Consider the following 57,671-nt stretch of genomic DNA (forward strand, 5'->3'; position numbering starts at 1 on the left):
CCTCATTCGTTGGCAGAAGTGGTTCAACTCGCTCCCACTGTGCATTCGTGAACTGCGTAAATCTAGACCGTTGTGACACACCTCAATCATGCTCGAGCACAGGCCCACAATTAGGAGACACGCCCTAGCGCTGATGAGCACGCACTAGTACATCATGACCTCAGCCCCGTTCCCTCCGGTACAACGGATGGTCTTGTTGGGGTTGTTCACGCATTGCATGCTGTAGGTTTGCCCCGTTGCCGGGCTGTACACGTTCACTGTGCGCGGGAGGGTGTCGCGGACGTTTTCCTCCGTGGCGTTGAGCCCGGCGGTAAGCACTTCCATGGTGGCTACCGCGAACTCAGGCGAGGTGTTGGGGCCATTTCCCACCAGGTGCAGGCCGAACCCATCACCGTAGACCTGGACGGTGACCTCGGTTCCATCGAGGTTCACCCGGCTACCTTTCCGAGTGTCCGGCGGGATCACTGGACGGGTGTTTCGCCCAGGTTGGTTGGCCGGTGCGCTCGGGGTTGGTTGGTTTGCTTGGGTTTGATTGGCTTGGGTTTGTGGCGCTGGCTCCAGGCTCACAAGGCCGCTCGGAGGTGTAGTGGTTGCTTGGGATTGGGTTTGCGTCTGTGTTTGGGTGACAGTGGTTGCAGCCACGGTGGTGGTGGTGGCTTGCGTGCTTTGTTCCTCTGCTGGTTGGGAGTTGCCGCAGGAAACCAAGGCCGTGCTCACGCCCAGCACAGCCGCAATTGAGGCGAGACGAAACGCGCGTGACCTCTTCAAGGGGCGATTTGCGTTCATAGTGCCGATCCTAACGGCCAAGTTGCCTCCCCGCCGCCGCATGAGGAAAAACTTATCGAATCCTTTTGGAACCCTTATGTATTGGTCCCAAAGGGTTCGGAAGTATCGGGAGAATCGGAAGTATCGGGGAATTTCAACACTTGTAGTTCTTTGCCGCCTAGGGTGGCGTCGGCAGCGCTGTGAGTGACTTCCACGATTGTCACGCCGGGCAGAAGTCTTGGCAGCCGTTCCCGCACTGCCTGGGCAAGCGCCGGGTCGAGGTGAGCGGTGGGCTCGTCGAGGAGCAGAATCTCCGGTTCCTGCAGCACTGCCCGCGCGATGCCGAGGCGTGCGAGTTGGCCACCGGACCAAGTGCCCATCGGGGCGCTGAGATCTGCGGCAACTTCACTGAGTTCCAGGGCATCGAGGACTTCCCGGATGCGCGCCTGCTCCACCGGCGCCCCGAGGGTGAGATTGAATCCCACGGTATCCGGGAAGGTGACCGCCTTTTGTGGGGCATAGGCGATGTGCTTGCGGAGCTCATGTGGAGCAATCTCATGCACCGGGATGCCGTCAATGCTCACTTGACCTGCGGAGTCGAGCTGCATGATGGTGCGCAGAAGCCTGGTTTTGCCCACGCCGGAGGGTCCGCGCACCAATAGGTGTCCCGCGGGAGGGACGGAAACGCTCGCCGTACCAGCTCCTTGCAGCCGCAGCTCCCCCGCATCTGTTGGCCAGGGTTGGCCTTCCTGTGCGGGCGGTTTGGTGCTGAGCTGCTGGACGCGCCGTGCCGACGCCCACGCCGCCGCAAGGGAAGGGGTGAGCTGTTCCATTGCGGCTCCATGCAGACCACTCACGAGGACAATCGCCGTGGCTAGCGCTGCCTGTTGCCCAGAGAGCCCGATGAACCACAACAAGGTAGGGCCACCGAGCAGGCCCAGGGTGAGCAGGGCGTTTCGGGCAGCCGTGATTGTTGCCAGGGTTCGCTGCTTGGCGTGAATGTGGCCGTCTACCGTGCTGATGCGGGCGCGGATTTTGGGCTGCATGCGGTAGTTGATGATCTCGCTGTGGCCAAAGACGGCGTCTGTGACCCGGTGGGAGATCTCCCCGCGAAGTTGCGCCACTTCGTGGTTTGTGGCAAAAATGCGGCGGACTCCGAGGAGCGCGCTGGCCCACACCACCGCGATACTGCCAAACCCAATCACGGCTGCCAGGACGTCCCCTGTTGCCGCGAGCACGAGGCCCGCGGCGAGGAAGGGGGTGAGCAGTGCCGTGGTGGCTGGCACCAGGGTGTGCGCGTAGAACACTTCCAGCCGGTCGATGTCTTTGGTGAGCCGTTCCACAAGGTCCCCGCTCAAGGAGCGCGATGGGGAATGAGGGTGTTCGTGGTGGTGCCGGTTGGCGTCGAATTGGGCGAGCAGCCCAGCGAAGGCTTTGGCGCGAAGTTGTTCTAGCACCTTGAATGCCACCCAGTGGCCGGCGAATTGCTCGCCGTAGCGCAACAGGGCTTTGGCCAAGCCCAGCACCACGGCAACCACCACCCATACCAAGTTGTGCTGGAACACGGCAAGCAGACCTGCGCAGTACATGCCGATTGCCGCGATGAGCCCAAGCAGCCGCGCCAGCGCACTGAGTGCGAGCGCTGGCCGAAAGCCCTGAGTTTCCGCGGCGAGCCAGGAAGCGGTTGAAGGTGTTGGCGTTGGCAGTGCGTTGGTATGTGTGCTCATTGCTGCTCCTGGCCGATCTCGATGTGGGTGGCGTTGGGCAGGGTTGCCCCCGGAACGTGGCTGACCAGTACCACCGCGTGGGTGGCGGAGAGCTCAGCGAGCACGTCCATGATGGCGTGGTGGGTGGCTTGGTCCACGTGGGCCGTGGGCTCGTCGCACAGCAGAACCTGCTTCCCCGCCAGCAACGCGCGGGCAATGCTGATCCTTTGCGCTTGGCCGGCGCTCACGTTGGCGCCGTCCTCCCCCACTGGCGTGTCCAGCCCACGCTCCTGTGCAAAATCTTCGAGTTGCACCGTGGCGAGCACCGAAAGCAGGGCCTCATCTGTTGTTACAGCCGAGCCGCCTTCATCCGCGGGCATGGCAAGTTCCAGATTTTCGCGCAAGCTACCGGTGAACAGCCAGGTGCGTTGCGCAATCAACGCGCTGCCTGCCTCCGGCAAGACCAGCTCGCTTGTCGCATTCCTGGAGTGGCCGCCATTACCATTGGGCGCAGCCAGAGGCAGGGTGCCGTGCAGGGCCGCGATCACACTGGATTTGCCTGCGCCGGAAGGCCCAGTGAGCACCACCGGGCGCCCAGGTGCGGCGTGCAGATCAAGGCCCTGCACAAGGGTTCGGCCTTGGCGCGCAATGGTGGCGTTGCTCAGGCGAACCTCGTTGTCTGGGCCCACGATTATGGTGACGTTTTCAGGTGTTTGTTCACCACTGCGCTGTGCAAAACGAGCTCGGAACCTGCCCATTGCGCCACCGGCGGCGCGGCCGGCCATCCCGATGTAGAAGAAGCTGCCCACCAGTTGCAGTGGCGTGGTCAGGACCAAGCTCACCAGCACCAACGCCACGGCTTGGCCTTCGGTGAGCGCACCTGCTTGCATACGCGCCACCGCTATCAGCACGGCTACCGCGGTGGTGGCCAGGGCAAACGCCGCCTCGGAAACAAAAAGCACCAACTGGTTGCGGGCGAGCAGCGCCATCGTGGCCTTCCGGTTGCGTTCACCTGCATGCGCCAACATCGAGTGGACCCGCTGGCCTGCCCTGCCAAGCACGATTGTTTCCATACCGCGGATGATTGCGGTGAACTGCGCGGCAAGGGTGACTCGCATCCGCCTGGATGCACCAGCCTGGGCGCGGAACTTTCGCTGGAACCAGCCGATCACCACCGGGGCAAGGGGAAGCACGAGCAGCAACACCAGTGCACTCAGCCAATCCACGGCCACCGCAACAAGCGCGAGCACCGCTATTGGGCCAAGCACTGCGCCAGCCACTTGGCCTTGGAATCCATCGTGGTTGTTGGTGTATTTCTCCACGTCTTGGGTGAGCAGCGCAACGTCCGCGCCCTCGTCAGAGGCCCCTCCCCTACCTCCGCCCGAGGCAGGATTCGGCGGGCGGTATTCAGGCACGGACCATAACGCACTCAGCAGGCCCGCACGGACGCGGGCCTCGGCGGCCCGAGGGCGTTCGAGCTGCAGAAAACTCGCCGAGGATGCCGCAAGCAGCATGGTCAGCAGCCCACACAGCACAACACCAACCGCAAAGGGCAAGCTGTGTGCGGATGGGGCGGAGGTGGTGACGTCGAAAAGCATCCCCACACCCACCGCCCACAGTGCCCAGCCGAAGTATCGTGCGGCGTTGGCGAGCGCGATTTGCCGCGTGGCCGTATGGCGGAGTGCAGGTAGCAGGCCAAACCCACCCCCGCCTCGCCCATGCGGAGGTTGCGCGGCATGAGGGTGTGAGGGTTTGTGCTGCGTTGGATGGCTCATGAGTGGCAGTGTAATGTGCGGGCGGGACACGCCCCGTGTACCCCTTTTGACCTGCGGTGATGGATTAGCTCGTCTGCTTGAGGTTGGTGAGGATCGCGCGGTATCCCTCGGGGGTCTTCAGGCCGGAAATGCCGGAAGCCTCGCTTTGGGAAATCACATACACGCGGTTGTGTTGAATTGCAGGAACGCTCGCCACTGCGGGGTTGTTCAGCAGGGACTCAAAAGGTGCGATGCCCTTGCCCTGGAAATCCTCTACGAACAGGACTTCGGGGTTGGCTTTGAGGAGCTGTTCGGCGTCGATCGGGCGGGTGTTTTGCAAGCCGATGGCCTGGGCCTGGTAGGTCGCACCGGCGCGCGTGATCAGCCCCGGCAGCATGAGGCCCTGGTCCATCGCCATCACCTGCGGGCCGCGGACCATCAGCGCCAACGCGGTGGGGCCGTCAGTGAGTGCCTGGGCATCGAGGGCGGCGATCTCCTCCTCAAATTGCTTCACTTGCCGCTCTGCCTCATCTTTGAGCCCAATCGCCTGGCCAATCGTGCGGGTTGCTGCCGCCACGCCCTCTGGGGTGCCAAATTGCTCCGGGTCTACCACCAAAGACTGGACGCCGGTTGCCTCAAGCTGCTGCGCCAGCGTCTCCTCACCGCCGTGACGAGTGGTGGTAATCACCAGGTCAGGGCTCAACGCGAGCACCTGTTCCACCTCGGGATCGGTGCCAGGGGGCAGCGTTGCTTCCACACCGGCGGGTGCCTCCACGCTCGCCGGCACCGCAACCACACGTTCGCCGCCGGTGAGAGCAAGAACGATGCCCGCGACGTCACTGGTCACCGCCACAATCCGCTGCGGCTGTGCGGTTTCCTTCGCAGAAGCCTGCTCGGTAGGTGCAGCGGAGGCCGCCGCGTTGGTGGCTTGAGTAGTTTCTTGGGATGGTTGCTCCTGCGCCGGGCTGCAGGCGCCGAGCACAGCCAGCGCAACACCAGCACACACAAGCCGGGCCGAGAAACTGGACTTCAACGCGAACGGGTGGGCAATCTTTTTCAAAGCAAAACTCCTTTACGTCATATGGATGTAATGTTCGACATTTCCGCGGCTCAGAGCGCCAGCACGCCTGCAAGATCAGCGCGCCTGCACCTGGAGCGCCCCTGTACGAGGGTGCGCGCTCACCTCCACTTGCACCCCGAAGGCCTCACTGAGGATGGCGGTGGTGAGCACCTCCGGTGGGGAGCCAGAGCGCGCAATGCCTCCGTGTGCGAGCAGCACGAGTTGGTCACTGAATCTGGCTGCCAGTGAAAGGTCATGCACAACAGCCACCACCAGGCGTTGTGGATCTTCGGCGACCCACTGCCGCAGCAGACGCATCACCTTTGCCTCATGGGAAATGTCCAGGGCGCTGGTGGGTTCGTCCAGCAGCAGTGCTTGGGGCTCTTGGGCGAGTGCCCGCGCCAAGCTGGTGAGCTGCTGCTGGCCACCCGACGTGTGCCGCACCGGTTTGTGCGCCCAGCCCAAAGCACCAGCGTGTGTGAGTGCTTGCTCTACTACTTCGGTATCTTGCGCCGTGAGGGTGTCAAAGCGGCGTAGTCGCGCGTAGCGAGCCAGTTCCACGAACTGCCTGCCGGAGAACTCGATGCCTGGCGGGAGTTGCTGGGGAACATACGCCACCTTCCGCGCGCGTTGCCGCGGGTGGAGCGTGCGGGCCTCGGCGGCGTCGATACGCATGCTCCCGCGGTAGGGATGCAGGCAGAGCATCGCCTTGAGCAGCGTGGATTTGCCCGCGCCGTTGGGGCCGACGATCGCGTGTACCTGCCCTGGCGCAAACGTGTGCGTGAGTTCCTTCAGCACCCCGGCGCGGCCGTAGCTCACGGAAACCCCTCGCAGTTCCAGCATCATCCTTGGCCCCCTTGCTGCAGTTTTGCCGCCCGAATCACCAGGAAGAGCAGGAAGGGTGCGCCAAAAAGCGCGGTGACGACGCCCGTCTGCAGGGCAACAGGCTGCCAGACCAGCCGGGCGGTGACGTCGGCGCAGACGAGCAGCACACCGCCAAGAAGGGCGCTCGCGGGAAGGAGCAGGCGGTGATCGCTGCCCCACAAGAGGCGGACAAGGTGCGGGACGACCAAGCCCACGAAGGCGATAATGCCGGTAATCGCCACGCCACTGGCGGTGGTCAGCGCGGCTGCGAACAGAACGATTTGTTTGGTGCGCCCTACTTGCATGCCGGAGGTGTGGGCGATGGCCTCGCCGGCTGCGAGGAGGTTGAGTTCGCGTGCGTGCAGCCCGACCACAATCATGCCGAGCAGCAGAGGCAGTATCACGAGCTTGATGTCAGCCATGGTGGTGCCCGTGAGGTCTCCGTTGAGCCAGAACATTGCGGAACGGGCGTCCTCGGCATCAACTGCGTTGGCAATCACCGCCGCGATCACCGCCCCGAGGAAGGCGTTGAGTGCCACACCTACCAGCAGGATTGTGTGGGAGGAACCGCGTGCCGCAATGGCTTGCACCACCACAACCGCGAGCAGCGCGCCGGCAAAGGCGCCGAGCGGCAACATCAGCGGATGCACGGAGCTCAACCCGGTGGTGATGGCCAGCACCGCGACCACCGCTGCGCCACTGGATACGCCGGTGATTCCTGGCTCAGCCAAAGGGTTGCGAAACACTGACTGCATGGCAGCTCCAGCCACCGCCAGGCTCGCGCCCACCAGCGCGGCAGTGAGTGTGCGCGGGAGACGCACGGCGGTAACCAGGGCGTGGGCGGGGTCTTGAGCGGCGGAGTTGGCAGTACTTGTGAGCGTGTGTGCGAGGGCGCTCAGCGTTTGCCCAGGCTGGAAGCCCAAGGGGCCGAGGCTTGCACCAAGAAACACCACGGCGATCAACAGCATTCCCAGCATCCCAAGCCGGACTGCGTTTCGGGCGGATGTGAGGTTGCGGGCTGTTTCCTGCCGCTGACGTAACATGCCGCTCCTCCTTCTCCCTGACTTCAACGTTTCTCGACCGGTACTTCATTGCCGAACCCGCGTTCTTGGGTTTTCAATTGATTTTCATTAATGGAAATGCTTTCCATTAAACACAAGGGCACAGCGTAGCCGAAACCAATCGGACGGACAAGCAATTTGACGCAAGCGAGACAAAGAAGTCCCTCAACACTCCCCCAGCAGAGACCGGGACTAGCGGGGCGGCGGCCATCCCTGCCCGCAGCCAAGAAGCACAAGGGAGGGTTCCAACACCCCCAAGATCGCACCTACCAATGCCGTTTGCGGCCCAGCCCTGCATCGAGAAAGCAGCTCAACACGCCAAGAAAGCAACAAATTCAAGAATTTTTAAGGTTGCGTTTTCCAAGGTCAGGGCTACTCATGGAAACTTTTTCGCGTTTGGGAGTTGCATAGTTCACACCACAATGCGCTAAAGTGAACAACAGGTAAACAGCAAGTGGCCGGAAGTTGCCTTTTATCTTATGGATGAACAAACTTCCAGCCCTGAGACTTTTGAGAAAGTGGGTGGGTACACATCATGCTCCACAACATCAACGCAAAGCGCTTTGAAACGCTCCGCGCGGACCTGCACGCCGCATTTGGGCATGCTCACTCCGCTGAGGCAATTGACGCAAAGCTGGACCAACTCATCGCCGAGCACACCGCTAAGGCCACCCTTGAGGAGTTCATCCCCGTGTTCGTGGAACGCGAGGCCAATGAATACTTCGGCGAGCACCGCATTCACGTGCGCTTCGCCGCCGGCACCAATGCAGCCCTGGCAAACGCTGCCGTGGCACTGACCAAGAAGTACGCCGGCGAGGCCCTTTATGTGGACGCCGCAGCAAGCCATCCAGAAAACGCCGCCATCGGGCACATGCAAAAGGTGTTCAACGAGCGCGGCCTGGCCGCTGCCCCACGGCACACCAACGACGTGCGCACCGTAGCCATGCCGGACTTCATCGTGTTCTTGGGTACCGACGCTCCCCGCGACGAGGCTGGCAAGGAAGTCAAGGTCTGGCCCGTGGCCAAGGCTGAGACGTTGGAGCAAAGCCGTGAACTCGCAGACGACCTCGAGGCCCGCGTGCTCTACATGCTCAACAAACTCGGCATTTCCCCAGTTGAAGAGTCTGTCTACGCCTAAGCGGACAGCACAAACCCCTAAAGCGGGGCCCACTACTTGTTCAAGCAGTGGGCCCCGCTTTTTGCTCCCCTACTCCACCCTGGGATGCCAGTGGGCTACCTGGCTGGAGAGGGTTGGGCGGCGGAAACTGCCCTATTCCCAGGTGGGCTGCTCCAGGTCCACCCCCTGCTCCTGCGCTACGTGAGCAATGGCGTCCGCCAACCACTGTGCGAGGCCCGGCTGCTGCTGCTCGTAGTAGCTGCGGAACCGAGGGTCGGCGATGTAGCCGCGGGAGATCAGGTAGTGCTTGGCCGGGGTGACCGGGAAGAACTCGCTAAGGACCTCGCGGTGGGCGGCTACCAGAGCGGCGGCCTCGGGGGAATCGGTGGGGATGGCGTCGCGAGCAGCTTGGGCAAGGCGGGCGTCGATGGCGGAGAAACGTTGCTTGTTCGCCTCCCAATCCTGGGCGGTCCACTTTGCGGTACGCTGCTGGCTGATCTGCCAATCCTGCGAGTCGCCGTAGCGCTGCTCGGCCTCCTGCTGGTGCTCGGCAAAGTTGGCGTCGCCAAGGATTTCACCGATCTGCTGTAAGTTCAACTCTTCTTTATTCATGTGCTTCTCCAAAAGCGTTTCCACAGCCTGCAGCATTGCCTCCACCCCGGCGCGCTGTTGCTCAAGGCGGGCGCGCTGACGGCGCAGGTGCTCCAGGCTTTCCTGCTCGCCCTCCAAAAGGGCCTTAATTTCCGCAAGCTTCATCCCCGTTGCCCGGTAGATCATCACCTGCTGCAGGCGCTCAATTTCGAGCGCAGAATACAGGTAAACCGGCCTGGGTTGGTGAGAGGGCATGATGTAACACAGGAGGAACATCATGGCTATCAGCCCCTACGACCAGGAGACCCGCCAGCGGGCGGTGCGGCTGTACTTCGAGGAGCTTGCTGACGGCGCTTCATCCAAGGCAGCCGCACTACGCGCTGTCGAAGCGGTCATCGACATCAAAGCATCTACTATCCGTAACTGGGTACGCGCAGAAGAGAAAAAGGTGGACGTTGCTGTCGAGCAATCCGACGCCGAGAAAGACGCGGAACTTGCGATACTGCGCAAAGAAAACGCCCGGCTCAAAGAAGCCAACGAGATCCTGAAACTGGCCTCAGCTTTTTTCGCCCAGGCGGAGCTCGACCGCAAGTGGAAGTGATCGTGGACTTCCTCCGCACTCACCGGCACCTGTATTCCATCGAGCGGATGTGCCGCGTGCTCAACGAGCATGAATACGCTATTTCACCGGCAACGTTCTACCGCTTCCAGGCCCGTGGTTTCGGGCCCACCCCTGCCGAGCTGGACGAGGCTTACGCCGCGCACCGCCTGTTTGAGCTGTGGCGGGCCAATCGGCAAGTCTACGGGCGACGAAAACTATGGAAAGCCGCCCACCGGGCAGGCTGGAACATCGGCCGTGACCAGGTGCAACGCCTGATGAAGATCCTTGGAATTGCGGGTGTACTCCGATGCAAGACCACACGCACCACCGTTGCTGATCCCACCGCGCAGCGTTTCCCGGATCGTATTCAACGGGCCTGGTCGCAGGCTCAGTGCCCCGATCAGTGGTGGGTCGCGGATTTCACGTATGTGCACACCAGCTGCGGTTTGAAGCTACGTGGCTTTTGTCACCGACGTGTTCACCCGTGAGATCCTGGCGTATGTCGTGGACACCCGAGCCACGAAATCTTTGGTCATCCGTGCGCTGCGACAGGCACTGGCGCTACGCCAGCGCCAGGACCCGTACTTTGAGTCAGCCGGGGTGATCCACCACTCGGACGCTGGCGTACAGTACACCTCCACAGATCTCCGCCGGCTGCTGACCGTCCACCAGATGGACGGGTCTATCGGCACCGTCGGCGACGCCTACGACAACGGCCTGATGGAGTCAACGATCGGACTGTACAAGTCTGAGCTCATTGATTTCGAGGCCAGGACGTGGACGGACTGGGGTGAGGTGGAACGCGCCACAGCCAGATGGGTCCACTGGTACAATCACGAGCGGTTGCATTCCTCGCTCGGGCATATCCCGCCGATCGAGCACTACACCAACTACCAACGAGAAAACCACGCAGGCCTTCACGCCGCGTAACACGCCACTCTCAAAAATTCAGGCCGATTCACAGGCGATAGTTCGCCCAACTATTTTAGGTCAATACACAAATGGAACAGCCTGGGAGACGTTAAGACTGGATAACATGTCGCTTATGATCGGGCATCCTCCGCAGATCGAAACCTAGTCTGTCAGCGGGAGGTGATCGAGCCGGCTGACCACGAGTTCGAAGTCGAACTTTTTGCCAGAATCCGGGCAACGAGCACTGGATTCGAAGCAAGCATTTTCTACCTGCGAGGCGGTATCGTGCCAATAGTGGCCTCCATCAACATGCTAACCGCGCATTGGTGGATCTTCGCCAGGTAATCAACCAGATCTCCAGAAAAGTCGCATGCGCAGAACTTCTTAGTGAGGGATGGGCTTTCACACCAGGCAAACCGGATCTACAGCCTATTCTCCCCTACTTAAAAGATGCTTTCATCTAAATACAGGGCTGTTTCTAAACAAACGCGTCCAGGGATTTTCTACATTGAGCCTGTAGCATCGAGCAGCCGAGGACTTCCTTGGATTTATACCACAGAACATTGTATAGTAACCTATGCATAGGCAACGGTTACCATAAAATTGAGCTGAAGGCGCGATACATGAATCTAGTGAGCATCTCGGAGACAGCAAAACTGCTGGACGTATCCATTGACACCGTGCGGCGGTGGGAAAAAAAGGGTCTGATCAAGGCGCACCGTGATACGAAGAACAACAGGTTGTTTAACTTTGACGAGGTTAAGCGCCTACAGCGAAAGCTCGACGGCGATGACACTGAGAATCGCTACCGCATCTTGAAGGATGACAACCAAAATGGTCTGACCTCGATTGACTTATTCGCCGGCGGCGGAGGCACTGCACTTGGTTTGTCGCACGCCGGTTTCAGTCATCTACTAGTCAACGAGTTTGACAAACATGCTACTGCAACACTACGTCTAAATCGACCAGATTGGAACGTCATTGAAGGTGACGTCCATGAGGTTAGCTTTACTAATTTGCGCGGCAAAGTCGATCTGGTTGAAGGCGGTTTTCCTTGTCAAGCTTTTAGCTACGCCGGCAACAAACTTGGCTTCGCTGACACTCGCGGTACGCTGTTCCATGAGTTCGTGAGGTGCGTTGAAGAAGTTCGACCCAAAGTTGCTATGGGTGAGAATGTGCGTGGCTTACTCACCCATGATGGGGGTAGAACCTTCAAAACCATGGTGAGTACCCTGCAAAACGCCGATTACCGCGTAGCCTACCGCTTAATGCGTGCACAATATCACGATGTCCCACAGAAACGTGAACGCTTAATCATTATTGCTGTGCGGAATGACTTAGATTACGAAATTTTCTTCCCCCGTGAACACGACTACACAGTGTCGTTGCGGGATGCGTTGTCCGATTGTCCCGCTAGTGACGGTATGAAATACGCGGACTGGAAGTTCGATGTCATGTGCCAGGTGCCTGAGGGTGGAAACTGGCGTGATCTACCGGATGACGTGCAACGATCCTACATGAAAGCAAGCTATCATCTCGGTGGTGGCAAAACAGGCATGGCACGGCGCTTGGCGTGGGATGAACCGTCATTGACTTTGACCTGCAATCCAGCTCAGAAGCAGACAGAGCGGTGCCACCCTAGCGAAACTCGTCCGCTAAGCGTGAGAGAATACGCGCGAATTCAAACTTTCCCGGACGATTGGGAATTCTCGGGTGGCGTTACCGCTGCATACAAGCAGATTGGCAATGCCGTACCATGCAACCTGGCCTATCACCTTGGCAAAGGTATTGAGGCTATGATCAAAGGAACGTTACCGGAAGGCTACGACTCGGTTGAACCGATTTCTCCGATCGCAGAAGCCGAACTTCTTGCGGAGTAGATTGTCTGAGTTCCAGTGCTGAACTATGCCCCAATATTTTGGGATCGTACCCAAACGGGAGAGCCGGAAGTGCTGAAGCACACAACCCCTCAACGAAGCGGGCAATGTCTTCAGCACTCCTGACATAGTCGCTTTCACGTGGAAAAGCTTCAATAAGCAAAGACGGTAACGTCAGGAACAGGTCGTGTAAGGCGGTAGGATGACCAGTTACGTAGTAATAGCCGGTCACACCATCGACATGGCGCACATATTCGACAGGTTCCGTCCTTGAGACTTTCCACGGACGATCATAAGCCACCTTCCTCTGAGGTATGATCTCAATGAGCAATGCAAGTGTGCCAGCCTTTCCGCGGCTTCGGACCTGCTTCTCTAGGTCTTGCCAAATGTTTTTCTTTTCACTTCCTTTGATGGTGTTATAACGCATTTTCACCTCAGCGATAACATGCTTGTCACCTGCGAGCGTTACAGGTTTCAAACTCTCGATGTCATAAACACCATCTGTGCGACCCATAGATCTCCACCCTGGCACATTGCCTAGAACATCTTGATGAAAGTCACCGATTGCGTTTTGAAGAGTTTTGGTTATCGCTACGACCTGCTCAGCATTCTCGATTTCAGCTTCGGTGAGATTGAGGGCGAAGCTGCGAAGAATATTGAGAGTGGGGTCTGTGGAAAGGTTAGTTCGATCTACCTGAACCTTCTGCATTGCCTTACCGAAATGCGATCTGATCAGGTCAAGCAAGACATCATGCTCAATCCAAGGAAGCGTATATTCCGTAGAAATCATATCGGGTTGAAACCTTAACTAGAAATCAATGAAACTTGATATAGCCTACCCTGCTCGGCACCCCTTGGACTCCCCGTCCAACAAGAAGCTAGACTCCCTGTCCAAAAAGTCTATGGACTCCGTGTCCAAAAACCCCATGGACATAACATTTGACTACTAGAATCGGCCACAAGCTAGGCAACTGGCTACTCGGGATAGACCACCGCCCCGGCACTCACACCTAGAGCGTCGGGGCGGTGGTTTCGGTCTTTAGGTATGGCGTTTGTTTACTGGATACACCGTGTGCTCCGGGTCGTACCAAAGCACACGGAATAAGTCACCCGACCTAAAGCCCCACAACCGGCATTTACCTTTCAACCGGAAGCGAAAAATCCGCTCTTCATTTTCATCAAGTTGTCGTAATCTATCCTGTGCCACGGGGGTTAGGTCTGTAATGGCGTGGTCATGGTGACGCTTATGACCGTTTGCCGTTTCATTCTCGCACTCGCCCCATGTTTTGCCGGTGAGCTCATCTAGGAATTTCAGCAATTCCATAGTTTCACTAGCGTTCAAGTCCCACCGGCGACCGTCTCCAGCGCCGGTTACATCGTCAATTTCTCTTGCCGTCCATTGAACACGGGCATTCTTGTAGGAGTCGCTTTTAGTGGCTGAGCCGGGCACCTTTTTGTCACCACTAGCCGCATTGACTGGAGGGACGTACTTGCCACCGGCGTTGTTTTGCTGACGCGCGAGCTTTTTCTGCTCGCGTTTCTTCCTACCCACCGCTAGACAGTAGAAGCCGACTGCATGGCGCTGTAGAAATCTTGCATGACTTCTTGACTCACTTCGTTAGTAGAAGAGGCCCCATCTGCCACACCCTCACGTGCCTCACGCCAAGGGCGCTCGCTATGGGACAAGTCGCTCAACTGTTGACCGCTTAGGTGACCATACGCACCAAGAACCGTGTCAATAGTTTCTTTTTCGTCGGCAGTGAGCTTACTTGAATCACCGTCAAACATCTCTTCGTTTGCGGTGAAGTGGCCCCGGTGTTGCCTATAGAGCTCTCGGGTTACCGGCCCATTAGCCCACGCTTCAATCCGGGCGTTGAAAAGTGGCTTTTCATCCCAAACCAAGTTCCACGCTTGCGAGTAGTACACGAGCTTCTGAAGCTTCATGGTGCTCACGTGACCGCCTTGACGCTCCAAAATGTACCTTGCTACATCGTTCACACGTGCCATGACTTGCTCCTTTCACTCATGTAAGGGGTGCGCTCGATTACTTCTAACCACCCCAATTATCCATGTATTCCGAGGAAGTTGTTAGCCCGACAGGTCCACTTCCCCCGGTAAACAACATGAACAAGCCGAACTAGCAGCAAGAATGAAATTTCTCACACCGGATTAAAGCACCCCCGCTATCGGTACACCAAACGGGGGTATAGATTTCATGAACCAGTGGAGAGACTTTTCGCAGTAACCTAAGAAACTCATTCCTATATCGCCTGTACTCAAGCATAAAAATAGGTTCATGGCGGGCAATTCGATTACGAAAGAGTTTGACCCGATGAAGAGTTGCTGATATTTCGTAGGGCCGCTCACATTCTGGAAAAACTTGAGATACTACGTCTTTCCAAAGCCGTTCTCGTCGGCTCGCCGTCGTGGCATCAGGAAAAGGTTTTTGTGATCCGTCATCCAAAACCCGTGGGGATGCAGGAATAAAATTTAACCATTCGCCGAGGGTGATTTGTGACAATACGTCTCCGTTGGTCAAAGGGACGTTTTGCCGCCGATGCGGCGCGTTGAACAACCCAGTACCGCCGTCACGGACCTTCTTAGCCACATGGGCCCGGCGACAAAAATGCTCTGCTCTTCCCCTAAACACGTCTTTTAAGTCTTGGGGTGCTTTGTCGATTTTTAATAACCATTCACGGTCGCCGCCGTTTTCATGACTCCAATGCCCAAGGTGAAGGTCAAATTTATTACGGAGACTCACTTCGGTCAATGAAATGAGCGGCCAGAATGATGCAGATAGTTCAGCATTCCATTCATAGAGCTCCAGAGCTCGAACAGGATGCCCCTCAACCTCCGCAAGGTAGGGGTTCATGCGGTCGGCACCAAGAACCTCGAGGATACTCGAGGCACGTTGTGCCGTTCTGCTTGATTCTTGCACCATATTTCTATACCCTATTCACCGAGAGGGCAGATGCTCAACAAGCATACTGATCCCCGCATAGAAGGCGCTCTCGTCCGAACACCAGGTTCATCCTGAAGTATCGTGACGGGGGCGTTTTCGCCTTTATCCCCCACCGCCAAATGTACGGTCCCTGGGCGTAGTTGCGTTGCTCGATAGGACGCGTTGGTCGATAGGAAAAAGTCGATAGGGCGCGGTTTTCCCCAAACTGCCCCGTCCTATCGACCAACGCAACGTCCTATCGACTTTTGCCTATCGACCAACGTCCAAAAGGCCACCAAACAGCCCCACCCCATCACCCCTTCGCTCCGAAAAAAACAAAAATGTCCCGCAGCAAACCGTGAAGAATGCTGCGAGACATTTACTAGTAGCGGGGGCAGGATTCGAACCTACGACCTCTGGGTTATGAGCCCAGCGAGCTACCGAGCTGCTCCACCCCGCGACGCGGTGCAAGAAGTAATCAAATCGATTGCTTCGGTGCAACGGGTTTTAAATCTACACCCGCTGCCCCACAAACACCAAATCCCCAGCACACACCGGTATCGATATCGGCGGCTGGGGATTCAGGTTTCGGGATTCAGGTTTCAGGTTGCAGATTTCGGGATTCGGGATTGGGGAGCCCAAAGCAGGCTCGCCAACCCACTGCCCTAGTTGTTCACCAACCCTTGGTAGGCGCGCACGGCGCGGTCAAGTTCATCGAGCGCACGGCCATACTCCTCGTTGGTGCCGCCACGGGCATTTTCGAGGTTACGGAGGGCGTCGTTGATTGCCTGCACGGCCTCCGCCTCAGTACCCACAGAATCCGGTGCCGATGCCGGTGCCTGCGCGGAGGTCGTCGGAGCAGCGCTGGTTGAGGTAGATTCCGCATCGCTGGAGCCCTCGTTCACGCGTGGCGCGCTGGCGGTCTGCGTGTTGTCCAGGTCGGCTTCAGCGAGGTCCTGTGCGGCGCGTGGGTCGATGCCCACCTGGGCGAGTGCCTCAGAGATGGTTGGGGCGTAGCCCACCTGGCCTTTGTAGCTCACGAGCACACGCAGGAGCTTCGGGAACGCCGAGTCCTGGCCCTTGCGCTGCGAGTACAGGGGCTCCACGTAGAGGATCTCACCATCGCCCACGGGCAACGTGAGCAGGTTGCCGTTGAACAGCTCGTTGGTTTCGCCCCACAGGGTGCGGTCGGAGGCGATCTGGTCCGAGGACATCATGGTGTCCTGCGCCTGCTTCGGCCCCTGGGTGAGCGTGTTCGTTGGCAGCACGCGCACAGTGATGCGGCCAAAGGTCTCTGGGTCGGAGCTCACGGACATGTGGGCCGCCAGGAACTCACGCTGCAAGCCACGGAATGGGGTGATGAGCTGGAAACTTGGGTCACCCGTCTCTGGGTCTGCGGCCACCACGTAGTATGCGGGCTGGGCGATGTTCTGCTGTGCCTCGTCCGCGGATGGGTCGCCGGGGACGGACCAGAAGCGGTCGTTGGTGAAGAACTCGCGGGCGTCATCAACGTGGTAGCGAGCCAGCATTTCACGCTGCACCTTGAACATATCCTCTGGGTAGCGCAGGTGGTTCATGAGGTCTTCAGAGATCTCACTCTTTGGCTTCACGGTTCCGGGGAACACGCCTTCCCAGGCTTTCAGCACGGGGTCGTTTTCATCGAACTCGTAGAGTTCCACGGTGCCGTCGTATGCATCCACCACTGCCTTCACGGAGTTACGGATGTAGCCCACCTGGTCAAACACGGCGAGCTGGTCCACGGCGCCCACGCCTGCCGACGTATCCTGCGTAGCCTCCTGCAAATTGGTACGCGAGACGTATGGCAGTGCGCTCAGGGTGGTGTAGCCGTCCACAATCCACTTGATCCGGCCATCAACCACGGCTGGGTAGGTGGTGGAGTCCGTGGTCAGCCATGGCGCAACGTTGTGTACGCGCTCGCGAGGGTCACGCTGGTAGATGATCTTGGAGTTCTCATTCACGCGCTCAGAGAGGATGAGGTTGAGCTCCTGGTATTGCAGCGCAAAGGCTGCTCGGTTGAACACGTTGCCAATGCCCACGCCGCCTTGGCCGGTGTAGGTGTACGTGGACGTATCCGTGTCATATTCCACGGCGGTGCCGTCGGCAGTGCCCACAACCGCATAGTCTGCGCCGTCGGCTGCGGATGCAATGAGCGGGCCAAAGTAGATGCGCGGCTCGGTGACGTCCAGGCCGATCGCGCGGGCGTCAGTGTCCGTGTTGTAGAGGTCAGAGACGGTGTAAACGGGGTAGCCGCCGCGGGCAGAGCCGACGTCACGCGCAACCTCATCCACCTGGTTTGCCTGGGCTGCCACAATGCCATTGCCGTGCGTGTACACGGTGTGCCGGTTGATCCAGTCCCGCTGGTTTTCCCGCAAGGAGTTTGGATTCAGTTCGCGCGCGGCAACAACGAAGTCTCGCATTTCGCCGTCGATCTCATAGCGGTCCACGGTCAGGGACTCGGGGAAGCCGTAGAAGTTGCGCAGTTGCTGCTGCTGGGTGAAGGTTGGGGAAACGATCTCCGGGTCGAGCAGGCGGATGTTGCTCACCGTGGCCGTATCATTTGCCACGGCCTCGTTGCTCGCACCGCTTGCGCCCCAGTCCTCAATGTAGGTCACCTGCTCGTCGGTGATGCCGTAGGCGTAACGGGTTGCCTCGATGTTGCGGGAGATGTACTCCGTTTCCTTCTCCGCGCGGTTTGGCTGCACGGAGAAACGCTCGATCATCAGCGGCCAAGCGGTGCCAATCACCAATGCGGAAAGCATCATCAGAACCGTCGAGAGCGCAGGGATGCGCAGGTCTTTGAGCACCACGGCGGCGAAGAAGCTCAAGGCCACCACGGCGGCGATCACCATCAAGATGATCTTGGCGGGCAGCACGGCGTTGATGTCCGTGTAGGAACCGCCAGTGAAGGTGGGGTGAGAGTTGAACAGCAGCTCGTAGCGGTCCAGGAAGTAGCTGGCCACGCGCAGCAGCATCCACAGGCCCGCGGTGACTGCGAGTTGGATGCGCGCCGGCTGAGACACCACGCCCTTGATGCCCGCGGCTTGGTTGCCAATGCGGATACCACCCAAGAGGTAGTGCCCAAGCAGCGCCACCAGGAATGCCACCACCAACAGCACGGAGAAGGTGGACACGAGGATGCGCAGCATGGGCAGAACAAAGGCGTAGAAGCCGTAGTCCAAGCCAAACTGTTGGTCCTGCACGCCAAAGTCTTGGCGGTTGAGGAACATCTGCACCACCCGCCAGTTGGCCTGGCCGAACATGCCGGCGATCGCGCCGATGAACAGCGGCAACACCACCAGCAGGCGGCGCACGCTGGCCTCAATCACGCGGCGGTACTCCAGCATGGGGCCGCTGAGATCGAATTGCTCCAGCTCACTGGGACGCCCGCGGTAGGCGACCCAGCCCGCGAGCCACACCACGAGCGCCGCGATAGCCGCAAAAATCACAAAGAGTGCGATGCGGGTGAAGATGACTTTTTGGAACACCCCCCTGAATCCAACTTCGCCGAACCAAAGCCAGTCGGTGTAGAAGCCGATGGCGGTTGGCACCACGGCAATGAGGATGCCCACCACCACAAAAATGGTGGTCCACATCCGCGATGGCCGCTTTGCTGCAGGAGACGGTGGCTTGAGGCCTTGCGTCAACTGTCTCTCCCTTAGTTGAGTGTGAACATTGCTAGTTACGCTGTGTGTTCCCCCGCCCTGCGCGCCCAGGCCCAGCACAGGCTGAGTTAGACTGCTTCACAGGCAGAAGACATGCAACGCTCAAGTTTACGGGAGTTTTGCATTTTGAGATTGTGAGGGTTTTCCAACCGTGGCTTCCAGCAAAGATTTTGACGCCCCATCAGACCGGACGCTCAGCCCGCAAGCGCTGAATCGCGCGATGATGGAGGCGGTCGAGTTCATCCACTCAGAAGGCTGGGACGCCCCACCAACGCTCTTTGGGCTGGTTCCAGCCGAGCTCATCGAGCAGCACATCCCCGAGGAAGACACCTCTCCACTCGCACTCGTAGTCCAAGACGGCCTGCCTACCCACATCAGCGGCGGCTCCGAGGAACTCGGCGACTACCTCTCGCGCATCACCTGGCCGCAGGAGATTGTGGGTGCGGTGCTCGCGCAGGAGATCATGTTCAAGGACGCGGCTTCCGACGCCCCCACGGCGCGCGAAGCTCGACTGTTTTCAGGGGTGCTGCGGGAAGGTGCCGAGCTCACGCTGTTACAACTCAAACCCACCGAGGAGGAGCTCGACGCGGCAGGAGCCTTTGCCGATGACAACATTGAGCTGCGCGGCGGTCCCGGCATTGCCCCTGGGGTGATTGCTGCGTTGCGTGCAACGCTCGACTAGAATGTGAGTGTTTGCTCGTTGCGCCCGCAGGCGCCGCGCCCGTTTTCCGTGCCCGTCTCCAAGGAGTTGCCCCGTGCGTCTAGTTGCTCGTGTCCCCCACGCCCGCGCCCTCAGCGGGATGCCTTTGGCGTGCGCACTGGCCTTCACACTTGCCGCTTGTTCCGCCGGAGATCAGGAGCAGCCTTCCGCTACAACGCCAGCCGAAACCACGACCACGGCGGTGACCGCCACCCCTGCCGCCGCTCCCTCCTCCGCCGCAGCCCAGAGCACGCAGGCCGAGGCCACCAGCAGCGCCGCTGCCTCCTCCTCTCCTTCTACCGCAAGCCGCCGTGCACAAAATGTGGAGGAAGCACGGCAGCGCTTCGGGGCACTCGCACCGGATTCCTTATTTGACCAGTTTGATTCCTGTGACCGCGCAGGCATTGAAAACTCCATGGCCTGCTCCGGCCCCAATGTGGGACAGTTTCAGTTCTTCGAATCTGATTCAAATGCAGCATCCTCCACCCAGGTACTCACGGAACTCCGCAGCTCACGGGTGATGGAAGATACCGGCTCCCGCGTAGTGGGCTGGTCCATTCTTGGCAATACCGCCCTGATTACCGTGGTGGAAAATGACCTTGGCTTGGTGATGAAGCAGATGGTCTCCATTGATGAATCGGACCCGAAGGAGATCATCGAGGAGCTCGGATTGGTGGGCTTCAATCGTGAGGCAGCGCAGAAATCTGGCGGTTCTGAGGAACCCACTAGCGAGGCCCCAGAAGCCAGCTAGCTGCAAGTCTCCACCGCTTGGCCGCTGTTGTAGGCCTCCAGCTCTGCGATGGCATCCTCAATTGAATCCACCGCGATGATGGTCATGTCGCCGTGTTCCCGACTCACCGCTTCGGCGCAATTGGCTCGCGGTGCAAGAAACACCTCTGCCCCGGCCTGGCGGGCGGCATCAACCTTGTGGACAATGCCACCAATGGGCCCCACCTCACCTGAGTCATCCACCGTGCCGGTGCCGGCCACAAACTTGCCGCCGTTGAGCTCACCTGGTGAAAGCTTGTCAATCACGGCCAAAGAGAACATCATGCCCGCAGAAGGGCCACCGATATCTTCCAGGTGGAAGGTCACATCAATCCCCGACGCCGGCGCCGCCTCCATCAGCACCCCGAGCAGCGCCCGGTCGGCGTCGTCAGGCGAAGCCCCAAGCACCACCTTCCCTTCGCTTTCCTGCCCATCGCGCTGGTAGGTGATGGTGATCTCGGTGCCGGGGGCTAGCGCGCGGATGGTGTCCCTGACCTGCGCAGCACCGGTGACGGGCTCGCCGTTGACGCGCAGGAGCGTGTCACCTGGTTGGAGTACCCCTTGGGCCGGGGAATCCTCCAGAACCTCGGCAACGTTAATGTTCACCGGCAGGTTGAGGTAGTTCATCGCCGCGATGGTGGCCGCGGCCTCCGAAGTGCTAAACGCCTGCTGGTTTGCCTCCTGGACCTCTTCCTCAGTCATGTCCTGGGGGAAGATTTCCTCGATGGGCACCAGAGTGTCATTGGTGAGCAGCCAACGGCCCAGCGCCTGGGCGAGCGTCATGCCAGTGCGCACGGAGACGGTGGTCATGTTGAGGTTGCCACTGGTGGGATCCAGTTCGGCACCTTCAATCTCCACCACGTCCTGGCCGTCCACTTCCCCCAAGGTGTTGAAAGTGGGCCCGGGGCCTTCCGCCGCATAAGGCACGGTGAGGTTGATAGAGGTGCCCGGGATGTGGTCCACCGTCACCAACAGCCCCAGCAGGCCCACTGGGATAAAGCCGAGGATGAGTGTGCGTAGGCGTCGATTCACGGTGTTCTAGCGTATCACTGGGTTTCAAAGCGCTGTGAAGTTGAGGGTGATGTGTGTTCGCTGTGAGCGTGCGGGTTTTCGTGGCAGCATGTCCTGGGCCTTCGGTAGCGTGTATGGCATGAACAGCAACGGCTTTGGTTTCTCCTTCCAGTTTGGCGGCGATGACGATGACGCCAACAATCGCAACAACCAAAACCCCTTCGGCTTTGGCGGCGGCCTCGGTGACATCCTGGGGCAGTTCGGGCAGATGATGTCCGGGCTCAGCGAAGCCATGAACAGCTCCGACCCTTCCGAACCGGTGAACTACGCCGTGGCTTCCCGCATGGCCAAACAGATGATCGGCCAGCCCAAGCAGATCAGCGACCAGGAACGCAACGCAGTTGAGGAAGCCGTTCGCTTGGTGGAGCTCTGGCTGGACGACGCCACGATTCTTCCCGCCTCCGGCAACCAAGTCCAAGCCTGGAACCAATTGGAATGGTTGGACAACACCCTGGCTGGTTGGAAGCGCTTCATCTCCCCCATGGCCGAGCAAACTCAGCAGGCGCAGCTCAACGCCATGCCAAGCGAGCAGGCGGAAATGATGGGCCCCATGGCCGGCGCGATGCAGCAGATGGCCAGCATGAACTACGCAATGCAACTCTCCGGGCGCCTTGGCGAACTCAGCTCCCACGCCCTCTCCGGCTCGGACTTTGGCATTGACGTGGCCCCGAGCGGCGTCACAGCGCTGCTGCCGCACAACCTGGAGGAGGCAACGAAGGAACTCGACGTCCCCGCGCAGGAGGTGCTCGTGTTCCTCGCTGCCCGCGAGGCTGCCCGCCAACGCCTGTTCCGCCATGTGCCCTGGCTCAAAGAACGAATGGTTGCCTCCGTGGAGGAATATGCCCAGGGCCTTGAACTGGACACTTCCGCGATTGATGAGGTGATGCGCACCCTGGAATCCGCTCAAGGCGACCCACACGCGATGCAAGAGGCCATGGAATCCCTCCAAGGCCTGGATATGAACTCCATGCTGGTCTCTCGCAACACCGGCGCGAAGACCCGCCTGGCCACCCTGCTGGCGCTCATCGAGGGCTGGGCCGAGCTGGTAGTGGCGGAAGCCTTGGGCGAGCGCATGCCGCACACGAAGGAGCTCGAGCAGGCGTGGCGGCGTCGCCGCACCTCTGGCGGCTCCGCACAAAGCGCTTTCGCGCAGGTCACGGGCGTTATCATGGAGGACATCGCCGTGGATGAGGCCCGCGAGCTGTGGCGTCGCGTCGGCATCGCCGTTGGTACCGAGCGCCGTGACCGCGTGTGGGACCACCCGGACTTCATGCCAACGGCAGACGACGTTGCCAACTCCGCAGAGTTTATTGATTCTCTGCTGGACTCCGCCGAAGGCACGGACACCTTTGACCCCATCGCGGAGATCGCAAAGCTTGAGGCGATGCTTGAGGAAAACTCCGGAAAGGGAAACGAAAACAGCGGGGCTGATTCTGATGAGGGCGAAGCGCCGGAATCGGACCCGGATTCAGGTTCGGATTCAGGTTCGGAAGATGAGCAGAAGTAACGCTGCTGCGTAGCGTTTAAGGCATGCGCGCCCAGGCCTCTAAAAAGCCTTTGGCGCGCTCCGCCTTTTCCACCCTGTCTGCCCACTGCCAAAACTCCGCACTGTGCCCCGTGCTGATAAAGGTGTGCACCAGCTCGTGCACGATCACCGCATCAAGCACATACGCCGGCACGCCTTTGAGCCGCGAGCTGATACGGATCTCCCCTGTGAGCTGACTGCAGGAACCCCAACGCCGCGTCTGGTTGTCCACCCAGCGGATACTGCTCACCTTAGCCCTCCCCTGCAGCACCTCCGCATTGAGGGCGTGGGCGCGTGCGGCCAGGTGCGCGTCGGAAATTGTGCTGCTCGTGCGGCTGCGCGCAACCTTTTCAACCAACTCCGCCACCGCCTCCTGCTCCTGCGTGCGGCTGAGACGCGCCGGGATGCGCACCTGGAGGGTGTTGCCGTGGAAGCGAGCGCTGATGGTTTTGCGGCGTTTGGTGGAGCGGATGACTTCCACGGGGAAGTCGGGAATGGACGCGGGGGTAAGCTCGGGCATGCGGCGGTGCCTTTCCTGTGGTGGAATGGTGGGTATGCACACGGGGGAAGAATATGTGCAGCTCGCGCCGGGGGCGGCGGTGCTGCTGAGGCCACCACATCACCTGCAGTTCGGCATGGATGCCACCGTGGTGGGGGTGATGGAAACACCAGCAACGCTACAACGAAAGCTCGCCAAAAGCCTGCAACGCAGCGCGGTGGCCATCAAACGCCAAGACCTGGAGCACTGGTGCGTGGCCGCGGGGCTGGAGCCAGTTGCCGCGACGGCGCTGGTGGAGGACCTCCTGGCGCATGGGGTGCTGCAGGTTCGCTCCGCCACTCCCGCGGTGGCGATGCTGGGCAACGGGCCGATCCGCCCCCTGGTAGATCAGTACCTGCGCCACGGCAATTACCGGCAGCGCACCCAAATGAAGGACGAGTCCCGCGCGGCGTTCCTGCACCGCCTGGGTCCCAATGACGTCACGCTCGCCTTCCACCCCGACGTCAGCCACCACGAGCAGGTGCTTGCGCTAGCCAGATGTAGCAATGTGATCCCAGTGCAAAGCGTGGACGGCAAAGTGGTGATTGGCCCGATCATTTTTGGCGGCACCGGCGCCTGCCTGGCGTGCGTGGAATTGCATCACGCCGACGTAGACCCGCATTGGCAGGTGCTGCGCAAACAGTACCGAAGCCACCAGGTTGCCTTCCCCGTGCTGCTGCGGGCGGCGGGCACGGTGGCTGCGGTAGTGGCCTCGCTGCACAGCCATGTGGCGAGTCCCGGCGTGGCACCGAAGCAGGTGTTCCCAGGGCAAATGTGGCGGGTGGATGCGTGGGGGCAGGTGGAGCGCACAGTTCTGCGCCATCCGCGCTGCCCGGTGTGTTGGGAGCGCGAGCAGGGCTAGAGGAATTGGGTGGTGATTTCCAGGACTCCTTGCCCAAAGCGCTGCACTTTCACTTGGCCCACACCGGAGATGGCTAGCAGTTCCTCGGGGGTTGAGGGGAGCGCTTCGGCGATGGCGTGGAGGGTGGCGTCGGTAAAGACGATGTATGCGGGGGCTTGGATGTCTTTGGCCACGCCGGCGCGCCAGGTGCGCAGGGCCTCAAAGACTTCCTCGTTGCCACCTGGGCAGTCCTCGCAGCGGCCCATGGTTTTCTCCGCGGGGCTGAGCAGTGGTTCCCCGCAGATGCGGCAGGTGCGGCGGCGGCGAGTCCGGTCCGGTTGGGTGAGTTCTGTGGATGGGGTGGGTTCCGGCATGAGGCCGTCGAGGAATCGAGTGCGCTTGCGGGTGGCTTTGGCGCCCTCTTGGCGGGCCTTTGACCAGGTGCAGAACAGGTGCTCGCGGGCGCGCGTGACGCCCACATAGAACAGCCTGCGCTCCTCCTCGATGGCTTCATCATCTGCCTTGATGGCGTGGGTGATCGGCAGGGTGCCCTCCACCAGGCCCACCAGGAACACCGCGTCCCACTCCAAACCTTTGGCCGCATGCAGCGATGCCAAAGTCACGCCCTGCATAGTTGGCGGCACTTGGGCGCTGGCTCGCTCCCTCAGCGCCGCGAGCATCCCCTCAAAGTCCAGGTCAGGGGTGGCACGGCCTAGTTCTTCCACGAGGTCCACAAGCGCCCGCAGTGCCTGCCAACGCTCGCGGGCACGCGCGCCTTCGGGTTCTTGTGAGTCCAAGCCCACGGGGGCGAGGATGTTTCTTACGACGCCGCCAAGGTCCGCACCCCGCACCGCGGGTACGGCGCCTTGCTGCTGGGCGCGGATGATGCGCGCCATGGCTTCACGGACCTCGGGGCGCTCAAAGAACTTTTCTCCGCCACGCACCTGGTAGACGATGCCGGCTTCAGCGAGTGCCTGTTCAAAGGCCTCCGATTGCGAGTTCATCCGGTAGAGCACGGCGATGTCTTTGAGTTCCACGCCTTTGTGCTGCAGCTTCTTGATTTCTTGGGCCACCCCGCGGGCTTCCTCGGGTTCGCTATCGTAGGTGCGAAACTCTGGTTCTGCCCCACCTTGGCGCATTCCTTGGAGGGTGAGCCGGGTACCGGCAACGCGGCCGGTAGCTTTGCCGATCACGGTGTTGGCAAAGTTCGTGATGTGCGTGGTGGAACGGTAGTTGCGCTGCAATTTCACCACTGCCGCGTGGGGGTATTTCCTGGAGAAGTTCAGTAGGTAGTCCGGCGTTGCGCCGGTGAAGGAGTAGATGGTTTGGTTGGCGTCGCCCACCACGGTGAGGTCGTCGCGCTGGCCCAGCCAGGCGTCGAGCACGCGTTGCTGCAAGGGGGTAACGTCCTGGTATTCGTCCACCACGAATGTGCGGTATTGCTCCCGGAACTCCTCTGCGATACCGATGGAGTTTTCAAGCGCCCCGGCGGTATGCAGGAGGAGGTCATCGAAGTCCAGCAGGAATCCCTCTGGGGTGTTTTTGGCTTGTTCGTAACGCCGGTACACCTCTGCCACCTTGTCTGCTGCCTGCGGAGGGGTGCGCTGGCCAAGGGATTCCGCGTACTGATCTGGGCTGATGAGGCGCGCCTTGGCCCATTCCACTTCACTGATGAGGTCACGCACCGTTTCGGTGGAGGCGTCCAGCCCAGCGCCGCGGGTTGCACGGGCCACCAGGGCAAACTTGTTGTCCAGCATCCGCCACGGAAGGTCGCCTGCGATTTGTGGCCAGAAGTAGCGCAGTTGCCGCAGCGCCGCAGAGTGGAACGTTTGGGCTTGCACTCCCCCAACGCCCATGGTTTGCAGGCGGTGGCGCATCTCCGAGGCGGCCCGGCGCGTGAAGGTTACTGCGAGCACACGGTTGGGGCTGGCGAGTCCTTGGTCGATGAGGTGCGCGATTCGGTATGTGATGGTCCGGGTTTTGCCGGTGCCCGCTCCCGCGAGGATGGCAACCGGCCCGCGGGGCGCGAGTGCCGCCGCGCGCTGGTCTGGGTCCAGGTCTTCAAGGTTCACGCTGTGTGGTGCGGGTGTCACTGCCCCGGCTCCTCTGTAATTGCGGTATTTGCTGTGCTTGCTGTTTTTGCTGTGCTTGCTGTTTGGGCCCATTCCGTGATCATTGTGTACGCAATGGAGCTGCGCCCCGGCAAGGTAATTGTCCTGGTGCGGATGTCCTCCGGGGTGACCCAGCGGATGTCCATGAGTTCCTCGTCCGTGGGCGCGATGGGTACTTCGTCAGCGGTGGTGGCATCCACGCCGAGCATGAGCGAGCCACCGTAGGGCCATGGTTGGCTGCGCACATACTGCACGTTTTCCACGCGCCTTCCGGTCTCCTCTAATGCCTCCCGGATGAATGCTTGTTCAATGCTTTCCCCGAGCTCCACGAACCCGGCTATGAGCGAGTAGTAGCCAGGGCGCAGTCGGTTTTGTGCGAGCAGCAACTTTGGTGGGTGCTGGCGTTCGGCGCGGAGGGTGATGCGCCCGATGACGGCGGGGTCGATGCGCGGGAACACTTCGTGCTGTGCGGGAGTGCGTCCGACGGCCATCGGTTGGTCTGCAAAGTGGAGGGCCTCCCCGCTGCCTGGATGGAAGGTGGTGCGTTCGCGGTAGCCGAGCAGCCCGATGGCGCGTTGCACCAGTGGGTCTGCCACGCGGTTTGCGGTGTCTGTGTATGGCCGCAGGTCCGCTACTCGCTGTACCCAGAGTTCAGTGGTGACTTGGTATGCCTGGGAGGCTTGGTCTTGTGCTGGGGTGTGGAGGTAGCGGACGGTGCCGCGCGCGTGGGCGTGGGTGGGTACGCGCCCTTGCGCGTCGACAAGCAGGTAGCGTGTGGCCATGGTGCAACCGTGCTGCTAGTTGGCGGGCTTGGTCTTGTGCTGAGACTTTTGTGCCGTCTTCTGCGGCGCTCTTTGCAGCGTGCCGGAGGGGTCTTTGAGGTCTTCGGAGAATACGCGGCGGACGTAGAGGAGGCGGTCGCCTGGCTCCACGGTTTCCGCTTCTGGGGAGTCGATGCGGTAGAGCTCGTTGGAGCGCACCACGCCGAGCACAATGTCTGCGAGGTGGCGTGGGTTGGCGCCTACTTCATCTTCGGTGATGGGGCGTTCTGCAACGCTGAAGCCTTCGTCTGGGGAGAGCAGGTCTTCCATCATTTCCACCACGGATGGGGTCACGGTTGCCAGGCCTAGCATGCGCCCTGCTGTTTCGGAGGAGATCACCACGGAGTCTGCGCCGGATTGCTCCAGGAGGTGTTGGTTTTCCGATTCTCGGACGCTGGCCACGATCCAGGCGCTTGGGGAGAGCTCGCGTACTGAGAGGGTGACGAGCACCGCGGTGTCATCAATGTTCGGTGCTACCACCACGGCTTTTGCCTTGGGAACGCCTGCGAGGCGGAGGATTTCGGATTTGGTTGCGCTGCCGTTGACGGTGACGAGGCCGCTTTTCGCGGCGGTGTCCAGCGCGTGTTGGTCGGTGTCTACCACCACAATGTCTTTGGGGGCTACGCCGTCTGCGAGTAGGGCTGCTACTGCGGAGCGGCCTTTGGTGCCGTATCCGATGACCACGGTGTGGTTCCGCAAAGTCTTCCTCCAACGTTGGATTTGCCATGCCCGGCGCGACTCTTCGGTGAGCACCGAAAGGGTGGTGCCCACGAGGAGGATCAGGAACGCCAAACGTAGCGGTGTAATGATGATGATGTTGAGTAGGCGGGCGCCTTGAGTAACTGGTGTGATGTCGCCATAGCCGGTGGTGGATAGGGACACCGCGGAGTAGTAGAGCGCATCGATGAAGGTGAGGTCTTCGCTGTATCCGCCTTTGTCGAAGTACACAATCAGGGCCACCGCGAGCACCAGCAACATGGCGTAGCCGAAGCGCCGCGCAATAAGCCGAACGGGGCTGCGGTACCGCGGGCTTGGCAGGCCAACCACGCCGAATTGTGCCTGGTCGGGCACACCTGTTTCTGGCGCCTCGATGCTGCGCCTGGCGGGGTTTCGGGCCATCGCGTTTCTTCCCTTTTCCGGCTTTCTGTGGAGAAAACTTGTGCATTGCTTGTGTGAAGGTGGGTTTCTTGATTGCTGGGTGGTTGCCCTCACACGTCACGCCAAAGCGTACAACTAGCGTTGCAGCAGCGCTACTAGCTCACGTTCGCCCGGCAAGTTTGTGGGTTGCACCAGCTTGTTGTAGCGCACATAGTAAAACGCTGCCTGTACTTGTTCAGGGTTGCGCTCAAGGTCAATTCCTTTCAATTTGGCCCATGCGTAGCGGTACACGGCGAGTTGGAGTTGCACTGCACGTTTTTCTGCGGCATCTGCTGGTGGTTGGCCTGTTTTCCAGTCCACGATCAGCCATGCTTTCTCCGGTGCATCTTGGCCTTGGGCTCCCGTTTGTGCGAAGACGGCATCCATGCGGCCTCGCACCACGGTGTTGCCTAGGGCTACCTCGAAGCCTTGCTCAACGAATTCCGGGGTTCGCTGTGCCCATTCGCTGGCCAGGTAGGCCTTCTTGAGGGCCTGGATGTCTTCTTCCGGCTCGGTGTTTCCTGGCAGTTCGTCTTCTTCCAGGAGGGCTGCTGAGCCGAAGCGCTCTTCGAGCCATAGGTGGAACTTGGTGCCACGTTTTGCAAAGGTGTTGGGCTTGAATGGCACGGGACGCCGCAGGCGCCGGGCAAACTGTTCGGGGTTTGCGGTGAGCGCCACGATGTCCGATGCCGTCATTTCTGCACTTAAGGGCACCTCGACTACTGGTGCTTGTGCTGCCTCGTGTTCTTCAATGAGCGCGGTGACTTCCTGTTCCCAGCGGTCAAACAGCCCGCCATCGCTTTCCAACGCTGGTAAATCTTCGAGTGCTCGGCGCACTTCCTGCACTCCCGCAACGGTGTAAGTGGGTGGGAACTCCGCCTCCACTGGTGCTGGCTGTTCGGGTTCCTCATCTTCTGCGCGGGCGACGGTCCAACCGGGATATTTGTCCATGAGCGCAGCGAGTTGTTGTGCGGGCTTTGTAGCCTCCTTGGTGGCTGGGTTGGAGGATGCGGTGATGAATAGTCGGTGCTCCGCTCGTGTGACGGCAACGTAGAACAGCCGCACAGATTCGTCTTCTTCAAGCCTCGTGAGCTCAACTTTTTGCGCTGCAATGGCATTCTTGAGTGCATTGAGGGTTTCCGCTTCCAGTTCCCCCAGTTCGGGAACACCAGAGGGGTTGTCTGGACTTTGCAGATCGCCGCGCAGGGCGTATGGCAGTTCTTGTGGTGCGGTTGCCCAGGTGGAGGTCCGAGTTTTGTCATAGGTTTCTGAGTCCGCGTGGAGGACCGCCACGGTTCCCCACTCCAGGCCTTTTGCTGCGTGGACGGTCATGATTTGCACGCGGTCTGCCTGAACTTGTACTTCACCGGGGGTCAGGCCGCCTTCTTCATCTGCTGCGAGCTCCAGGTAGTTCAAGAGGCTGGTGAGTTGCATGCCGGGAATGTTGGCCATTGCAGCCACTTCTTGGGCAAATCTGTCCAGGTGAACGGTGCCCGCCGCACCGTCACTGTGTGGATTTTCCCTGGTGAGCACCTCAGTTCGGATGCCCATCACGGTTTCGATATCCGTAAACAGGTCAGGCAGCGATCCGCTGAGGGAGTAGGTGCGCAGGTAGCGCAGTTTGGAGGCCAGCTCGCTGAGACGGCGGTAGCCCTCCTGGCTGTAGCGTTGTTCCTCCCCGAGGTCCGCGATGGCGTCTGTGAGGCCTACTGCTGCTTCGGGGTTTTCTTCCAGGATTTCCTCAATTATTTCCTCAAGCCGCCGTTCCGGGTTTTCGGAGAAGTTTCGGCGTTCGGTAGCGCGGCCAGCAAGGTTTCGGGCGCGCTCTGAAAGCGCCATGAGGTCTGCTGTGCCAAGTTGTACGGCCGGCCCGGTGAGGATACGCAGCGCAGCATGGTTTCGCTGGGGGCGGATGAGCATTTCCGCCACGGCAACCATGTCTGCAACTTCCGGCACACCCAAGAGCCCACCGAGGCCCACGATTTCTACGGGCACACCTCGCTGCTGGAGTTCTTGTGCGATTGCCGCCATGTGCTTCTTTTTGCGCACGAGCACTGCGGCAGTGAATGCCTTGGGCTTGGGATCTTCTTCGTTGGATTGCTTTTGAGTTTGGGATTGGTTTGCTTTGCTGTGGTACTCCTGCGCGAGGGCGTCCGCAACAAAGGTACGTTCCTCATCCGGGTTGGCAAAGAACCCCATTTGGACTTCGCCTTTGAGGTTCGCGGGACCTTCTTCGAGAGGTGCCACGGTTCGCTTTGGGTTCCCCGGCTCGCCGAGCAATGAGGTGGAGACATGATTGGCCACCTCTAGCACTTCCGGGGGATTGCGGAAACTTGTGAGGAGCTGGAGTTTTTCCGATGGCTCGCCGGCTGTGGTGAAGTCATGTTGGAACCGCAAGAGGTTTGCCGCGGTGGCACCGCGCCAACCGTAGATGGATTGCATAGGGTCACCCACTGCGGTAGTTGCAACGTCAGAAAAGAGCTCGCGGAGCAACACCCTCTGGGCGTGGCTGGTGTCTTGGTACTCGTCAAGGAGGACGACGTCGAAACGGCGCGCGAGCGCCTGCGAGACCTGCGGGTGTGTGGCGGCGAGTGTTGCTGCAATGCTCATTTTGCGGCCGAAGGTCATGAGCTGGTGATCTTCCATGTACTCATTGACCTGCTGCACGAGTGGGAGGAGTTCCAGCCTGCGTTGGGCAACAGAAAGCCACTTCATTGCGTAGGCGGTTGTACCTTTGCTCGATTCCGCCGCGATGTTTTCCACGTTGTGGATGAATGCTTGGGTTTCCTCACGGATGTCCTCCAAGCTGGCCATGTGGTTGTCCATGTTGCTCATCAGGTCACGGACGTTTGTGACGACGGACTTGATCTCTAACTGGTTTTCGACGAGTGGCTGGTCATAGTTGCGCACCACGCGGTCGATGATTTGGTAGAGCTCGGTGGCTGTGATGAGGCGCGAGCCTGGTTCAACGGGTGCGAGGAGCCCGAATTCTTGGACGATGTTGCCCGCAAAGGAGTCGTATGTAGAGATGGTGGGGGCAACAACTTGGAGGGTGCGTGCCAATTCCCCGGTTGGGTCAAGGTCTTTGATGCCTTCGCTTGCTGCGAGTTGGGCGAGCCTGCCCCTGATTCGATTGGAGAGTTGCTGCGCGGCTTTGCGGGTAAAGGTAAGCCCGAGAACGCGGTCTGGGTGGATGATGCCGTTTGCTACGAGCCACACCACGCGGGCAGCCATGGTTTCTGTCTTGCCGGCACCGGCACCGGCCACAACGAGCAACGGCTCGAGTGGAGCGCCGATCACCATTGCCTGTTCGTCGGTAGGTTGATGCTCCTGGCCCAGCAGGATTGAAAGGCCTTCCGGGCTGATGCGTGGCTCGAATGGTGTTGGGTGTTGGGGTGTTGGGTGTTGGGGTGTTGGGTGTTGCGTGTGGGTGGTCATGGCTTCCCCGGCGGTGATGTGGTGATCCTTGCTGTGGTGTTCTGCGTGGGTATTCATCCAAGCACGCTCCTGCCCTCATCCTGTGCGGGGCAGATTTCTACAAGTTCGCAGTCTGCGCAGAACTTGTTTTGACGCGCGGTGAATTTGGGGCCGCGGAGGTCCTGCAAAAGCTGTGGCAGCACGTTTGCGAGTTCAGTAAGTTCTTCATCTGTTTTGGCTGATTGTTCACGCGACGGGTTGTTCTCCAAAGCCGGGTATTGCAACACCGCGTTGAATACTTCCAGCCCTTCGGCGTCTGCGGTTTCAATACGAACCGAAGATGCTGGCTGGCCCATCTCTTGCTCTTCCACGCCACTTGCCTGCTTTGCGGTGACCTTTCCGTGGCGCAGTGCCAGTTGATAGGTAGCAAGCTGGAGGTGCTCGTCGGCGTCTGCTTTGGTAGCAGTTCGTGTGCCGGTTTTGAGATCGAAGATCTGAAAACCCTCTGCCCTGTGTTGGAGCCTGTCGATGCTTCCACCGATGGTTACGCCGTTGACTTCCACGCGGACGGGCACTTCCACACCGACGAGCTCAGATTGGCCGAGTTGGGCATGGTGCCAGTTGGAAATGTTGTCCAACATGATCTTCCACTTGGTGAGCTGGCCTTCATTGAACCAGCGAGGGCCGTCGAGCAGGCGTTCCATCGCCGCGGTCACTTTATCCCGCGCAGTTTGCGGATCCACTCCTTTGGCCAGTGCCTCAGCGTAAGCGTGGGCGAGCGTGCCTCGGACCATGGCGAGTGGCTTCGATTCATCAAGGAGCACACCAGAGAATGTGGCGTACATCGGGCAGGAAAGGGCGGCTTCCACCTTTGATGGGGAGAGGCGGCGGACGTCCAGTGGCTCATCCACGCTCTGTGCTTTGGCGCCCCACCAATAATGCGGGTGGGCGCTCGCAATGCCGGCTTGAGCTAGGCGAGCGAGTTGGCGCGCCGCCTGTGCCTTGGTGGCGGCATCCGTGGTTTCATCTGCGAGGGCGCGGCGAAGCTCCGCAACCACAGTGGGTTGGCTGAGCAGGCGCACATAGTGCTCATCCCCAACCGATTCCCATTCCGAATCCCATTCCGGATTCCCCGCCACTGCCCCCACTGCACCATTCGCCTGATCGGCGTCGGCGGCATCGGCGGCTTCCCCGGAGCCGGCGCTTGGCTGGTGGAGTCGCGCCTCTGCGCTGAGAGTCTTCGGACGAAGCGGGGTGAGGAACCGGGATGGCTCTGAGATTTCCTCACCTTCAAGGTTATTGACCGCGGTGACGTACGTGACCCTGCGGGCACGCGTGGTAGCCAGGGCAAACAGTGCTTCCTCATCACGCAGGCGTTCTGCGGTTCGGGAGATGATCTGATCTGGGTCAATCCCGTTGTCAATGAGGTCCACGAGTTGCTGTTGGCCAAAAAGGGAGCCGGTTTCCTTCAGCGATGGCCAACTGTTCTCCTGCACGCCTGCCACCACCACGGTGTCCCATTCCCGCCCCACACAGCCGTGGGCGGTGAGCACCTCCACTGCTTCAGGGACTACCGAGCGGCGGTCGCGTACGCCCGTGGGGAGTTCTTGTTCTTCGATGTTTCGCAGGAAGGTGTGCACGGTGGTTCCTGGGCGACGTTCCACCCAGTCGCCTGCGGCGTCGAACAACGCCATGATGGCGTCGAGGTCGCGGTCTGCCTGGGAGCCACGAGCACCGCCGCGCAGGCTCACTGCACTGAGGTGGCCGGAGAGTTTGGAGGCATCCCAGAGGTTCCACAAGACCTCCTCCACGGTGCCAGGCTGCGTGCCCGCGTACAAGACTTCGCGGATTCGGGTGAGGATGCCCAGCTCGGATTCGGTGAGCACGGTTTGCACTTCCGCAAGGATTTCCTGGGCAGCCTCGGCGTGCATTGGTTGCACCAGCTCAGCAAGTACGGTGAGGGCGCGTCGGTTACTCCCCCGGCGCATCTCCACTTGGCGCAGGGCGCGCAGGAGGCGGCGTAGGCGCACGGGGTCTGCACCACCGATTGGGCCAAGCGCCAGCTCTTCCACCTCGGAGTTTTCCAGAGGCTCAACGGTTGCTTTTGCGGCAAGCATGAGGGAGCGGACAATCGGTTGTTGTCCCAGAACCACATCGGTGGGGTTGATGTGCACGGGTACACCTGCGCCGAGGAGGATGCGGCGCATTGGGGCGATGTCTTTGACGTCACGCACCACCACGGCGAGTTGGCTCCAGGCGATGTTGTCCAGCAGGTGCGCCCGGCGCAGGATGTCTGCCACGTAGTTTGCGTGCACCGTGGCGTTTTCTGCGATCACCGCGTGCACTGGGGCCTCACGCAGCGGTGCGCTGAGCTTGAGGTCGTGCTCAACGGGGAGCTTTTCCATTGCGTCCTCGGCCGCACCCCGGAAGTGGAACACGGATTGATCCGGGTTGCCGCCGATCACGGTGAACGTGGCAAACTTGCGGAGTTGATCGATGAGCTCAAGTGCGGCAGGGTCCAAATGTTGGGCATCGTCCACCAAGATGGTGCGCCACCCTTGGTCGGGGATGGTATGCGTGGCCAGGCGGCTGAGCAGCTCCGATGCGCTGAGGTTGTGGTTGCCGCCGATCTCAAGGGTTTGTTCGTACTCCCGCAGGAATTCACCGGCGGCACGCCACAATGGCCGGTTGTGTTGTTCACCGAGTTGTTCCAGGTCTTCGGGGGAAAGGCCACGTTCGGCGGCGCGCAGGAGGAAGTCACGCAGGCCGCGAGCAAAACCCACTAGCGGCAAAGCCCCTTGGACTTCCTCGGGCCATTGGACTTTGGAAACACCCTCCGCTGCACCTTGGAGGAGGTCTCGGATCACTGCGTCTTGTTCCGCACCGGTAATGAGGCGGAACGGTTCCTCCTCCAAGGTGCGAAGCAGGGCAAACGCCAGGGAATGCACCGTGCGAACCATGGGGCCTTCCGCGGAGTAGCCGTATTGCGTGGCGCGCTGCGCAATACCGGTGCGCAGGCGTTTTGCCGCCCCGGAGGAGGTTGCGATCACCAAGATGGAGCTGGCGGGATGCCCGTCTGCGATTTGTTGCGCGGCCAAGTCCATCAGAAGGGTGCTCACGCCAGTTCCAGCGGCACCTCGAACACGCCAATGCCCGCTGCGCTGGGCAAAAAGCGGGTTGTCCCACTCTACGGCTGGTTGCTCCGGATCGGACTGGCCGTGGGCAATGGGAACGATCTTGGGGTTCGGCGGAACTAAAAATGCAGCTTCCGGTACGGATTGAGGAGATCCTCCGGACACCGCCGGCGCAGAAGCGGAGCCAGCGGCAGACTCAGATGCTGAAGCGTTGGGTGAGGGCTGTGCAGTCATAGTGCCCATCATGGCAGAAAGTCGGGACACACCCACGCGCAATCATTCGAACAAAATCTAAGAAATTAGAAATTACTCTGAGAGTCCCTCGCGGGCCTGGGCCACCAGTAGGGATGTCACCCACTCCAGGTTTGTGCCCGTATTTGAGGTAGCGCCCTCATGCAAGGCATGCACGATTACCCGATAGAGCAGCGCACGCAGCGCAAGCTGCACAAAGGGCACCTGCTCAAACACTGCCATTCCCGCGAAACGGCGCAGCACGCCCTCATCCACGGCTTCCACAAGCAGGGCATCCACCGCCGTCAAGGCCGCGCTGTACCCCTTGGGGCGCAGGCTGCACACAAGGTCGGTAACCGCGGGCATGAGGGTTCCGTGGTAAATCGTGGTTGCAAACATGTCCGCGTGCGTGACCTGCAACGGCGCACTCGCTGCGTCGAGGGGTGCGAGCACCTCCACGATCTTCGGAATCAGACTCGCGGCCAGGCGCTGTTTGGGCACCTCCGTATCTAAGTGCAACCCTGCGCCGCGCAGCCAGCGCAAGGGGTCTGCGGCCTCGGCGGCGTCGATACGCAGTGCATACCAATCCGCCAGGGTGAAGGCGTTGGTGGAGTCTTTGTCCCCGAGCCCCTCGGGAACGGCAACCTCGGCGAGGGCCTCGTCCAGGCGCAGGGCGGCGGCGATGGTTTCATCGACTCGGCGCTCAATCTGGCCTTCCACATAGCCAGAGCAGCGCCAACCGGCGTTCATGAAGCGGGCGTCTGCGGAGCGCAGGGGGCGCACCACTCGCACACCCCTTGGGCTCAGTTTTTCGCGGATTTTGGCTGACCAGGCGGCGCGGGTGGGGTGCGCTACCTGGCTAAACACCATGTTGCCCACGCGCACTCCGTAGTCCCACGCGGTGCCCATGGCAACCTGTTCGCCCTCTGGGGCGTGGAATACCTCGCGCACATGGGCGGGCACTGTCAGATCGTGAGGCGCTGGCGCGGTGTGCCCCAGGCCGGCGGGTTCGAGTGGTCGGTGTTCAGCCATGCCACCTAGCTTAGGGCACGGGCTTTAGGCGAAGGGGTAAGGCCAGGGGTTGTGGGTGCAGGTGGCGCCGTCGTCCGGGTAGACCTCATTGGGATCAATGCGGTGCAGCTCAGAGTTGTTGAGGCTGAGAGTCTGCTGCATCATGATCGGCGCGAGTTCGCCGTCTGCTCGGCAGCCCTCGTGGGCGTCAAAGCCGATGCCATGGCCAACCTCGTGATTAATGAGGTATTGGCGGTACGCTCCCAGATCTCCTTGGAAGGGCGTGGCGCCGCGGACCCAGCGGGACTCATTGAGCACCACACGGCCGCCATCTGCGTAGTAGCAGCTCGTTTCCATATCAATGTTGTTGCCGCACAGCTCATGGGTGGTTTCCACAGAGGTGAGCTGGATGCGCAGATCGGGGTCCTCATCCGCGGATACATGGCGGAAGGCAAAGCGCGGATCATTGGTCCAGCCCTTGGCCGCGGTTAGGGTTGCGTCCACCATCGTGGCAAAGGCATCGTCGCCGCCATAGGCGGAAGTATCAATCCCGTTTTCAACCTCGATGGCGTAGGTAAACTCCCGGGCCTCAGCCTGACCGGCGCGCGCACCAGGCGTACCGACGGCGCGGAAGGTCCCCTCCCCTCGCTGCGTATAGGCGGCGCCGGCGGGCAGTTCATTACTGGCGATAGCGGGAATATCCTGGTCCGCAGGGTTCGGCCCGGCGAGGCTTTCCGCGCCAGCTCCAGAAGCGTCCCCGGAGGCGCTCACGGAAGCGGCGGTATTTGCTGTATTTCCAGTATTTCCAGGCTGTGAGGAGGGTTGCGCATTGATGAAGATATCCACCAGCACCCACACGGTGAGCACGGCAAGCACGGGGATTGCGTAGGCACGCCAGCCGTATGCGCGGGCAAACTCCGCGAAACGCTCAGCAGTACCCGCAGGCCTCTTGAGCGGATAGGGGCTCGAGCTGCCTTGCGCGTTTCCCCTGCTCCCTACCGACCGCGACGCCCCTTGGGGCTGCGGCTCTTGGTGCCCCTTGGGGGCGTCGGCACGCCCTGATCCGTGCTTGCCCACGGTGTTTACGCTCCTGCGAAGCCCACGTGGCGAGGCGCAGAGGTGCCAACTTCAACGTAAGCAACGCGCTCGGAGCGCACGAGGTAGCGGCGGCCCTGTTCGTCGGCAAGTTCCACCACCGGCTGATTGCTCTCCAACGCCTGACGCAGGGTGGCAAGGAGCTGCTCCTGTTCGCCCGCAGAGGAAATCACAAGTTCACGAGGGGTATCGGTGAAGCCGATTTTGATGTCCATACCCAGTTCTCCTTCAAGATTCTTCGTTCGCCCGCGTCACCTTGATCTCCAAAGGCACAGGAGGCGCGGCGAGCGGTCACTAAGCAACTATAGGCGCCACTATATGCCACCTGTTGGACATGCAGCACCTGCCGGGAGAAAGCGCAGGAGGAGCAGTGATTCTCACCTTGCTGGCTGGCCTATTAGTATCAAGGTGTGTCTGCTTCAAGTCAATCCCCCACCTTTGCTGAGCTCGGCGTGGCCTTTGAGATCACCAAGGCGCTCGCCGCCCGAGGAATCCTGCGCACCTTTGCCATCCAGGAACTCACGCTCCCCATCGCACTCGATGGGCGTGACATCATTGGCCAGGCGCGCACCGGCATGGGCAAAACGCTCGGGTTCGGTGTGCCGCTCATTGACCGCGTGTTCGACGCTGCCGACGTCCCAGAGCTTGACGGAACACCCCGCGCGCTGGTGGTGGTGCCCACCCGCGAGCTCGCGGTGCAGGTTGGTGAAGACCTCAAGCAGGCGGCACGGTACACCGGGGTGCGCACCCTCACCATTTATGGCGGGCGGCCCTACGATGAGCAGACCCAGGCGCTGGCCAAGGGTGTTGATGTGGTGATCGGCACGCCCGGGCGCCTCCTCGACTTGGCCCAGCGCGGCAGCCTTACCTTGGACAATGTGGCCGTTCTGGTGCTCGATGAAGCAGACGAAATGCTGGATCTGGGCTTTTTCCCGGACGTGGAAAAGCTCCTTGAATCCACGCCTTCCAGCAGGCAGACCATGCTCTTTTCCGCAACCATGCCGGGGCCGGTGCTCACCCTAGCGCGCACGTTCATGCGCAGGCCGGTGCAGATCCGCGCGGAGCAAGCCGACGAAGCGCAAACCCACGAGGGCATCCAGCAGATCGTGTTCCAAGCGCACCAAATGGACAAGCCCGCTGTGGTCACCAAGGCGTTGCAAGCCAAAGGACGCGGCAAAACCATCATCTTTGCCCGCACCAAACGCGGCGCCGCAAGCCTGGCGGAGGAGTTGGCTACTCGCGGCTTCATGGTGGGAGGCGTGCACGGCGACCTGGGCCAGGAGGCTCGCGAGCGCTCGCTGAGCGCGTTCCGCGAAGGCAAGATCGACATCCTGGTTGCCACGGACGTTGCCGCAAGGGGCATCGACATCGACGACGTCACCCATGTGATCAACTATCAAACTCCCGACGATCCCATGACCTACGTACACCGCATCGGCCGCACGGGCCGCGCGGGCCACACCGGCACCGCCATTACCTTGGTGGGCTACGACGAGCTGCAAAAATGGAAGGTCATCAACGAGGAACTCAGCCTGGACAACCCCGAGCCACCGCAGTGGTTCTCCACCTCCCCTGAGCTCGTGGAAGCGCTCGATTTGCCTGCCAACGTTTCCGATACCGTGGGGCCCGCCCGCAAAGTCTTCGGCGCGGGTGCCCCGCAAGCACGCCGTTCCAGCGGGCGCCGGCGCCGCTAAACACGAGCCAGTCACCAATACTCGCCCAAGCTCCACTGCTCATCGCTCCACGCCCAGCAAAGGATTCACCCCGCATGGACCAGCGCCCCGCTCCAACTGCCGATACCGCCAATGCCGCCGATACCGCGGATACCGCCGATACCGCAACAGCCCCGCAACCTGAGGAAGCTGCGGCGGTGGCGGCGTCGAAAAGCATCACCTTCCCCAAGACCACCCGCCGTGACCTGCAGCTCGCCGGGGGTTTTGTGGCGGCGGCACTGCTCGGTATTACTGCGGTGTGGTGGACTGCCCCCGCGCGCCATGTGGAGCATCAGACCGCGGCACAACAGTTCCAGGCCACCTATTCCGAGGCTGCGATGGCGCAGGCGTATGACACAGCGGGGGTTTTGGCAGATACGAACCCCCTGCCTGTGCCGTTGGTAGTCAATGGGCTGCTGATCACGGCTGCTGGGAGCGGGGGCAGCGGGAGCAGCGAGGGCAGCGAGGGCAGCACCGTCACCGCTTTTGACACCCTGAGCGGCCAAAACGTATGGAGCTACTCGCGCACGAACGCCCCGCTGTGTGCCGCGATGGGCGGGTGGAACAACGTGAACATGGTGTTCCGCACGGAGCGTGGCTGCGGTGATGTGGTGGCGCTGCAGGCGTCGGATGGCACCTACCAGCGCACCCGCAGTTCCAATGCCGCTGAGCAGGTGCTGCCGGTGCGCTCGAATGACCGCGTGGGCATTTTGAGCGCTGATCGCGTGGAGCTGTGGCGCTCTGACCTGGTGCGGACCGTGGAGTTCGGGCATGTGGAGGCGCCGCAAGAAGCAGACCAGCAGCCCGAAATTGGCCAAGACTGCGCCATGAATTCCGCCCTCACCCGGACCGAGCTGCTGGCCACCGTGCAGACGTGTGGCGCGGAGGCACAGTTAAGTCTGCAGAAGGTTACCCCGGAGGATTCCCGCGAGCCGGAGATGCACGCAACCGTGCAAATCCCCACCACCGACCCCGAAAGCGTGCAGGTAGTTGCGGTAGGCCAGCACCATAGCGTGGTGTATGTGGCCGCGCCGAAGCCGATGCTCCTCACCTTCGACGAACAAGGCATCGAAACCGCCCGCTATCCCCTGGACGCCCCGCTCGATGTTGGCCACGGCCTGATCCAACCGATCGTGGCCGACCTCCCCCACCACATCACATGGTTCGCCGACGGCAAACTCTTCCTCTTCACCCCCGAATCCATGCAGGTGGCCCACGTCCTCGACGACGCCCTCGGCCTCGGCATCGGCATCACCGCCACCAACTCCCTCTACTACCCCACCGCCGCGGGCATCCGGCAAGTGAACTGGACCACGGGAGAAACGGAAGCTGAGATCCCAGTGCAGCGCGAGGTTCCCGGAATCACTACCGACGCCACCACCCCCCCAACCAGCGCAAACGGCTCCACCCAGAGCATTTCATTAGCTCAAGCCAACGGTGTGATCCTGGAGAAGCGAGGCCAGGAAGTGGCGATCCTCAAGCCGCGGCAGTAGGCGCTTGGCCGGTCTTGCGGGCGGGCCGTTTAGTGGTAGTTCGCTGCGGTCCAGCGCACGGCGCGAGGACTAAACAGCATGGCCAATCCCACCACCGCGGACACCAAGCACGCAATGGCCAAAAGCCACGCGTGCGCGGTGAACATGTAATAAGAGATGGGCACAAGCATCATTTGCAGCATCACCACGGGGCCGCGCCCCCAGCGGTAGCCGCGCATCATGCGCCACGCGCCTACTGCCACCGCGCCGAAAATGATGATGAAAAAGATCGCCGTTCCATAGCCGACCCACGTGTTGGCATTGTCTGCTTCGTACACGATCGAAGGGTCGCGGTAGCCCGCCGCCTCCCGGTAAATCAGCAGCGCTGCGTAGCCAAATCCCACCAGGGATTGCAGCAGGGCGATCCAGCCGCCAACCATCACTGGCGCAGGGGGCGTTGGGCGGGTGGCGCCAGAAGGAGAGTTGCCACTGCTGGCAGTTTGGGGGTTCTTGCGAGGCTCGTTTTGAGGTCGGTTCACATCTGAGAAGTTTACCTGGGGTTCATTTTTCTGCATGTGCACGTAGGTGCTCAGGGCTTAGCAATATTGCTTTTGTAGCCAAACCTTAAGGATTCCCAAAGCACGATTTGACCTCGATACACTAATCATGCTCGGTGTCGGCACGGAACTGATATGCCCTGAACTGGGCTTTTACGATGCAAGTCCCGGCGGAAACTGAAAGTATTGGGCTCCACACACCAAAGGGTCAAAGTGACCTTGCGCACATTCTATGAATAACCCTAGATATGAAGTTTTGTTCATGCCAAGATCACTTAAGTAAACAAACGCGGTCAAACCTCTTGGCCAGCGTGATGCAGGAGCACTTGGGCAACCGAGCCTGCCAACTTTCCCCTTTGCACGCGCCACCGCCTCGCGGTTGGTTTATTTTTGTGCGCCCATCTCACATAAAGGAGTTGGGTTCCGGCTGGGAATTGAAGTTGGCGGCACCCTGGGTCTTCTGATGCGCTCCAGCTAGCGCACACTTTTTCAATAATTAGATAGCAACAAAATTTCACCCAAGGAGTACACAATGGATTGGCGCCACAAGGCAGTTTGCCGCGATGAGGACCCTGAACTGTTCTTCCCCGTAGGCAACTCCGGCCCGGCACTCGCACAGGTTGCTGCGGCAAAGGTTGTTTGCAACCGTTGCCCAGTTACCTCCGAGTGCCTCGCATGGGCACTTGAGACCGGCCAGGATGCCGGCGTGTGGGGCGGTATGAGCGAGGATGAGCGTCGCGCACTGAAGCGACGCAAGAACCGCGGTCGCGGCCGCACCCGTGCGACCATCTAGACGTTAGAAAATCTTCAGCCAACGGCGGCCCCACCAGCAATAGGGGCCGCCGTTTCACTTTTGTCCTAGCGCTGTCCTGTCCTAACTCTGTTGCCCCTACACGCGTTGGTCGATAGCTCAAAGTCGATAGGCCGTTGCGTTGGTCGATAGGAGGGCCATTTTCGGAAAAATCCGAGTCCTATCGACTTTGGGCTATCGACCAACGCCCAAATCCCCCTGTTGCCACCACACGTCCCTGCCACCACGCCTCCCCTCTCCTCCCCTTCACTGCCGCCGCAGCGTGCAACCGGTTTCACGTTCCCCCCACCAAGCGGCTAGACTTATTGCGTTATCTTTTCCCCAGCAGCAAGGAGTGCCTCATGAGCCAGCGTGGCCGTAAGCGCAAGGACCGCCGTAAGAAGAAGGCGAACCACGGTAAGCGTCCAAACGCTTAAGTACGAAGCGTTTCACCGGAAAGCCGCGGATCCGCAGCGGGCAATGATCTGATTGCTCTCCCTGCAGGTTCGCGGCTTTTGCATCCACAGACTCCAGAACTCCACAGACTCCAAAACTCCACAGATACCAGCAACCCCCACGAAAACGCATCGGGAGCACCCAATGAAGATTTCCACCACCAGTATTTTTGTTCAGGACCAGGCTCGTGCAGCTGCCTTCTATACGGAGGTACTGGGTTTTGTTGTGCGCCATGACGTCCCTGTAGGCGAACACCGTTGGCTCACCGTGGTCTCCCCCGAGGACCCGGAAGGTACAGAACTCTTGCTCGAGCCTAACGTCCACCCGGCTGCGAAGGCGTACATGGAGGCCCTGTACGCAGAAGGTATTCCTGCACAGCAGTTTGAGGTCGCGGACCTCGCCGCTACCGTTGAAAACCTTAAAGAAGCTGGCGTGCGCTTTTCCCAAGACCCCACCCCTGCGGGCCCTGTGGAATACGCGGTGCTTGACGACACCTGCGGGAACTACCTCCAGCTTGTTTCCCCACTACAAGGCTAGAGGAACCACCTGCATTAGAAGCCTTCGCTGCGGATTTCGATGTGCGTAGAGCGGATGGTGTAGCTGATTCGCTCCCGAAGGGTGTTCGGGGCGGCACCTTGGCAGCATTTCCGCAGGATGGAGCGCAGTTCGAGTTCATTGTTGATCTTCTCCGTGCAGGAGGGGCAACCACGCACGTGCTCTTCCAGGCGGGCGCATTCTTGTTCATTAAGTTCGCGGTCTACGAGCGCGTGAAGTTCTGCTCGGAATTCACCGCATGAACAGTGATGAGACATCGTTATTCCTTGCCTTCCTGGCCAGCGCGGCCCGCGCGGTCACCGTGACCGCGTTGTTGAACACCATCGGAGTCTCCCGCGGCGGGTCCGTGAGCCCCATGAGCCTCATTAGCCTCAGCATCCAAAGCGTCCGTCGCATCCCCATTTCGAGCTGCGGTTTTGGCGCCGCTGGGGTGGTCGAGGCCAATGCCGTATTCGTTTGCTACGCCCTTCAACGCCTCTCGGAGTTGTTTTCTTCCCCTGTGGAGGCGGCTCATCACGGTGCCCAGAGGGGTGTCCATGATTTCGGCGATCTCCTTGTATGCCAGGCCTTCGATGTCTGCGTAGTAAACGACCATGCGGTATTCGTCGGAAAGCGCATTGAGCGCTTCGGTGATCTCTGAGTCCGGGAGCCGTTTCAGAGCCTCAAGCTCGGCGGATTCGAGGCCGGTGGAGTCGTGTTGGGAGGATGCGAGCAGTTGGTAGTCGGTGACGTCCTCGGTGGAGGATTGCAGCGGCTGGCGCTTTTTCTTCCGATAGGAATTGATGTAGGTGTTGGTCATGATCCGGTACAGCCACGCCTTGAGGTTGGTGCCTTGGGTGAAGCTGCCGAAGCTTTGGTAGGCCTTCATGTAGGTCTCTTGGACGAGGTCCTCGGCGTCGGCGGGGTTCTTTGTCATGCGCAGAGCGCCGCCGTAGAGTTGGTCGAGGAGCGGCAAGGCCTCAGCCTCAAAACGCTTGGCCAGCTCGGAATGTGGAGCTGGTGTTGTCTTTGCAGCCACGATGGTTACCGTTCCTCCCGCAAAAATTGTAGGTAGATTCCAACCATTCTAATGGGGATGAGGAAATGGCCAAACGGCAGGCAAAACACAGCGCAGGAACACCGGCCCTTCAACTGCTCAGTGACGCCGGGGTGGATTTTCACGTTCAGAGCTTTGAGTCCGGCTCGGATCATTTTGGGCAGCAGGCCGCGGAAGCCCTCGACGTTGAAGCGGAGCGCATCTTCAAAACGCTGGTCATTGATCTCACCGCAGGAAAGGGCGCTAAACGACGTCTCGCTGTGTGTTGTGTACCAGTTACCACTACCTTGAGCCTGAAGAAGGCAGCCGCTGCGCACGGGGTTTCCAAGGTCACGATGGCTGACCCCCACGATGCGGAAAAATCCTCCGGGTACATCACTGGTGGTATTTCCCCGCTGGGCCAAAAACATGTGCTGCCCACCGTGATCGATGAAACCGCCCTTTTGGCGGACACGATTTTTGTCTCCGGTGGCCGTCGGGGCCTCGACGTGGAACTTAAACCACAGGACCTCGCCTCGCTCATCAATGCCAGCTTCGCAGACATCAGCGCTTCCTAGTGCAACGCCGCGGCTTCCATAGCCTAAGTGTTTAACCCTTTGTTTGGATGATGCTACCTCGCGAGCGATGTACTGGCGGAAAGGCATTGAGATCAATTGTTCAGGTGTGCCCCAAAGCGTTAACTTGGCCAAACTGAAAGTCATGGCCAATCGGATTGCGCAACTTGGCTTTGGTTTCTAGTCACCGAGTGTGTTAGTTGGCCAGTACTCTCTTCCCGGAATTTTCACAGCCGTGCAATGTGCAGTAAACGCCAAATGAATTCTTATAAAACACCGTGCAGTTCCCACTTGAAAACCGTAACCTACTATTGGAAATCAGAATGAACAAAAAGGAGCATTCATGAACAGAAAAGGCCTGTGGGGATCTTTTGCTGCAATCGTGCTGTTCAGTTTTGTTGGACTACTTCTGTCCGGAATCCTTTGGGAACCCAGGTCAGCTACCATAATTATTGCAGCATTCTTTGGAACGTTAATTATCGCCACAATTATCTGGGTGCCCCTTTATTATTTCATGAAGAAATATCAATCAAGAAAGGAAACTGACTAAAATAAAGCGTCTTATCTCTATCTCATTTTCCATTATTTACGCCTCTTCCCTTGTTCGCCCAATGGCCAACGCCCATGAGAATCTTCCAGCCCAAGAAAATGCCAGCTGCGAAGGTCGCTCTACAATGAACAAAAATTACGAAGGTTACGGATCACGCTTGTACGTCCAACACACCATAATTGGCCCTCACTGCCATGAATCAAGAATATGACCGCACAAATCATGAAATGATTGGGTGAAATTTGCCTGCCGTGCTCACTAGCGCCGCGGCCTCCGCAGCCCTGCCCCACTGCCGCCACCAACTTGAACCTTGGGAGCGTCGGAAATTTTAGCTCTCTCCTAATTCCAGCCCCATGAGTTCTGGGTAGTCGTTGCGCACGCTTCCTACCTCTTTGGGTGCGGGGGTGAAGTGGAAGCCGGTGGTGTCGGCGGGAGTGAGCAGTTCCTCGGCCTCGGCGGGGCTGCCAAAGATCCACTGTTCCATTTCCTCGGGGGCAAGGAACCTGGGCATGCGGTGGTGAACCTGATCCAGGGGCGCCTGGGCGTCCGTGGTGATCATCGTTGCGGAAAGCTGATCCAAGCCGAAGGAGTAGAGCCCTGCCACCCAAGTCGGTGAGCCCGTGCGGATAAAGTTGGGGTGCTTTGCCTCCCCTTCGCCGGTCCATTCGTAGTAGCCATCCATGGGGATCGCGCAGCGGGCGCGCTTGAAGGCCTCGCGGAAACTCGGCTTGGAGGCTACTGTTTCCGCCCGTGCATTAAACAGCGGCGGACCCTTGAGTTCTTTTGCCCAGTGCGGGATGAGGCCCCAGCGGGCGGGCTCCAACACCATCTCCGTAGCCACTGCGCCGCCAACGCCAGCCCCAACTCCAGCCCCAGCACCTCCACTGCCGCCAGCCGGGCGCAGCACCGGGATCACCTGGGTAGGCGCAATGTTGTAGCGAGCCTTTGGCATGCCGTAGGGCATCTCGATGGTGGCAAAAGGCACGTTTTCCAAGAGGCGTTCATCAGTGGTGAACAATACGAAGCGTCCGCACATGCCTCTATTATGGTGCCTATGTCTGATTATTGGGCCGCCCCCACTGTGTCTGCTGGATCCGCCGCGTTTGACGCCACCGTTGAGATCCCCGGTTCGAAGTCGATTACTAATCGCGCCTTCATCCTGGCGGCGCTGGCAAGTGGCCCTTCCACCATCAATGGTGCGCTGCGTTCCCGCGACTCCGACCTGATGATCGCCGGCCTGCGCGCCATGGGCGTGGACATCGAGGCAGCCCCGGACGCCGGCCCGTTCAGCTTCCGCGTCACCCCGGTCCCCGCACCGGGTACCCTCCACGCCGGTGAGGTGGACTGCGGCCTGGCGGGCACGGTGATGCGCTTCGTCCCACCGGTTGCCGCGTTCGCAGAGGGCACGGTGCGCTTCGACGGCGACGAATACGCCCGCAACCGCCCCATGGGCGTGATCCTCGACGCGCTGCGCAGCCTCGGCGTGCAGGTAGAGGGGCATTCTTTGCCTTTCGACGTCCACGGCGCCGGCGGTGCTAAAGGTGGGCTCGTGGAAATCGATGCCTCGGGTTCCTCCCAGTTTGTCTCCGGCCTCCTGCTTGCCGGCGCCCGCTTTGAGCAGGGCATCACCGTGCGCCACGTTGGCGAGTTCCTGCCCAGCATGCCGCACATCGAGATGACCATTGCCATGCTGCGTGAGGCCGGGGTGACGGTCACCACCAATGGGTCAAATGAGTGGAGCGTCGCTCCCGGCGAGATCGCGGGCCGCGAGTGGAACATCGAACCAGACCTCTCCAATGCCACCCCGTTCTTGGCGGCGGCGGCCGTCACCGGCTCCACCGTTCGTGTGCCTCACTGGCCTTCACAGACCACCCAGCCAGGGGATGCGTTCCGGGAGATCGCCGAGCGCATGGGCGCCACCGTGACCCTGGAGGATGGGGTGCTCAGCGTCACCGGCCCTGTTTCCGACCCCAGCTCCAATTCCAGCCAGCCGCTACGCGGCATTGACCTGGATATGGGTGACATCGGCGAGCTCACACCCACCGTGGCCGCCATGGCCGCGCTGGCCTCCACCCCTTCGAGGCTCACGGGCATCGCCCACCTTCGCGGGCATGAAACGGATCGCTTGGCAGCACTCACGCATGAGATCAATAACTTGGGCGGAAACTGCAAGGAGCTGCCAGACGGCCTGGAGATTACTCCAGCTCCGCTGCACGCCGGCAAGTGGCATTCCTACGCGGACCACCGCATGGCCACGGCCGGCGCGATTATCGGGCTGAAGGTGCCGGGTGTGGAGGTGCAAGACATCCACACCACCTCAAAGACGCTCCCGGACTTCCCCACGATGTGGGACACGATGCTTCGTGGCTAGGCGCTGGGACGAGTCCGACGTCAAGGTGCGCCCCGGCAAAGGTTCGCGGCCACGCACCAAGGATCGTCCGACGCACGCCGATGCCCGTTTTGGCATGGTGGTCACCAAAGACCGCGGGCGCTGGGGTGTGGTTCTGGATGGCGAGGATCGCCACAACCCCATCGTGTGCATGCGCGCACGCGAGATGGGCCGCACCGCCGTGGAGGTTGGTGACCGCGTAGGTGTGGTTGGTGATACCTCCGGTAGGCCCGGCAGCCTGGCGAGGATCGTCAAGTTGGAGGAACGCTCCAGTGTGCTGCGCCGCACGGCAGACGACACCGACCCCTACGAACGCATCGTGGTGGCCAACGCCGAACGGCTGCTCATCGTGTGCGCCGTTGCGGACCCGCCGCCACGCTCCGGGTTTGTGGAACGCGCCCTGGTGGCGGCCTTTGTGGGCAACTTGCAGCCGGTGATCTGCCTGACCAAGTCCGACCTCGCCGATCCCACCGAGTTCGCCTCCGAGTTCGCCTCCCTCGACGTCCCCGTGGTGATCTGCGGCATCAATGACCCCCTGGATGCCGTGATGGATGTGGTGAATAATCACACCAGCGCGTTGATCGGCCATTCCGGGGTGGGCAAATCCACGCTGGTAAACCGCATTGTCCCGCACGCCCAGAGGGAAACCGGGGAGGTCTCCTCAGTGGGCAAGGGCCGGCACACCTCCACTCAGGCGGTGGCGTTCCCACTGGACGCAGGTGGCTGGATTATTGATACCCCCGGCATCCGTTCCTTCGGCCTAGCCCATGTGGACGCAGATACCGTGGTCGGCGTATTCGAGGATCTCCGCCAGGCCGTGGAGGACTGCCCGCGCGGCTGCACCCATGCGGGTCCCCCGGCCGACCCAGAGTGCGCGTTGGATTCCTTTGCGGAGGATTCCCCCACGGGACGTCGGGTGCAAGCGGTGCGCAAGCTGCTCGCCGCGCTGCGCACCAACGTTGATTGGGAGTAGCCCGAGCTGCGGTTAGGCTTCAGCGGACGCGAACGGATAGTCCGTGTACCCGTGCTCACCTGGGGTGTAGAAGGTGTCAAAGTCAATCGGATTGAGCTCCAGGCCCTCGCGCCAACGCCGAACCAAGTCTGGGTTCGCAATAAGCTCGCGGCCCACGGCTACGGCATCGGCAAGGCCGGACCCCATGATGTCCTCGGCCTCTGTGAGGTCGGTGACCTCCTGGAAGCCGGAATTGAGCACCACAAAGCCGCCGAACAGCTCACGCAGCCGCGTCACCAGCTCGCCCTTGTAGTCTTTGTGCAGGATGGAAAGGTAGGCAAGGCCCAGGTCCTTGATGCCTTCAATTAAGGCTTCGTAGGTTGCCAAGGCATCCTGCGGATCTTCCTCCAATACGCCTTGGATGTTGTGTTCTGGGGAAATGCGCAGGCCCACGCGGTCTGCGCCCACTTCTGCGGCCACCGCGCGCACCAGCTCCACCACAAACCGTGCGCGTGCCTGGGGCGTGCCACCGTAGGCGTCGGTACGCGTGTTGGAAACCGGGGAGAGGAACTCGTGCAGCAGGTAGCCGTTGGCGCCGTGGATTTCTACGGCGTCCACACCGGCGTCGATTGCGCGGCGGGCACCAGCCACGAACTCCTCGATCACCCGGTTGAGCTCTGACGTTTCCAGCGCCCGGGGTACTGGCAGCTCCATTTTGCCTTGCGGGGTATGCACGGAAACGCCGGGCGCGATCGCCGAGGGCGCCTCCGGCTCCTCCCCGCGAGTGAGGGGAGGCGGCGCCATCCTACCGGCATGCATCACTTGCATCACCAGCACTCCTCCGCGATCGTGCACGGCGCGCGCAACCCGACGCCACCCTTCCTGCTGCTCGGCGTTGGCAATGCCAGCCTGGCCCTCAAAACCCCTGGACCGGAAACTCGGGAAGGTGCCCTCTGTTACCAAAAATCCCACCGACGCCCGCTGCGCATAATACTCAACGTGGAGGTCGGTGGGGACGCCGTCTTCACCAGCGCGCTTCCTGGTCAGTGGGGCCATGGTGATGCGGTTCGCCAGACGCAGCGCACCCGCCTGGGCTGGTTGGAACAAGTCAGTCATGATCTGTTCAACCCCCAAAGCCGGGCGGCGTATTCCCGCGAAGCGTTCCGACGCCGCCCCAGGCACGCAAATGGAAGGCGCCAGGCCCCCACCCTTAGGCAGCGCGCGCTGCGGCAGCCTTGCTGGGGATGCGGCCGGAATAAATGCGGATTGCATCCTTCACGGTTGGGCGCAGTTTCTTGATGAGTCCGAGGCCCGTCTTGAGCCCGGAGCGGCGCCCCTGCTGCTCGCCTTCCCAGAGCTGGTCCTCCACTGGCTCGAATGCCCGGTTGGAGCGCACCTCCGGCGCGTTGTCCGGGCTTGCCAGCAGGAACTTGTTGGGCAGGGTGAGCTTGAGCAGAGTCTTTTGCACCTTGAACAACTGCACCGGGAAGGAATCCACGTTGTAGGGAAGATCGAATTCCTGGCACACCGCCTGGACCTTCTTCCCCACCGCCGCCAAGCGGTTGGAGGGCAGGTCTGGGAACAAATGGTGCTCAATCTGGTAGTTGAGGTTGCCAGACATGATGGTGAGCAGCCAGCCGCCGTGGAAGTTTGCCGACCCAAGCATCTGGCGCAGGTACCACTGGTTGTGGTCCTCGTTACGGAACTGCTCCTTGGTGAAGGTTTCCACCTCATCTGGGAAGTGGCCGCAGAAAATCACAGCGTATGCCCATACGGAGCGGGCAAAGTTGGCTACGGCGTTCGCGGCCACTGCCTTCGGGTAGTTCTTGCCCGCGAGCGCCGGGTAGAGCACGTAGTCGCGCGCCGTTTGACGGCCGGCTTTGCGGGTGGTTTCCCAGAACTTTTCCCTGGTGTCCTCCCACGAGGAGCGCCCGCTGAAGAAGCGGCCCAGCTCCACGTCGTAGTAGCCCACGGCCCACTGGAACATGGAGGCAAGCACGGTGTTCACCACCGGCTGGAATGCGTGCAATGGGCCCCACTTGCGGTCGCGGGTCACGCGCAGGATGCCGTATCCCACGTCATTGTCCATGCCAAGGACGTTGGTGTAGGTGTGGTGGACGTAGTTGTGGGAGTGCATCCACTGGGAGGAGGGGCACACGATGTCCCATTCCCAGGTGGTGGAGTGGATTTCGGGGTCGTTCATCCAGTCCCACTGGCCGTGCAGCACGTTGTGGCCGATCTCCAAGTTTTCCAGGATCTTGGCCAAGGTGAGCATGCTGGTGCCCGCCCACCAGGCGGCACGGTTCCCGGAGAAAATGAGGGCGATGCGCCCCGCCGCCTCCAGGCTGCGCTGGGTGCGGATGAGGTTTTTGATGTAGGCGACGTCTCGTGGGCCGAGGTCCTGCTCGACCTCTTCCCTGATGGCGTCCAGCCTGCGGCCGATTTCCGCGATGTCCTCATCGCTGAGGTGCGCGTAGGCCTTGATGTTGTCAATTGCCATGATGTGTTCGGTACTTTCCTTGAATGTTGTGGTTGGTGTGTTGGCGCTACTGGACCGTAATGTCCCCGCAGGCCACGGATACACAGGTGCGGAACCTTGAGCCCGGCTCGTGTTCCTCCCCGGTGCGCAGGTCCATCGCATGCCCCTCAGCGAGGGTTCGGGTGCAGGTGTGGCAGATGCCCATCCGGCAGCCAAAGGGCAACTGGGCCCCGGCTTGCTCACTAGCCTCAAGGACCGTGGTTGCGCCGTCCACGGTGACGCTGCGGCCGGACGGGAACGTAATGGTGCCGCCTTCAGCGTCGGACTCCCGCTCCAGGGAGAAGCGCTCCGTGCGCAGGGTGACGCCTTTGGCCTTGGCCCAGGATTCGAAGTCGTCGAGCATTGCCGAGGGGCCGCAAGCGTAGATGGTGCGCTGCGTAATGTCCGGGACGAACTGCTCGATGTTTTCCGGCGTGATGCGCGAACTTTCCGAGGTAATGCGGGTGACCAGGGTGAAGTTTTCCGGGTAGGTTTCGGCGAAGCGCTGCAGCTCCTCGGTGAACAGTTGCTCGCTTTCGTGGCGCGAGGAATACACCACGGCTACGTTCGTGGCACCGAACTGGCCGCGCTGCTCCATCGTGCGAAGCATGGAAATGATCGGGGTGATGCCCGTGCCGGCGGTGACAAAGGCGAGTTGCGCCGGTGGCGGGTCGCTTAAGTGGAAATCCCCTGCTGGGGCTGCTAAACGCACGGTGGTTCCCGGCGTCGCAGTGCCCACCAAGTGGTTGGAGAGCTTGCCTTTTTCCACCGCGCGCACGGTAATGCTGAGCGTGCCGTCTTCAGGCGTCGGGGCGTTGGTGAGCGAGTAGCTGCGCCAGGTGTAGCGCCCGTCTACCTCCACCCCAATTCCGATGTACTGCCCGGCCTCAAAGTGGGTAGGCACTCCCCAACCTGGGGTGATGCGCAGGTGGACGGCGTCGCCCTGACGCTCCACGGAATCAATTTTTCCGCGTAGCTCACGCGTGGACCACAGGGGGTTGAGCAACACCGAGTAGTCATCCGGGAGCAATGGCGTGGTGAATCTATGCAAAAGGCCTCGCACGCGTGCAAGGCCATCGGTGGTGCGTTGCTTCAACGGGCAACCTCTTCCGCACATAGGTGAAACTTACGTTCCAGTATCCTACGCAAGAGTAAGTTTTATTGTCAAAGGTAATTTTTCCTTAAGATCCACCGCTGCCACTGCTACGCCAACAGGGCGTTGAAAATTTCCGACGTAGACGGGTGCGTGAAAATGCCATCGCCCAACTCACTCGCGGTGATCCCGGCGCGCATCGCCACCGCCACAGTATTGATGAGCTCCTGGGAATCCACACAGAACAACACCGCGCCGAGGATCTGGTTTGTGCCTGCATCCAGCACAAACTGCACCACGCCTTCGGGCTGCTTGAGGATCTTCGGCCGCGGCACAATAGCCAGATCAGCCACCTTGGCCTGGCGAACCTCCACCTCAAAGCCCTGTTCACGGGCTTCCCGCTCACTCAGTCCGATGGTGGAAAGCGGCGGGTTACTGAAGGTGGTGCGGGGGTAAATCCGGCCAGCCCGGGTTCGTGGCTCACTCCCCGACCCCCAGCGATCAGCCATGACCACGCGGTGGTCGTCGTAGGAAAGGTAGGTAAATTGCGGGGCGCCGGTGACGTCACCCACCGCGTACACTCCGTCTACCGACGTCCGGCAGCGCTCATCCACCTCAATGCCGTCTGCGGAGTAGCGCACCCCAGCGGCATCAAGGCCCAGATCCTCCACCACGGGCTTGCGTCCCACCGCCATGAGCACCTTCTCCTCTGGTAGCGCTTTCGGGTCAGCAACCTTTTCATCCTTGATGGTGATGCCCTGACTCTCCAAGTGCTCGCGCACCGCTTGGGCGATCTCTGGGTCGAGGAAACCCAAGAACTCCTTGGAGCCGTTGTACAAGGTCACGGGCACGCCGAACTCGTTGAACATGGTGGCAAACTCAATGCCAATCGGCCCGGCACCCACGATGCCCAGCGAAGCCGGCTTGGCAGCAAGCTGCTGGATGCTGGTGGAATCATGCAGGCGCTCATCCACCTCCACTGAGGAGGCAGCACCGGTGTTGATCACTACCGTCTGCGCGGTGATCTCCAGAAGCTCGCCCTCGCCCGTGACCTGCACCGTGTGCGGGCCCACAAATCTGGCGTGCCCGTCAATAACCAGCGCCCCAGCGCCTTCAGCCATCGCCTTGTTGGCCGCGTTCAGCTTGGCAATAAAGCCATTGCGGTCTTCTTTAGCCTCAAGGTATTCCAGCCCAGCGGCGGCACTTTCCAGCAGCCGCTTGGTGGGAACGCAGGCGATGTTAATGCAGGTGCCGCCATACATCGACGGCAGCTTTTCCACGATGGCCACGCGGTCCCCCGCCTTGGCGCGCTTCATCGCAATGGTCTTGCCGGCCTTGCCAAAGCCGATGACCAACAGGTCAAGCTCGAGTGTTTCCTGGGTTCGGTGTTGTGTTTGGGGTGCCATTGATTCGCCTCGCTCTGAGCTGTGGAAGATGTACCACCCCAGCCTAGGCGCGAAGCTCACGCCCCTGCCACCACCACCTAGAGCATGAGCATGGCGAGCTCGGAGGGGTCGTACCACGCCATGAAGTTGTCTAGGGCGTCGCCAACCGCAAGCTCCGCGTCCTCATCGCCGAGGTCTGCTGCATCCACCAGCTCCACAGCCTTGGCGGTGGCCTCCTCAGCGGCCTCTAGGTCCACGTGAATCGCCGCGAGCTGGGCAAGCTTCACCTCAGGCTCAGCAAGCTTGACTACCGCTTCCCCACCATCGGGGTACAGCGCCACCTTGGAATCGTCAATATCCACGGAGATCACCACACGGCGATGAGGGTAGCGCCCTGCCTCGCCTGTGGCCAGGAGCCGCAGGGACGCCCGGGCCGCGTCGTCAAACGCAATCTCGCTGAGCTCCTCGTCCTCACCCTCGGTGAAGAACTCGCGCAGCGCCGGGGTCACCGCGAAGCCGTAGCCGGAGCGGGCGTGGAAGGCGCCGTTTTCTGCGAGCTCGGCGAGGATGTCAAAGGTAGCGGGGATGAACACGCGCATGCTAGAACTCTCCTTCAATGCCAAACAGGCCAGTAATTTCCACCACGGAACGCTCAAACTGCTGGTAGAACACCCCCACCAGGCCGCTTTCCACCGCGCCGCGCACGTTGAGGATGGAATCGTCCACCATCACACAATCGCTCATGGGCAGCCCTAACGCATCCGCAGCGGCCCGGAACGCTTCCTGGTCGGGCTTGTCCGCCCCAATTTCCCCGGAAAGCAGCACTGCATCCACCAAGCCCTGCTCTTCGAACGCGCGGATGGGCGCCGCACCTGGGCCACCTGGGTCATTGGAAAGGATTGCGGTGGCCACACCGTTTGCTCGCGCTGCCTGGAGAAGCCTCCGCCACCGGCGCTGCTCCTCCTCCGAGCCGTCCAGGACTCCCACATAGTCCACGATTAAGCCACGCACGCCTTCTACCACCTCGAAAAATTCCAAAACTCGACCCGCCAGGAGGGCACTCACGCTGATGAAACGGCCTCAATGTGGCGGGTTTTCACTATGCTATTACTTGCGCTCTTAGGAGAGCTTTTACTGCGCCCCAGCACCCGTGTGCGAGCCGCGCGCAAACCATGCCCATTGTTGCATACTGTTTCATACTTTTCTCGCTCCCCCAGCGCACGCAATCCGCAAAAGCTTGGGGGTACAAGATTGACCGGTCGCTTTGCCTGCCACGCAAGAAAGACCACTATGGACCTTCCCCCTTCGGTGCCTGAGCATACGGCCCAAGCCCTGGAGCCCATCCCCGGGCGCGCCATGCTCAAAGTTCTCAACCCCGAGCGCCTGCACTCCCCCTCCCCGCCGCCTGCCCCGTACCAGGAGCTCCCGCAGGAGGTGCAGCGCAAGGTCCGGCACCTCATCGAGGTTGCGCTGGCTGCGAGCTTCGGGCTTATCGACGTCCGCCGCCTCAGCCCCTCCCTCTTTGCCCCTCCGGTGCTGCGTAGCATCCGAGCCAGGCGGCGCGGAACCGCCCAGGGCGGGGCGATCACCAAAATGTCCATGCACCTGCGCGTGCGTTCACAGCGCATCGATGCCCTCGGCTCAGCAACCATCGCGGGCCAAGACATCCACCTGGGCTACGCCGCCATGGTGGCCGCCGATGAGGAAAGCACCCTGGGATTGCAGTTGCGATCCTTCAGGGTGCTTTAAACGCCTATGTGCCGGCCTTAGCCTGGGGCCTTAGCCGCCTACCACTGGGGCGGTGGGCACGCCGCCGTCTGGCTGGTCATCTCCAGCAACAGTGATGGTCGGCGCTGGCGCCTGGAACTGCTTGCGCAGCAGGAACAGTTGGCGCACCGTTTCTTCCTTGATGCCGTCCTTCATGGCATTGAACATGTCGCCACCCTCCTTCTGGTATTCCACCAGCGGGTCACGCTGTGCCATTGCGCGCAGGCCAATACCCTCCTTGAGGTAGTCCATCTCGTAGAGGTGTTCGCGCCACTTCTGGTCGATCACCGGGAGGATCACCATGCGTTCCAGGTTGCGCATCTGCTCCGGGCCGCCAATTGCAGCCACGTTGGACTCAAGCTCCTCGTATTGCTTGTGGGCATCCTCCAGCACCACAGTGCGGAGGTCCTCTGCGGAGAGCTCGCCCTTGGCCCCGTGGACGTCATCGTCGATGAGCGCCTGGTAATCCACGGATGGGCCATAGAGGGATTCTAGTGCGTTCCAGAGGCTCTCCAGGTCCCAGTCCTCCACATAGCCGCTGGCGGTTGCACCATCGACATAGGCTGAGACGGTGTCGTCGATCATGGATTGCACGTTCTCACCGATGTCCGCAGACTCCAGGATCGCGCGGCGCTCAGAGTAGATGACCTTGCGCTGCTCATTCATCACTTCGTCATACTTGAGCACGTTCTTGCGCATCTCAAAGTTTTGGTTCTCCACCTGGGCCTGCGCGCCCTTGATGGAGTTGGTCACCATCTTGGCCTCAATTGGCACATCATCTGGCACGTTGAGGCGGTTCATCAGGGACTCCATCTGTGGGCCCATGAAGCGCAGCATCAGGTCATCGCGCATGGACAGGTAGAAGCGGGTGGTACCTGGGTCGCCCTGGCGGCCGGCGCGGCCACGAAGCTGGTTGTCAATACGACGGGACTCATGGCGCTCCGTGCCCAGCACATACAGACCACCGGCTTCACGAACCTGCTCAGCGAGCTTCTGGCCCCGCTCCTTGACCTTGGCCAGCTCATCATCCCAGGCTGCCTCGTACTCCTCAGCCTTTTCCACCGGGTCAAGGCCGCGTTCACGCAAGTTGATGTCTGCAATAATGTCCGCGTTGCCGCCGAGCACAATGTCCGTACCGCGGCCGGCCATGTTGGTGGCCACCGTCACGGCACTTGGCAGGCCGGCACGGGCGACGATCTGCGCCTCCTGCTCGTGGAACTTCGCATTGAGCACCGAGTGCTTAATGCCGCGACGCTGCAGCAGCTTGGAGAGGTACTCGGAGCGCTCCACGGAGGTGGTACCCACCAGCACCGGCTGGCCCTTGTCCACGCGCTCGGCGATGTCATCCACCACCGCTGCAAACTTTGCTTCCTGGGTCTTGTAGACCAGGTCGGAGAGGTCCTCACGCTGGTTCGGGCGGTTAGTGGGGATCGGGATCACGTTGAGCTTGTAGATCTGGTGGAGCTCAGCAGCCTCGGTCTCTGCGGTACCCGTCATACCGGAGAGCTTTTCGTAGAGGCGGAAGTAGTTCTGCAGGGTGATGGTTGCCAGGGTCTGGTTTTCATTCTTGATCTCCACCCCCTCCTTGGCTTCAATCGCCTGGTGCATGCCCTCGTTGTAGCGGCGGCCCGCGAGCACACGGCCGGTGAAATCATCCACAATGAGCACTTCACCGTTGCGCACGATGTAGTCCTTGTCCCTGGTAAACAGCTCCTGCGCCTTGATGGCGTTGTTGAGGTAGCTCACCAACTGGGAGTGCTCAGGGGCGTAGAGGTTGTCGATGCCGAGCTGATCCTCAACGAACTCAACACCCTCTTCCTTAATGCCGACGGTGCGCTTGCGGCGGTCAATCTCATAGTGGATGTCCTCCTTCAAGCGAGGCGCGATCTGGGCGAACACGCCATACCACTGGGAGGAACCGTCAACAGGTCCGGAGATGATGAGTGGGGTGCGGGCCTCATCAATGAGGATGGAGTCCACCTCGTCCACGATGGCGTAGTGGTGGTCACGCTGCACCGCCTCGTTGAGGTTGCGGACCATGTTGTCACGCAGGTAGTCGAAGCCCAGCTCGTTGTTGGTGCCGTAGGTGATGTCAGCATTGTAAGCAACGCGGCGCTGCTCAGGGCGCATATCGGAAAGGATGACGCCCACCTCCAGGCCGAGGAATCGGTGGACGCGGCCCATCCACTCGGCGTCGCGCTTGGCCAGGTAGTCGTTCACCGTCACCACGTGCACACCCTTGCCCTCCAGGGCGTTGAGGTACGCGGGGAGCACACAGGTCAGGGTCTTACCCTCACCGGTGCGCATCTCAGCAACGTTGCCAAAGTGCAACGCCGCGCCGCCCATAATCTGGACGTGGTAGTGCTTCTGACCGAGCACACGCCAGGAAGCCTCGCGAGCGGTGGCAAACGCCTCAAGGAGCAGATCGTCTACGGTTTCACCGTTTGCGATCCGCTCCTTGAACTCAGCGGTCTTGGCCTTCAGTTCCTCATCGGAGAGCGCTGCGTACTCCTCGTCGAGAGCCGCTACTTCCTTGGCAATGTGGTCGAGGCG

48 protein-coding genes, 1 tRNA gene and 2 pseudogenes (1 of these 51 running past the window's edge) are annotated in these 57,671 nt (G+C 60.7%); 17 read left to right on the forward strand and 34 right to left on the reverse strand.

Annotation, left to right across the window (positions count from 1 at the left end):
• Positions 1 to 144 precede the first annotated feature (144 nt).
• The 6 genes from NQ018_RS04670 to NQ018_RS04695 all read right to left on the reverse strand — a co-directional run bounded on the left by NQ018_RS04670 (position 145) and on the right by NQ018_RS04695 (position 7,192).
• Positions 145 to 786 (reverse strand): hypothetical protein, encoded by a 642-nt coding sequence (locus NQ018_RS04670; RefSeq protein WP_257058944.1) that lies wholly within the window; start codon positions 784 to 786, stop codon positions 145 to 147.
• Between the two features lie 74 nt (positions 787 to 860).
• Entirely contained in the window at positions 861 to 2,492 is a 1,632-nt protein-coding gene (locus tag NQ018_RS04675) for an ATP-binding cassette domain-containing protein (protein WP_257058947.1), read from the reverse strand.
• Positions 2,489 to 4,246, reverse strand: a complete 1,758-nt coding sequence (locus NQ018_RS04680) for an ATP-binding cassette domain-containing protein (RefSeq protein ID WP_257058950.1) — start codon at positions 4,244 to 4,246, stop codon at positions 2,489 to 2,491. Before NQ018_RS04680 ends, NQ018_RS04675 begins: the two co-directional genes overlap by 4 nt.
• 64 nt (positions 4,247 to 4,310) lie before the next feature.
• Entirely contained in the window at positions 4,311 to 5,285 is a 975-nt protein-coding gene (locus NQ018_RS04685) for an ABC transporter substrate-binding protein (protein ID WP_257058951.1), read from the reverse strand.
• Between the two features lie 75 nt (positions 5,286 to 5,360).
• Positions 5,361 to 6,131 carry an ABC transporter ATP-binding protein gene (locus NQ018_RS04690; protein WP_257058954.1) on the reverse strand — a complete coding sequence of 257 codons (771 nt, stop codon included), beginning with the start codon at positions 6,129 to 6,131 and terminating at the stop codon, positions 5,361 to 5,363.
• Entirely contained in the window at positions 6,128 to 7,192 is a 1,065-nt protein-coding gene (locus NQ018_RS04695) for a FecCD family ABC transporter permease (RefSeq protein WP_257058956.1), read from the reverse strand. The genes NQ018_RS04690 and NQ018_RS04695 overlap by 4 nt, the downstream gene beginning before the upstream one ends.
• Before the next feature lie 553 nt (positions 7,193 to 7,745).
• Here NQ018_RS04695 and NQ018_RS04700 point away from each other — a divergent pair.
• Positions 7,746 to 8,348: a three-helix bundle dimerization domain-containing protein gene (locus NQ018_RS04700; RefSeq protein WP_257058958.1), complete on the forward strand. Its 603-nt coding sequence runs from the start codon at positions 7,746 to 7,748 to the stop codon at positions 8,346 to 8,348.
• Positions 8,349 to 8,480: 132 nt separating this feature from the next.
• Here the strand turns inward: NQ018_RS04700 and NQ018_RS04705 are convergent, their stop codons facing one another.
• On the reverse strand, positions 8,481 to 9,173 hold the full coding sequence (locus NQ018_RS04705; RefSeq protein WP_257058960.1) for a MerR family transcriptional regulator: 693 nt from the start codon (positions 9,171 to 9,173) through the stop codon (positions 8,481 to 8,483).
• A 19-nt stretch (positions 9,174 to 9,192) separates the two neighbouring features.
• Here NQ018_RS04705 and NQ018_RS04710 point away from each other — a divergent pair.
• Both NQ018_RS04710 and dcm read left to right on the forward strand, forming a co-directional pair.
• Positions 9,193 to 10,449: pseudogene (locus tag NQ018_RS04710) on the forward strand (IS3 family transposase).
• Between the two features lie 605 nt (positions 10,450 to 11,054).
• Positions 11,055 to 12,311 carry a DNA (cytosine-5-)-methyltransferase gene (gene dcm, locus NQ018_RS04715; protein ID WP_257058963.1) on the forward strand — a complete coding sequence of 419 codons (1,257 nt, stop codon included), beginning with the start codon at positions 11,055 to 11,057 and terminating at the stop codon, positions 12,309 to 12,311.
• Here the strand turns inward: dcm and NQ018_RS04720 are convergent.
• From NQ018_RS04720 to NQ018_RS04745, 6 genes are all read right to left on the reverse strand, one after another.
• Positions 12,232 to 13,098 (reverse strand): Eco47II family restriction endonuclease, encoded by an 867-nt coding sequence (locus tag NQ018_RS04720; protein WP_257058966.1) that lies wholly within the window; start codon positions 13,096 to 13,098, stop codon positions 12,232 to 12,234. The genes dcm and NQ018_RS04720 overlap by 80 nt on opposite strands.
• A 249-nt stretch (positions 13,099 to 13,347) precedes the next feature.
• Complete coding sequence (locus NQ018_RS04725) at positions 13,348 to 13,860, reverse strand: hypothetical protein (protein WP_257058968.1); 513 nt, start codon at positions 13,858 to 13,860, stop codon at positions 13,348 to 13,350.
• A gap of 2 nt (positions 13,861 to 13,862) precedes the next feature.
• The gene (locus NQ018_RS04730; RefSeq protein WP_257058972.1) at positions 13,863 to 14,315 is read right to left on the reverse strand and encodes a Panacea domain-containing protein; all 453 of its coding nucleotides are present in this window, start codon (positions 14,313 to 14,315) and stop codon (positions 13,863 to 13,865) included.
• Positions 14,316 to 14,445: 130 nt separating this feature from the next.
• A complete protein-coding gene (locus NQ018_RS04735; RefSeq protein ID WP_257058975.1) occupies positions 14,446 to 15,249 on the reverse strand; it encodes a hypothetical protein in 804 nt (267 codons plus the stop codon).
• Between the two features lie 386 nt (positions 15,250 to 15,635).
• Positions 15,636 to 15,709, reverse strand: a tRNA-Met gene (locus tag NQ018_RS04740).
• Positions 15,710 to 15,914: 205 nt separating this feature from the next.
• Positions 15,915 to 18,914: a UPF0182 family protein gene (locus NQ018_RS04745; protein WP_257058977.1), complete on the reverse strand. Its 3,000-nt coding sequence runs from the start codon at positions 18,912 to 18,914 to the stop codon at positions 15,915 to 15,917.
• 238 nt (positions 18,915 to 19,152) lie between these two features.
• Between NQ018_RS04745 and NQ018_RS04750 the strand changes: the two genes are divergently transcribed.
• A complete protein-coding gene (locus tag NQ018_RS04750) occupies positions 19,153 to 19,614 on the forward strand; it encodes a PPA1309 family protein (RefSeq protein WP_257059187.1) in 462 nt (153 codons plus the stop codon).
• Positions 19,615 to 19,687: 73 nt separating this feature from the next.
• Entirely contained in the window at positions 19,688 to 20,383 is a 696-nt protein-coding gene (locus NQ018_RS04755; RefSeq protein ID WP_257058980.1) for a hypothetical protein, read from the forward strand.
• Here the strand turns inward: NQ018_RS04755 and NQ018_RS04760 are convergent.
• A complete protein-coding gene (locus NQ018_RS04760; protein ID WP_257058983.1) occupies positions 20,380 to 21,432 on the reverse strand; it encodes a YlbL family protein in 1,053 nt (350 codons plus the stop codon). The genes NQ018_RS04755 and NQ018_RS04760 overlap by 4 nt on opposite strands.
• 118 nt (positions 21,433 to 21,550) lie before the next feature.
• Here NQ018_RS04760 and NQ018_RS04765 point away from each other — a divergent pair, with 118 nt between their 5' ends.
• Positions 21,551 to 22,978 (forward strand): zinc-dependent metalloprotease, encoded by a 1,428-nt coding sequence (locus tag NQ018_RS04765; RefSeq protein ID WP_257058985.1) that lies wholly within the window; start codon positions 21,551 to 21,553, stop codon positions 22,976 to 22,978.
• Positions 22,979 to 22,994: 16 nt separating this feature from the next.
• On the opposite strand, the gene NQ018_RS04770 is transcribed toward NQ018_RS04765, so the two are convergent.
• Entirely contained in the window at positions 22,995 to 23,516 is a 522-nt protein-coding gene (locus NQ018_RS04770) for a M48 family metallopeptidase (RefSeq protein WP_257058988.1), read from the reverse strand.
• A 34-nt stretch (positions 23,517 to 23,550) separates the two neighbouring features.
• Between NQ018_RS04770 and NQ018_RS04775 the strand changes: the two genes are divergently transcribed.
• Positions 23,551 to 24,396 carry a TOMM precursor leader peptide-binding protein gene (locus NQ018_RS04775; RefSeq protein ID WP_257058991.1) on the forward strand — a complete coding sequence of 282 codons (846 nt, stop codon included), beginning with the start codon at positions 23,551 to 23,553 and terminating at the stop codon, positions 24,394 to 24,396.
• On the opposite strand, the gene NQ018_RS04780 is transcribed toward NQ018_RS04775, so the two are convergent.
• The 8 genes and pseudogenes from NQ018_RS04780 to NQ018_RS04815 all read right to left on the reverse strand — a co-directional run bounded on the left by NQ018_RS04780 (position 24,393) and on the right by NQ018_RS04815 (position 37,547).
• Positions 24,393 to 26,468 (reverse strand): ATP-dependent DNA helicase UvrD2, encoded by a 2,076-nt coding sequence (locus NQ018_RS04780; RefSeq protein WP_257058995.1) that lies wholly within the window; start codon positions 26,466 to 26,468, stop codon positions 24,393 to 24,395. The genes NQ018_RS04775 and NQ018_RS04780 overlap by 4 nt on opposite strands.
• Positions 26,465 to 27,268, reverse strand: a complete 804-nt coding sequence (locus NQ018_RS04785) for an NAD(+) diphosphatase (RefSeq protein WP_257058996.1) — start codon at positions 27,266 to 27,268, stop codon at positions 26,465 to 26,467. The genes NQ018_RS04780 and NQ018_RS04785 overlap by 4 nt, the downstream gene beginning before the upstream one ends.
• Positions 27,269 to 27,358: 90 nt before the next feature.
• Positions 27,359 to 28,426, reverse strand: a pseudogene (locus NQ018_RS04790) (potassium channel family protein); the annotation flags it as partial.
• Between the two features lie 114 nt (positions 28,427 to 28,540).
• A complete protein-coding gene (locus tag NQ018_RS04795; protein WP_257058999.1) occupies positions 28,541 to 31,939 on the reverse strand; it encodes an ATP-dependent DNA helicase in 3,399 nt (1,132 codons plus the stop codon).
• The gene (locus NQ018_RS04800; RefSeq protein WP_373566899.1) at positions 31,936 to 35,238 is read right to left on the reverse strand and encodes a PD-(D/E)XK nuclease family protein; all 3,303 of its coding nucleotides are present in this window, start codon (positions 35,236 to 35,238) and stop codon (positions 31,936 to 31,938) included. Before NQ018_RS04800 ends, NQ018_RS04795 begins: the two co-directional genes overlap by 4 nt.
• A 63-nt stretch (positions 35,239 to 35,301) precedes the next feature.
• Positions 35,302 to 36,258, reverse strand: a complete 957-nt coding sequence (locus NQ018_RS04805; protein ID WP_257059004.1) for a TIGR02569 family protein — start codon at positions 36,256 to 36,258, stop codon at positions 35,302 to 35,304.
• A 24-nt stretch (positions 36,259 to 36,282) separates the two neighbouring features.
• The gene (locus NQ018_RS04810) at positions 36,283 to 37,119 is read right to left on the reverse strand and encodes a DUF3152 domain-containing protein (RefSeq protein WP_257059189.1); all 837 of its coding nucleotides are present in this window, start codon (positions 37,117 to 37,119) and stop codon (positions 36,283 to 36,285) included.
• Between the two features lie 200 nt (positions 37,120 to 37,319).
• Complete coding sequence (locus NQ018_RS04815; RefSeq protein WP_257037898.1) at positions 37,320 to 37,547, reverse strand: DUF3107 domain-containing protein; 228 nt, start codon at positions 37,545 to 37,547, stop codon at positions 37,320 to 37,322.
• Positions 37,548 to 37,742: 195 nt separating this feature from the next.
• Here NQ018_RS04815 and NQ018_RS04820 point away from each other — a divergent pair, with 195 nt between their 5' ends.
• Together NQ018_RS04820 and NQ018_RS04825 are read left to right on the forward strand one after the other, a co-directional pair.
• Entirely contained in the window at positions 37,743 to 39,026 is a 1,284-nt protein-coding gene (locus tag NQ018_RS04820) for a DEAD/DEAH box helicase (protein ID WP_257059006.1), read from the forward strand.
• Positions 39,027 to 39,100: 74 nt separating this feature from the next.
• Complete coding sequence (locus NQ018_RS04825; protein WP_257059008.1) at positions 39,101 to 40,537, forward strand: Rv3212 family protein; 1,437 nt, start codon at positions 39,101 to 39,103, stop codon at positions 40,535 to 40,537.
• A 29-nt stretch (positions 40,538 to 40,566) separates the two neighbouring features.
• Here NQ018_RS04825 and NQ018_RS04830 read toward each other — a convergent pair whose 3' ends face one another.
• Complete coding sequence (locus tag NQ018_RS04830; RefSeq protein ID WP_257037899.1) at positions 40,567 to 40,956, reverse strand: hypothetical protein; 390 nt, start codon at positions 40,954 to 40,956, stop codon at positions 40,567 to 40,569.
• 649 nt (positions 40,957 to 41,605) lie between these two features.
• Between NQ018_RS04830 and NQ018_RS04835 the strand changes: the two genes are divergently transcribed.
• The 3 genes from NQ018_RS04835 to NQ018_RS04840 all read left to right on the forward strand — a co-directional run bounded on the left by NQ018_RS04835 (position 41,606) and on the right by NQ018_RS04840 (position 42,856).
• The gene (locus tag NQ018_RS04835) at positions 41,606 to 41,866 is read left to right on the forward strand and encodes a WhiB family transcriptional regulator (RefSeq protein ID WP_257037770.1); all 261 of its coding nucleotides are present in this window, start codon (positions 41,606 to 41,608) and stop codon (positions 41,864 to 41,866) included.
• Between the two features lie 359 nt (positions 41,867 to 42,225).
• The gene (locus NQ018_RS11595) at positions 42,226 to 42,300 is read left to right on the forward strand and encodes a 50S ribosomal protein bL37 (RefSeq protein ID WP_370443781.1); all 75 of its coding nucleotides are present in this window, start codon (positions 42,226 to 42,228) and stop codon (positions 42,298 to 42,300) included.
• 163 nt (positions 42,301 to 42,463) lie between these two features.
• Entirely contained in the window at positions 42,464 to 42,856 is a 393-nt protein-coding gene (locus NQ018_RS04840; protein WP_257059010.1) for a VOC family protein, read from the forward strand.
• 14 nt (positions 42,857 to 42,870) lie between these two features.
• Here NQ018_RS04840 and rsrA read toward each other — a convergent pair whose 3' ends face one another.
• Positions 42,871 to 43,131 (reverse strand): mycothiol system anti-sigma-R factor, encoded by a 261-nt coding sequence (gene rsrA, locus NQ018_RS04845; protein ID WP_257037772.1) that lies wholly within the window; start codon positions 43,129 to 43,131, stop codon positions 42,871 to 42,873.
• 2 nt (positions 43,132 to 43,133) lie between these two features.
• On the reverse strand, positions 43,134 to 43,892 hold the full coding sequence (locus NQ018_RS04850) for a sigma-70 family RNA polymerase sigma factor (protein WP_373566897.1): 759 nt from the start codon (positions 43,890 to 43,892) through the stop codon (positions 43,134 to 43,136).
• Between the two features lie 65 nt (positions 43,893 to 43,957).
• Between NQ018_RS04850 and ybaK the strand changes: the two genes are divergently transcribed.
• Complete coding sequence (ybaK, locus tag NQ018_RS04855; RefSeq protein WP_257059011.1) at positions 43,958 to 44,467, forward strand: Cys-tRNA(Pro) deacylase; 510 nt, start codon at positions 43,958 to 43,960, stop codon at positions 44,465 to 44,467.
• Positions 44,468 to 44,807: 340 nt separating this feature from the next.
• The gene (locus NQ018_RS04860; protein ID WP_257037774.1) at positions 44,808 to 45,014 is read left to right on the forward strand and encodes a hypothetical protein; all 207 of its coding nucleotides are present in this window, start codon (positions 44,808 to 44,810) and stop codon (positions 45,012 to 45,014) included.
• Between the two features lie 328 nt (positions 45,015 to 45,342).
• Here the strand turns inward: NQ018_RS04860 and NQ018_RS04865 are convergent, their stop codons facing one another.
• A complete protein-coding gene (locus NQ018_RS04865; RefSeq protein ID WP_257059016.1) occupies positions 45,343 to 46,050 on the reverse strand; it encodes an SOS response-associated peptidase in 708 nt (235 codons plus the stop codon).
• An 18-nt stretch (positions 46,051 to 46,068) separates the two neighbouring features.
• On the opposite strand from NQ018_RS04865, the gene aroA reads away from it, so the two are divergent.
• Complete coding sequence (aroA, locus tag NQ018_RS04870; RefSeq protein WP_257059017.1) at positions 46,069 to 47,385, forward strand: 3-phosphoshikimate 1-carboxyvinyltransferase; 1,317 nt, start codon at positions 46,069 to 46,071, stop codon at positions 47,383 to 47,385.
• Positions 47,378 to 48,376, forward strand: a complete 999-nt coding sequence (rsgA, locus tag NQ018_RS04875) for a ribosome small subunit-dependent GTPase A (protein ID WP_257037777.1) — start codon at positions 47,378 to 47,380, stop codon at positions 48,374 to 48,376. The genes aroA and rsgA overlap by 8 nt, the downstream gene beginning before the upstream one ends.
• Positions 48,377 to 48,388: 12 nt before the next feature.
• On the opposite strand, the gene NQ018_RS04880 is transcribed toward rsgA, so the two are convergent.
• The 6 genes from NQ018_RS04880 to NQ018_RS04905 all read right to left on the reverse strand — a co-directional run bounded on the left by NQ018_RS04880 (position 48,389) and on the right by NQ018_RS04905 (position 54,362).
• Positions 48,389 to 49,471, reverse strand: coding sequence for an alkene reductase (locus NQ018_RS04880; RefSeq protein ID WP_257059019.1), 1,083 nt, complete (start codon positions 49,469 to 49,471; stop codon positions 48,389 to 48,391).
• 94 nt (positions 49,472 to 49,565) lie between these two features.
• Positions 49,566 to 50,855 carry a fatty acid desaturase family protein gene (locus tag NQ018_RS04885; RefSeq protein WP_257054360.1) on the reverse strand — a complete coding sequence of 430 codons (1,290 nt, stop codon included), beginning with the start codon at positions 50,853 to 50,855 and terminating at the stop codon, positions 49,566 to 49,568.
• A gap of 46 nt (positions 50,856 to 50,901) precedes the next feature.
• A complete protein-coding gene (locus NQ018_RS04890; protein WP_257037780.1) occupies positions 50,902 to 51,969 on the reverse strand; it encodes a ferredoxin reductase in 1,068 nt (355 codons plus the stop codon).
• 107 nt (positions 51,970 to 52,076) lie between these two features.
• Positions 52,077 to 53,372: an FAD-dependent oxidoreductase gene (locus NQ018_RS04895; RefSeq protein ID WP_257037781.1), complete on the reverse strand. Its 1,296-nt coding sequence runs from the start codon at positions 53,370 to 53,372 to the stop codon at positions 52,077 to 52,079.
• Positions 53,373 to 53,449: 77 nt separating this feature from the next.
• Positions 53,450 to 53,950, reverse strand: coding sequence for a DUF6912 family protein (locus NQ018_RS04900; protein WP_257037782.1), 501 nt, complete (start codon positions 53,948 to 53,950; stop codon positions 53,450 to 53,452).
• Position 53,951: 1 nt separating this feature from the next.
• Positions 53,952 to 54,362, reverse strand: a complete 411-nt coding sequence (locus tag NQ018_RS04905; protein WP_257037901.1) for an HAD family hydrolase — start codon at positions 54,360 to 54,362, stop codon at positions 53,952 to 53,954.
• Between the two features lie 279 nt (positions 54,363 to 54,641).
• Here NQ018_RS04905 and NQ018_RS04910 point away from each other — a divergent pair, with 279 nt between their 5' ends.
• Entirely contained in the window at positions 54,642 to 55,100 is a 459-nt protein-coding gene (locus NQ018_RS04910) for a hypothetical protein (RefSeq protein ID WP_257037783.1), read from the forward strand.
• 30 nt (positions 55,101 to 55,130) lie between these two features.
• Here NQ018_RS04910 and secA read toward each other — a convergent pair whose 3' ends face one another.
• On the reverse strand, positions 55,131 to 57,671 hold the 3' portion of the coding sequence (secA, locus tag NQ018_RS04915) for a preprotein translocase subunit SecA (RefSeq protein ID WP_257052324.1). Its footprint extends 51 nt past the window's final position; only the last 2,541 of its 2,592 coding nucleotides appear in the window; its start codon lies off the right edge, out of view; its stop codon occupies positions 55,131 to 55,133.

Origin of the sequence: Corynebacterium kozikiae, assembly GCF_024580965.1 — a bacterium.
GTDB lineage: Bacteria > Actinomycetota > Actinomycetes > Mycobacteriales > Mycobacteriaceae > Corynebacterium > Corynebacterium kozikiae.

What these genes read in the sequence shown, in the direction of transcription:
- rsrA (WP_257037772.1), bottom strand. Translation starts at nt 43,131, where the DNA reads ATGTCTCATCACTGTTCATGCGGTGAATTCCGAGCAGAACTTCACGCG.
- NQ018_RS04830 (WP_257037899.1), bottom strand. Translation starts at nt 40,956, where the DNA reads ATGGTTGGCGGCTGGATCGCCCTGCTGCAATCCCTGGTGGGATTTGGC.
- NQ018_RS04885 (WP_257054360.1), bottom strand. Translation starts at nt 50,855, where the DNA reads ATGGCAATTGACAACATCAAGGCCTACGCGCACCTCAGCGATGAGGAC.
- ybaK (WP_257059011.1), top strand. Translation starts at nt 43,958, where the DNA reads ATGGCCAAACGGCAGGCAAAACACAGCGCAGGAACACCGGCCCTTCAA.
- NQ018_RS04695 (WP_257058956.1), bottom strand. Translation starts at nt 7,192, where the DNA reads ATGTTACGTCAGCGGCAGGAAACAGCCCGCAACCTCACATCCGCCCGA.
- NQ018_RS04680 (WP_257058950.1), bottom strand. Translation starts at nt 4,246, where the DNA reads ATGAGCCATCCAACGCAGCACAAACCCTCACACCCTCATGCCGCGCAA.
- NQ018_RS04750 (WP_257059187.1), top strand. Translation starts at nt 19,153, where the DNA reads ATGATGGAGGCGGTCGAGTTCATCCACTCAGAAGGCTGGGACGCCCCA.
- NQ018_RS04895 (WP_257037781.1), bottom strand. Translation starts at nt 53,372, where the DNA reads ATGGCACCCCAAACACAACACCGAACCCAGGAAACACTCGAGCTTGAC.
- NQ018_RS04900 (WP_257037782.1), bottom strand. Translation starts at nt 53,950, where the DNA reads ATGCGCGTGTTCATCCCCGCTACCTTTGACATCCTCGCCGAGCTCGCA.
- NQ018_RS04705 (WP_257058960.1), bottom strand. Translation starts at nt 9,173, where the DNA reads ATGCCCTCTCACCAACCCAGGCCGGTTTACCTGTATTCTGCGCTCGAA.
- NQ018_RS04700 (WP_257058958.1), top strand. Translation starts at nt 7,746, where the DNA reads ATGCTCCACAACATCAACGCAAAGCGCTTTGAAACGCTCCGCGCGGAC.
- NQ018_RS04720 (WP_257058966.1), bottom strand. Translation starts at nt 13,098, where the DNA reads ATGATTTCTACGGAATATACGCTTCCTTGGATTGAGCATGATGTCTTG.
- NQ018_RS04800 (WP_373566899.1), bottom strand. Translation starts at nt 35,238, where the DNA reads ATGGGCACTATGACTGCACAGCCCTCACCCAACGCTTCAGCATCTGAG.
- NQ018_RS04775 (WP_257058991.1), top strand. Translation starts at nt 23,551, where the DNA reads ATGCACACGGGGGAAGAATATGTGCAGCTCGCGCCGGGGGCGGCGGTG.
- NQ018_RS04690 (WP_257058954.1), bottom strand. Translation starts at nt 6,131, where the DNA reads ATGATGCTGGAACTGCGAGGGGTTTCCGTGAGCTACGGCCGCGCCGGG.
- NQ018_RS04860 (WP_257037774.1), top strand. Translation starts at nt 44,808, where the DNA reads ATGAACAGAAAAGGCCTGTGGGGATCTTTTGCTGCAATCGTGCTGTTC.
- NQ018_RS04770 (WP_257058988.1), bottom strand. Translation starts at nt 23,516, where the DNA reads ATGCCCGAGCTTACCCCCGCGTCCATTCCCGACTTCCCCGTGGAAGTC.
- NQ018_RS04670 (WP_257058944.1), bottom strand. Translation starts at nt 786, where the DNA reads ATGAACGCAAATCGCCCCTTGAAGAGGTCACGCGCGTTTCGTCTCGCC.
- NQ018_RS04785 (WP_257058996.1), bottom strand. Translation starts at nt 27,268, where the DNA reads ATGGCCACACGCTACCTGCTTGTCGACGCGCAAGGGCGCGTACCCACC.
- NQ018_RS04840 (WP_257059010.1), top strand. Translation starts at nt 42,464, where the DNA reads ATGAAGATTTCCACCACCAGTATTTTTGTTCAGGACCAGGCTCGTGCA.
- NQ018_RS04815 (WP_257037898.1), bottom strand. Translation starts at nt 37,547, where the DNA reads ATGGACATCAAAATCGGCTTCACCGATACCCCTCGTGAACTTGTGATT.
- NQ018_RS04865 (WP_257059016.1), bottom strand. Translation starts at nt 46,050, where the DNA reads ATGTGCGGACGCTTCGTATTGTTCACCACTGATGAACGCCTCTTGGAA.
- NQ018_RS04880 (WP_257059019.1), bottom strand. Translation starts at nt 49,471, where the DNA reads ATGACTGACTTGTTCCAACCAGCCCAGGCGGGTGCGCTGCGTCTGGCG.
- NQ018_RS04765 (WP_257058985.1), top strand. Translation starts at nt 21,551, where the DNA reads ATGAACAGCAACGGCTTTGGTTTCTCCTTCCAGTTTGGCGGCGATGAC.
- NQ018_RS04795 (WP_257058999.1), bottom strand. Translation starts at nt 31,939, where the DNA reads ATGAATACCCACGCAGAACACCACAGCAAGGATCACCACATCACCGCC.
- NQ018_RS04825 (WP_257059008.1), top strand. Translation starts at nt 39,101, where the DNA reads ATGGACCAGCGCCCCGCTCCAACTGCCGATACCGCCAATGCCGCCGAT.
- NQ018_RS04835 (WP_257037770.1), top strand. Translation starts at nt 41,606, where the DNA reads ATGGATTGGCGCCACAAGGCAGTTTGCCGCGATGAGGACCCTGAACTG.
- NQ018_RS04730 (WP_257058972.1), bottom strand. Translation starts at nt 14,315, where the DNA reads ATGGCACGTGTGAACGATGTAGCAAGGTACATTTTGGAGCGTCAAGGC.
- NQ018_RS04910 (WP_257037783.1), top strand. Translation starts at nt 54,642, where the DNA reads ATGGACCTTCCCCCTTCGGTGCCTGAGCATACGGCCCAAGCCCTGGAG.
- dcm (WP_257058963.1), top strand. Translation starts at nt 11,055, where the DNA reads ATGAATCTAGTGAGCATCTCGGAGACAGCAAAACTGCTGGACGTATCC.
- NQ018_RS04675 (WP_257058947.1), bottom strand. Translation starts at nt 2,492, where the DNA reads ATGAGCACACATACCAACGCACTGCCAACGCCAACACCTTCAACCGCT.
- aroA (WP_257059017.1), top strand. Translation starts at nt 46,069, where the DNA reads ATGTCTGATTATTGGGCCGCCCCCACTGTGTCTGCTGGATCCGCCGCG.
- NQ018_RS04805 (WP_257059004.1), bottom strand. Translation starts at nt 36,258, where the DNA reads ATGGCTGAACACCGACCACTCGAACCCGCCGGCCTGGGGCACACCGCG.
- NQ018_RS04735 (WP_257058975.1), bottom strand. Translation starts at nt 15,249, where the DNA reads ATGGTGCAAGAATCAAGCAGAACGGCACAACGTGCCTCGAGTATCCTC.